The 54,641-nt window shown below is 44.0% G+C and carries 65 protein-coding genes and 2 tRNA genes (2 of these 67 cut by a window edge); 26 read left to right on the top strand and 41 right to left on the bottom strand.

Translation table 11 applies throughout. From position 1 onward, the window contains the following. From ribH to glyA, 10 genes are all read right to left on the bottom strand, one after another. Positions 1-306 carry the 5' portion of a 6,7-dimethyl-8-ribityllumazine synthase gene (gene ribH / locus ICN28_RS03665; RefSeq protein WP_216286299.1) on the bottom strand. It extends 186 nt beyond the left edge of the window, so 306 of the gene's 492 nt are visible here — the first part of the coding sequence; the start codon lies at positions 304-306; its stop codon lies off the left edge, out of view. Between the two features lie 51 nt (positions 307-357). Next, complete coding sequence (gene ribBA, locus ICN28_RS03660) at positions 358-1,491, bottom strand: bifunctional 3,4-dihydroxy-2-butanone-4-phosphate synthase/GTP cyclohydrolase II (RefSeq protein WP_216286298.1); 1,134 nt, start codon at positions 1,489-1,491, stop codon at positions 358-360. A 90-nt stretch (positions 1,492-1,581) separates the two neighbouring features. Beyond that, the gene (locus ICN28_RS03655) at positions 1,582-2,208 is read right to left on the bottom strand and encodes a riboflavin synthase (RefSeq protein WP_216286297.1); all 627 of its coding nucleotides are present in this window, start codon (positions 2,206-2,208) and stop codon (positions 1,582-1,584) included. A gap of 65 nt (positions 2,209-2,273) precedes the next feature. Next, entirely contained in the window at positions 2,274-3,422 is a 1,149-nt protein-coding gene (gene ribD, locus ICN28_RS03650; protein ID WP_216286295.1) for a bifunctional diaminohydroxyphosphoribosylaminopyrimidine deaminase/5-amino-6-(5-phosphoribosylamino)uracil reductase RibD, read from the bottom strand. A 19-nt stretch (positions 3,423-3,441) separates the two neighbouring features. Further along, a complete protein-coding gene (locus ICN28_RS03645) occupies positions 3,442-4,032 on the bottom strand; it encodes a Tfp pilus assembly protein FimT/FimU (RefSeq protein ID WP_216286293.1) in 591 nt (196 codons plus the stop codon). A gap of 1 nt (position 4,033) precedes the next feature. Beyond that, positions 4,034-4,504 carry a hypothetical protein gene (locus tag ICN28_RS03640; protein ID WP_216286291.1) on the bottom strand — a complete coding sequence of 157 codons (471 nt, stop codon included), beginning with the start codon at positions 4,502-4,504 and terminating at the stop codon, positions 4,034-4,036. After that, positions 4,491-5,069, bottom strand: a complete 579-nt coding sequence (locus ICN28_RS03635) for a hypothetical protein (protein WP_216286289.1) — start codon at positions 5,067-5,069, stop codon at positions 4,491-4,493. The genes ICN28_RS03640 and ICN28_RS03635 overlap by 14 nt, the downstream gene beginning before the upstream one ends. Before the next feature lie 53 nt (positions 5,070-5,122). Further along, a complete protein-coding gene (locus tag ICN28_RS03630) occupies positions 5,123-5,350 on the bottom strand; it encodes a prepilin-type N-terminal cleavage/methylation domain-containing protein (protein WP_216286287.1) in 228 nt (75 codons plus the stop codon). A gap of 224 nt (positions 5,351-5,574) precedes the next feature. Beyond that, complete coding sequence (gene nrdR / locus ICN28_RS03625; protein ID WP_216286285.1) at positions 5,575-6,021, bottom strand: transcriptional regulator NrdR; 447 nt, start codon at positions 6,019-6,021, stop codon at positions 5,575-5,577. Between the two features lie 28 nt (positions 6,022-6,049). Continuing rightward, positions 6,050-7,297 (bottom strand): serine hydroxymethyltransferase, encoded by a 1,248-nt coding sequence (gene glyA, locus ICN28_RS03620; RefSeq protein WP_216286282.1) that lies wholly within the window; start codon positions 7,295-7,297, stop codon positions 6,050-6,052. A 106-nt stretch (positions 7,298-7,403) separates the two neighbouring features. Here glyA and ICN28_RS03615 point away from each other — a divergent pair, with 106 nt between their 5' ends. The 8 genes from ICN28_RS03615 to queC all read left to right on the top strand — a co-directional run bounded on the left by ICN28_RS03615 (position 7,404) and on the right by queC (position 13,643). Then, positions 7,404-8,168 (top strand): SDR family oxidoreductase, encoded by a 765-nt coding sequence (locus ICN28_RS03615; protein WP_216286880.1) that lies wholly within the window; start codon positions 7,404-7,406, stop codon positions 8,166-8,168. A 132-nt stretch (positions 8,169-8,300) separates the two neighbouring features. Next, a complete protein-coding gene (gene tolQ / locus ICN28_RS03610) occupies positions 8,301-8,960 on the top strand; it encodes a protein TolQ (protein ID WP_216286280.1) in 660 nt (219 codons plus the stop codon). 13 nt (positions 8,961-8,973) lie between these two features. Next, the gene (locus tag ICN28_RS03605) at positions 8,974-9,396 is read left to right on the top strand and encodes an ExbD/TolR family protein (RefSeq protein WP_216286278.1); all 423 of its coding nucleotides are present in this window, start codon (positions 8,974-8,976) and stop codon (positions 9,394-9,396) included. Beyond that, positions 9,393-10,241: a cell envelope integrity protein TolA gene (tolA, locus tag ICN28_RS03600; RefSeq protein ID WP_216286275.1), complete on the top strand. Its 849-nt coding sequence runs from the start codon at positions 9,393-9,395 to the stop codon at positions 10,239-10,241. Before ICN28_RS03605 ends, tolA begins: the two co-directional genes overlap by 4 nt. Positions 10,242-10,243: 2 nt before the next feature. Further along, on the top strand, positions 10,244-11,524 hold the full coding sequence (gene tolB / locus ICN28_RS03595; protein WP_216286273.1) for a Tol-Pal system beta propeller repeat protein TolB: 1,281 nt from the start codon (positions 10,244-10,246) through the stop codon (positions 11,522-11,524). Between the two features lie 112 nt (positions 11,525-11,636). Next, a complete protein-coding gene (pal, locus tag ICN28_RS03590) occupies positions 11,637-12,113 on the top strand; it encodes a peptidoglycan-associated lipoprotein Pal (protein WP_216286271.1) in 477 nt (158 codons plus the stop codon). Between the two features lie 18 nt (positions 12,114-12,131). Then, on the top strand, positions 12,132-12,872 hold the full coding sequence (gene ybgF, locus ICN28_RS03585; protein WP_216286269.1) for a tol-pal system protein YbgF: 741 nt from the start codon (positions 12,132-12,134) through the stop codon (positions 12,870-12,872). 42 nt (positions 12,873-12,914) lie between these two features. Continuing rightward, positions 12,915-13,643, top strand: coding sequence for a 7-cyano-7-deazaguanine synthase QueC (gene queC / locus ICN28_RS03580; RefSeq protein ID WP_255536107.1), 729 nt, complete (start codon positions 12,915-12,917; stop codon positions 13,641-13,643). Between the two features lie 116 nt (positions 13,644-13,759). Here queC and adk read toward each other — a convergent pair whose 3' ends face one another. The 6 genes from adk to ICN28_RS03550 form a co-directional block, all read right to left on the bottom strand. Next, positions 13,760-14,425: an adenylate kinase gene (gene adk / locus ICN28_RS03575; RefSeq protein ID WP_216286267.1), complete on the bottom strand. Its 666-nt coding sequence runs from the start codon at positions 14,423-14,425 to the stop codon at positions 13,760-13,762. 223 nt (positions 14,426-14,648) lie between these two features. Next, positions 14,649-15,398, bottom strand: coding sequence for a 3-deoxy-manno-octulosonate cytidylyltransferase (gene kdsB / locus ICN28_RS03570; protein ID WP_216286265.1), 750 nt, complete (start codon positions 15,396-15,398; stop codon positions 14,649-14,651). Then, positions 15,398-15,565: a Trm112 family protein gene (locus ICN28_RS03565; protein WP_216286264.1), complete on the bottom strand. Its 168-nt coding sequence runs from the start codon at positions 15,563-15,565 to the stop codon at positions 15,398-15,400. Before ICN28_RS03565 ends, kdsB begins: the two co-directional genes overlap by 1 nt. An 11-nt stretch (positions 15,566-15,576) precedes the next feature. Further along, the gene (lpxK, locus tag ICN28_RS03560; protein ID WP_216286263.1) at positions 15,577-16,662 is read right to left on the bottom strand and encodes a tetraacyldisaccharide 4'-kinase; all 1,086 of its coding nucleotides are present in this window, start codon (positions 16,660-16,662) and stop codon (positions 15,577-15,579) included. 26 nt (positions 16,663-16,688) lie between these two features. Beyond that, on the bottom strand, positions 16,689-17,150 hold the full coding sequence (locus tag ICN28_RS03555) for a biopolymer transporter ExbD (protein ID WP_216286262.1): 462 nt from the start codon (positions 17,148-17,150) through the stop codon (positions 16,689-16,691). A gap of 41 nt (positions 17,151-17,191) precedes the next feature. Further along, positions 17,192-17,806 carry a MotA/TolQ/ExbB proton channel family protein gene (locus tag ICN28_RS03550; RefSeq protein WP_216286261.1) on the bottom strand — a complete coding sequence of 205 codons (615 nt, stop codon included), beginning with the start codon at positions 17,804-17,806 and terminating at the stop codon, positions 17,192-17,194. A 285-nt stretch (positions 17,807-18,091) separates the two neighbouring features. Between ICN28_RS03550 and xseA the strand changes: the two genes are divergently transcribed. Then, a complete protein-coding gene (xseA, locus tag ICN28_RS03545; protein WP_216286260.1) occupies positions 18,092-19,324 on the top strand; it encodes an exodeoxyribonuclease VII large subunit in 1,233 nt (410 codons plus the stop codon). A gap of 56 nt (positions 19,325-19,380) precedes the next feature. Continuing rightward, positions 19,381-19,959: a superoxide dismutase gene (sodB, locus tag ICN28_RS03540; RefSeq protein ID WP_216286259.1), complete on the top strand. Its 579-nt coding sequence runs from the start codon at positions 19,381-19,383 to the stop codon at positions 19,957-19,959. A gap of 91 nt (positions 19,960-20,050) precedes the next feature. Here sodB and ICN28_RS03535 read toward each other — a convergent pair whose 3' ends face one another. Further along, positions 20,051-20,536 carry a YajQ family cyclic di-GMP-binding protein gene (locus ICN28_RS03535; RefSeq protein ID WP_216286257.1) on the bottom strand — a complete coding sequence of 162 codons (486 nt, stop codon included), beginning with the start codon at positions 20,534-20,536 and terminating at the stop codon, positions 20,051-20,053. A gap of 49 nt (positions 20,537-20,585) precedes the next feature. Here ICN28_RS03535 and murB point away from each other — a divergent pair, with 49 nt between their 5' ends. After that, positions 20,586-21,614: a UDP-N-acetylmuramate dehydrogenase gene (murB, locus tag ICN28_RS03530; RefSeq protein ID WP_216286255.1), complete on the top strand. Its 1,029-nt coding sequence runs from the start codon at positions 20,586-20,588 to the stop codon at positions 21,612-21,614. Here murB and ICN28_RS03525 read toward each other — a convergent pair. Further along, positions 21,611-22,501 (bottom strand): AEC family transporter, encoded by an 891-nt coding sequence (locus ICN28_RS03525; RefSeq protein WP_216286253.1) that lies wholly within the window; start codon positions 22,499-22,501, stop codon positions 21,611-21,613. The two genes, murB and ICN28_RS03525, sit on opposite strands and share 4 nt — an antisense overlap. A gap of 27 nt (positions 22,502-22,528) precedes the next feature. On the opposite strand from ICN28_RS03525, the gene xerD reads away from it, so the two are divergent. Beyond that, a complete protein-coding gene (xerD, locus tag ICN28_RS03520) occupies positions 22,529-23,506 on the top strand; it encodes a site-specific tyrosine recombinase XerD (protein WP_216286252.1) in 978 nt (325 codons plus the stop codon). Positions 23,507-23,508: 2 nt separating this feature from the next. After that, positions 23,509-24,120, top strand: coding sequence for a glycerol-3-phosphate 1-O-acyltransferase PlsY (gene plsY, locus ICN28_RS03515; protein ID WP_216286250.1), 612 nt, complete (start codon positions 23,509-23,511; stop codon positions 24,118-24,120). Between the two features lie 93 nt (positions 24,121-24,213). Here plsY and ICN28_RS03510 read toward each other — a convergent pair whose 3' ends face one another. Then, positions 24,214-24,642 (bottom strand): universal stress protein, encoded by a 429-nt coding sequence (locus ICN28_RS03510; protein WP_216286248.1) that lies wholly within the window; start codon positions 24,640-24,642, stop codon positions 24,214-24,216. A 166-nt stretch (positions 24,643-24,808) separates the two neighbouring features. After that, on the bottom strand, positions 24,809-25,066 hold the full coding sequence (locus ICN28_RS03505) for a hypothetical protein (RefSeq protein ID WP_216286246.1): 258 nt from the start codon (positions 25,064-25,066) through the stop codon (positions 24,809-24,811). Positions 25,067-25,260: 194 nt separating this feature from the next. Here ICN28_RS03505 and ICN28_RS03500 point away from each other — a divergent pair, with 194 nt between their 5' ends. Continuing rightward, the gene (locus ICN28_RS03500) at positions 25,261-25,476 is read left to right on the top strand and encodes a hypothetical protein (protein ID WP_216286245.1); all 216 of its coding nucleotides are present in this window, start codon (positions 25,261-25,263) and stop codon (positions 25,474-25,476) included. 122 nt (positions 25,477-25,598) lie between these two features. On the opposite strand, the gene ICN28_RS03495 is transcribed toward ICN28_RS03500, so the two are convergent. From ICN28_RS03495 to tsaE, 3 genes are all read right to left on the bottom strand, one after another. Further along, positions 25,599-25,674 (bottom strand) — tRNA-Lys (locus ICN28_RS03495). 43 nt (positions 25,675-25,717) lie between these two features. Further along, complete coding sequence (locus tag ICN28_RS03490; protein ID WP_216286244.1) at positions 25,718-27,022, bottom strand: N-acetylmuramoyl-L-alanine amidase; 1,305 nt, start codon at positions 27,020-27,022, stop codon at positions 25,718-25,720. Then, on the bottom strand, positions 27,019-27,534 hold the full coding sequence (gene tsaE / locus ICN28_RS03485) for a tRNA (adenosine(37)-N6)-threonylcarbamoyltransferase complex ATPase subunit type 1 TsaE (RefSeq protein WP_216286243.1): 516 nt from the start codon (positions 27,532-27,534) through the stop codon (positions 27,019-27,021). The genes ICN28_RS03490 and tsaE overlap by 4 nt, the downstream gene beginning before the upstream one ends. 36 nt (positions 27,535-27,570) lie before the next feature. On the opposite strand from tsaE, the gene queG reads away from it, so the two are divergent. The 3 genes from queG to ICN28_RS03470 are packed head-to-tail and all read left to right on the top strand — an operon-like array spanning position 27,571 to position 29,830. Continuing rightward, entirely contained in the window at positions 27,571-28,701 is a 1,131-nt protein-coding gene (gene queG, locus ICN28_RS03480) for a tRNA epoxyqueuosine(34) reductase QueG (RefSeq protein WP_216286242.1), read from the top strand. A 60-nt stretch (positions 28,702-28,761) separates the two neighbouring features. Further along, the gene (locus ICN28_RS03475; protein ID WP_216286241.1) at positions 28,762-29,478 is read left to right on the top strand and encodes an AzlC family ABC transporter permease; all 717 of its coding nucleotides are present in this window, start codon (positions 28,762-28,764) and stop codon (positions 29,476-29,478) included. Beyond that, positions 29,462-29,830: an AzlD domain-containing protein gene (locus tag ICN28_RS03470; RefSeq protein WP_255536101.1), complete on the top strand. Its 369-nt coding sequence runs from the start codon at positions 29,462-29,464 to the stop codon at positions 29,828-29,830. The genes ICN28_RS03475 and ICN28_RS03470 overlap by 17 nt, the downstream gene beginning before the upstream one ends. A gap of 43 nt (positions 29,831-29,873) precedes the next feature. Here the strand turns inward: ICN28_RS03470 and ICN28_RS03465 are convergent, their stop codons facing one another. Beyond that, positions 29,874-30,062: a DUF2892 domain-containing protein gene (locus ICN28_RS03465; protein ID WP_216286239.1), complete on the bottom strand. Its 189-nt coding sequence runs from the start codon at positions 30,060-30,062 to the stop codon at positions 29,874-29,876. Positions 30,063-30,085: 23 nt separating this feature from the next. Beyond that, positions 30,086-30,424, bottom strand: coding sequence for a helix-turn-helix transcriptional regulator (locus tag ICN28_RS03460; RefSeq protein WP_216286236.1), 339 nt, complete (start codon positions 30,422-30,424; stop codon positions 30,086-30,088). A 174-nt stretch (positions 30,425-30,598) separates the two neighbouring features. On the opposite strand from ICN28_RS03460, the gene ICN28_RS03455 reads away from it, so the two are divergent. Both ICN28_RS03455 and ICN28_RS03450 read left to right on the top strand, forming a co-directional pair. Next, entirely contained in the window at positions 30,599-31,006 is a 408-nt protein-coding gene (locus ICN28_RS03455; protein WP_216286235.1) for a heme-binding protein, read from the top strand. A 56-nt stretch (positions 31,007-31,062) separates the two neighbouring features. Next, complete coding sequence (locus ICN28_RS03450) at positions 31,063-32,430, top strand: DEAD/DEAH box helicase (protein WP_370626434.1); 1,368 nt, start codon at positions 31,063-31,065, stop codon at positions 32,428-32,430. Between the two features lie 14 nt (positions 32,431-32,444). On the opposite strand, the gene gluQRS is transcribed toward ICN28_RS03450, so the two are convergent. Beyond that, positions 32,445-33,308 (bottom strand): tRNA glutamyl-Q(34) synthetase GluQRS, encoded by an 864-nt coding sequence (gene gluQRS / locus ICN28_RS03445; RefSeq protein WP_216286234.1) that lies wholly within the window; start codon positions 33,306-33,308, stop codon positions 32,445-32,447. Positions 33,309-33,323: 15 nt separating this feature from the next. Between gluQRS and dnaE the strand changes: the two genes are divergently transcribed. Beyond that, positions 33,324-36,830: a DNA polymerase III subunit alpha gene (gene dnaE, locus ICN28_RS03440; protein ID WP_216286233.1), complete on the top strand. Its 3,507-nt coding sequence runs from the start codon at positions 33,324-33,326 to the stop codon at positions 36,828-36,830. Positions 36,831-36,857: 27 nt separating this feature from the next. On the opposite strand, the gene ICN28_RS03435 is transcribed toward dnaE, so the two are convergent. Together ICN28_RS03435 and ICN28_RS03430 are read right to left on the bottom strand one after the other, a co-directional pair. Further along, positions 36,858-37,934 (bottom strand): glycosyltransferase family 4 protein, encoded by a 1,077-nt coding sequence (locus ICN28_RS03435; protein ID WP_216286231.1) that lies wholly within the window; start codon positions 37,932-37,934, stop codon positions 36,858-36,860. A gap of 12 nt (positions 37,935-37,946) precedes the next feature. Continuing rightward, on the bottom strand, positions 37,947-38,705 hold the full coding sequence (locus ICN28_RS03430) for a glycosyltransferase family 2 protein (RefSeq protein WP_216286229.1): 759 nt from the start codon (positions 38,703-38,705) through the stop codon (positions 37,947-37,949). A gap of 39 nt (positions 38,706-38,744) precedes the next feature. On the opposite strand from ICN28_RS03430, the gene msbA reads away from it, so the two are divergent. Beyond that, the gene (msbA, locus tag ICN28_RS03425; protein WP_216286227.1) at positions 38,745-40,547 is read left to right on the top strand and encodes a lipid A export permease/ATP-binding protein MsbA; all 1,803 of its coding nucleotides are present in this window, start codon (positions 38,745-38,747) and stop codon (positions 40,545-40,547) included. Between the two features lie 25 nt (positions 40,548-40,572). Here msbA and ICN28_RS03420 read toward each other — a convergent pair whose 3' ends face one another. The 10 genes from ICN28_RS03420 to ICN28_RS03375 form a co-directional block, all read right to left on the bottom strand. Next, complete coding sequence (locus tag ICN28_RS03420; protein ID WP_216286225.1) at positions 40,573-40,860, bottom strand: helix-turn-helix domain-containing protein; 288 nt, start codon at positions 40,858-40,860, stop codon at positions 40,573-40,575. Further along, positions 40,857-41,210 (bottom strand): type II toxin-antitoxin system RelE/ParE family toxin, encoded by a 354-nt coding sequence (locus ICN28_RS03415; RefSeq protein WP_216286223.1) that lies wholly within the window; start codon positions 41,208-41,210, stop codon positions 40,857-40,859. Before ICN28_RS03415 ends, ICN28_RS03420 begins: the two co-directional genes overlap by 4 nt. Positions 41,211-41,245: 35 nt before the next feature. Continuing rightward, the gene (gene rng, locus ICN28_RS03410) at positions 41,246-42,709 is read right to left on the bottom strand and encodes a ribonuclease G (protein WP_216286221.1); all 1,464 of its coding nucleotides are present in this window, start codon (positions 42,707-42,709) and stop codon (positions 41,246-41,248) included. A gap of 19 nt (positions 42,710-42,728) precedes the next feature. Then, entirely contained in the window at positions 42,729-43,376 is a 648-nt protein-coding gene (locus tag ICN28_RS03405; protein WP_216286219.1) for a nucleoside triphosphate pyrophosphatase, read from the bottom strand. Positions 43,377-43,405: 29 nt separating this feature from the next. Further along, a complete protein-coding gene (gene rlmH, locus ICN28_RS03400; protein ID WP_216286217.1) occupies positions 43,406-43,849 on the bottom strand; it encodes a 23S rRNA (pseudouridine(1915)-N(3))-methyltransferase RlmH in 444 nt (147 codons plus the stop codon). A gap of 24 nt (positions 43,850-43,873) precedes the next feature. Continuing rightward, positions 43,874-44,272 (bottom strand): ribosome silencing factor, encoded by a 399-nt coding sequence (gene rsfS / locus ICN28_RS03395; protein ID WP_216286215.1) that lies wholly within the window; start codon positions 44,270-44,272, stop codon positions 43,874-43,876. Next, positions 44,272-44,985: a nicotinate (nicotinamide) nucleotide adenylyltransferase gene (nadD, locus tag ICN28_RS03390; protein WP_216286213.1), complete on the bottom strand. Its 714-nt coding sequence runs from the start codon at positions 44,983-44,985 to the stop codon at positions 44,272-44,274. Before nadD ends, rsfS begins: the two co-directional genes overlap by 1 nt. Next, positions 44,982-45,908, bottom strand: coding sequence for an oxygen-dependent coproporphyrinogen oxidase (hemF, locus tag ICN28_RS03385; RefSeq protein WP_216286212.1), 927 nt, complete (start codon positions 45,906-45,908; stop codon positions 44,982-44,984). Before hemF ends, nadD begins: the two co-directional genes overlap by 4 nt. 1 nt (position 45,909) lies before the next feature. Continuing rightward, the gene (gene purD, locus ICN28_RS03380; RefSeq protein ID WP_216286211.1) at positions 45,910-47,184 is read right to left on the bottom strand and encodes a phosphoribosylamine--glycine ligase; all 1,275 of its coding nucleotides are present in this window, start codon (positions 47,182-47,184) and stop codon (positions 45,910-45,912) included. A 74-nt stretch (positions 47,185-47,258) separates the two neighbouring features. Continuing rightward, entirely contained in the window at positions 47,259-47,981 is a 723-nt protein-coding gene (locus ICN28_RS03375) for a YebC/PmpR family DNA-binding transcriptional regulator (protein ID WP_216286210.1), read from the bottom strand. 163 nt (positions 47,982-48,144) lie between these two features. Here ICN28_RS03375 and ICN28_RS03370 point away from each other — a divergent pair, with 163 nt between their 5' ends. The 4 genes from ICN28_RS03370 (at position 48,145) to ICN28_RS03355 (ending at position 51,046) form a co-directional block, all read left to right on the top strand. Further along, positions 48,145-49,134 (top strand): quinone oxidoreductase, encoded by a 990-nt coding sequence (locus ICN28_RS03370; RefSeq protein WP_216286209.1) that lies wholly within the window; start codon positions 48,145-48,147, stop codon positions 49,132-49,134. Between the two features lie 19 nt (positions 49,135-49,153). Beyond that, on the top strand, positions 49,154-50,032 hold the full coding sequence (locus ICN28_RS03365) for an NAD(P)-dependent oxidoreductase (protein ID WP_216286208.1): 879 nt from the start codon (positions 49,154-49,156) through the stop codon (positions 50,030-50,032). A gap of 59 nt (positions 50,033-50,091) precedes the next feature. Further along, a tRNA-Leu gene (locus tag ICN28_RS03360) sits at positions 50,092-50,177 on the top strand. A gap of 35 nt (positions 50,178-50,212) precedes the next feature. Next, the gene (locus tag ICN28_RS03355) at positions 50,213-51,046 is read left to right on the top strand and encodes a 23S rRNA (adenine(2030)-N(6))-methyltransferase RlmJ (RefSeq protein ID WP_216286207.1); all 834 of its coding nucleotides are present in this window, start codon (positions 50,213-50,215) and stop codon (positions 51,044-51,046) included. On the opposite strand, the gene ICN28_RS03350 is transcribed toward ICN28_RS03355, so the two are convergent. The 3 genes from ICN28_RS03350 to lptF form a co-directional block, all read right to left on the bottom strand. Continuing rightward, on the bottom strand, positions 51,043-51,984 hold the full coding sequence (locus ICN28_RS03350) for a CysB family HTH-type transcriptional regulator (RefSeq protein ID WP_216286206.1): 942 nt from the start codon (positions 51,982-51,984) through the stop codon (positions 51,043-51,045). The genes ICN28_RS03355 and ICN28_RS03350 overlap by 4 nt on opposite strands. 72 nt (positions 51,985-52,056) lie before the next feature. After that, complete coding sequence (gene lptG / locus ICN28_RS03345; RefSeq protein WP_216286205.1) at positions 52,057-53,217, bottom strand: LPS export ABC transporter permease LptG; 1,161 nt, start codon at positions 53,215-53,217, stop codon at positions 52,057-52,059. Further along, positions 53,207-54,334 (bottom strand): LPS export ABC transporter permease LptF, encoded by a 1,128-nt coding sequence (gene lptF / locus ICN28_RS03340; protein WP_216286203.1) that lies wholly within the window; start codon positions 54,332-54,334, stop codon positions 53,207-53,209. Before lptF ends, lptG begins: the two co-directional genes overlap by 11 nt. 63 nt (positions 54,335-54,397) lie before the next feature. Between lptF and ICN28_RS03335 the strand changes: the two genes are divergently transcribed. Then, positions 54,398-54,641 carry the 5' portion of a leucyl aminopeptidase gene (locus ICN28_RS03335; RefSeq protein WP_370626433.1) on the top strand. Its footprint extends 1,313 nt past the window's final position, so the window shows 244 of its 1,557 coding nt (coding positions 1-244); its start codon is at positions 54,398-54,400; the stop codon falls past the right edge of the window.

Raw genomic sequence — 54,641 nt, 5'->3', positions numbered from 1 at the left:
GCCAGATTCGTTAGAAACTAATTCAAAGTGATACGTTTCACCACGAATCACTGCACCTAGAGCAATTAACGCATCAAACTCACCACTCTCAGTTAGCTTTTGTAGCGCCAAAGGAACTTCAAGAGCGCCCGGCACAGTTGTAATGACGATATCTTCCTCAGCAACACCAAGGGCTATCAACTCTTTAACGCAGGCTACAGTGAGTGCCTCACAATGTTCTGGGTTAAAACGAGCTTGAACAATGCCAATGCAGAGGTCTTGACCAGTTAAGTCAGCTTCAATTCGATCAATATTGCTTAATGGCATTTGGGACCTTTTATTTAAATAATGAAACTACAAAGATAGGACGATTAATTTTTATTTGGCTTGGTACGACTGGTAGCCAGTGACTTCTAAGTTATAGCCAGACATGGTTGGCAATTTACTAGGTTTGGCTAATAACTTCATTTTTGTGATGCCCAAGTCTTTTAAAATTTGTGCGCCGATACCGTAGGTTCGGAAATCTGTTTTCCTTTGAGGGTTAACAGGTGCCAAACCATCTAACTTACCAAATTCATTGAACCATGCATCGGTATTAACAGCAGCTGAACCAGCGCAATTCAAAAGCACCATAACACCCACTTCACTTTCAGCAATTGTCTTCAGGGCTTCTGCTACTGGCCAAGAGTGCTGACCTTGAACGGTTTCAAGCACATCTAAAATGGTTGCGGGCTCATGCACGCGAACCAAGGTTTCTTTTTCAGGGCCTGGTTTTCCTTTGATTAGTGCTAAATGCGCACATCCTGTTGGACTGTCCTTGTAGGCAATGCCTTGCAGCTGTCCCCATGGGGTATTAAAAGTTCGAGTGCCTTCGCGACTGATCATGCTCTCGTGACGGCTTCGGTAATGAATTAAGTCAACAATCGTACCAATTTTTAATTGATGCTCTTTAGCAAACTCAATTAAATCCGGTAGGCGAGCCATCTCGCCGTCATCTTTCATGATTTCACAAATCACTGAAGTAGGGCTGCAGCCAGCAAGTTCAGCTAAATCACAGCCAGCTTCTGTATGACCTGAACGCACCAACACGCCACCAGGTTGAGCCATTAAAGGAAAGATATGGCCCGGCATGACGATGTCACGTGGTTTGGCATTGGAGGCAACTGCCACTTTGACGGTATGTGAACGATCAGCTGCTGAGATACCTGTTGTAACACCCTCAGCGGCTTCAATCGATACCGTGAAGTTGGTGCCTAGAGCAGCCGTGTTATCACGTACCATGAGTGGTAGGTTCAATTGTTCGCAGCGCTCACGTGTGAGCGTTAAGCAAATCAGTCCACGACCATGTTTAGCCATAAAGTTAATGGCTTCAGGTGTGACATGATCTGCGGCCAAAACAAGATCGCCTTCGTTTTCACGATCTTCTTCATCGACCAAAATAACCATGCGGCCAGCACGCATTTCTGCAATGATTTCTTCAACGCTGGCTAAGGAGTAGGCTGTGCTTGACATAGACCCGTGATTTTAAAGCTTTTTTCGAGTCTCACGGGGCTTTTTAAAAATTAAGCCTTTAAAGCTAGAAATGCAAGGTTGTTTAGATGCTTATGATTTGGGAGAGCTCAACATGCGCTCAACGTAGCGAGCAATTAAATCAACCTCTAAATTGACACTGGCTCCAGCCTTTAGATACTGTAGGGTTGTATTTTCCAGGGTATGCGGTATCAAGTTAATGTGCATCAGGCAGCCATCTTCAACATCTTCAATTTGGTTGACGGTTAACGAAGTGCCGTTAACAACAATCGAGCCTTTGTAAGCTAAATATTTGCCTAAAGATAGTGGCGCCTTGATCACTAAATGCCAAGAACCTTGATCATTTTTATTTAGAGTGGCTACCTGCTCAAATACGATCACCTCACCCATACCATCCACGTGGCCGCTAACGAGGTGCCCCCCAAGACGATCATTAAAACGAAGGGCTTTTTCTAGATTAACAAAACCTGGCTCACTCAATCCGGTTGTTTTATCGAGGGATTCTGCAGAAATATCAATCGAGAAGTGGGTGGGGCTCATTTCCACAACAGTCATACATGCTCCTTGAAGAGCGATGCTGTCCCCTAGTTGGACATCGGACATATCTAGGCCGCCCGCTTTAATTTTTAAACGGTAGCCATCACCTAATTTTTCAACAGTTTCTATTTTTCCAACAGCTTGAATGATTCCAGTAAACATAGGCTTTTTAAATTTCTTTGATAGTTAATGACAAAGTTTCGCAGCAACTCACTGCACCTTATTAATTAAATTGATTCGCGGGCTAAATTATTTTTATACAAGCGCAAGCGTAAATCATGACCAACGCTGATATGTTCTTGCAGGTTCCAATCATTGGTTTGATCCAACGATTGCAACTCGGATAGGTTTGCGATACCTAAGCCTTCCCCAATTAAACGGGGCGCCATGTAAATTAATAACTCATCGACACAAGACTCGCGAATAAGAGAGCCATTGAGCTTAAAGCCCGCTTCAACATGCACTTCATTGAAATGTAATTTTTCGGCTAAATACTTAAAAACAGCTGGTAGATCAACTTTGCCTTTGCTACCGGCCGATTGATCCGGCAGTTGAATGACTGTGACATTTTTATCAGAAAGTATCTTTTTTGTTTTTTCAAAATGGGCAGAATCAACATGGCCGCAAATCACAATCGTATGACCACCGAGTGTCTCATCAAGAATTTTGGCTTCTAGCGGCACCTCTAAAAATGAATCTATCAATACGCGTACAGGTTGACGTGATGTGGGCACATCTCTCACATTGAGTTGAGGGTTATCTTCTTTGACTGTGCCAATGCCCGTCAGAATGCAACACGCTTGTGCGCGCCAGTGATGACCATCGAGTCTTGCTTCAGGGCTTGTAATCCATTGGCTAGTGCCATTAAGGAGGGCCGTCTTACCGTCTAAGCTGGTAGCAATTTTAAGGCGTACCCAAGGTTTTCCTTCGGTCATTCGTTTGACAAAGCCAATATTGAGTTCTTGGGCTTCTTTTTCTAATAAACCGCAACGTACCTCCATACCTTCTTGGCGGAGTCGTTCAAGTCCCTTACCAGCAACGAGGGGATTAGGGTCTTGCATGGCCACAAAAATTTGTTTGATCTTCGCTTGGATAAGGCTATCTGTGCAGGGTGGTGTTCTCCCATGATGGCAGCATGGCTCTAGGGTGACATACGCGCTGGCGCCTGATACATCGAATCCTTTTTGTTGCGCATCCTTAAGGGCCACAATCTCGGCGTGATCGCCGCCCACAACTTGAGTAAAGCCACGGCCAATGATTTGTCCTTCTTTGACAATCACGCAGCCGACCCTTGGGTTGGGGTTGCTCATGAATAATGACTTCTTGGCTTCAGCCAAGGCGATATTCATATATTCAAGGTCCAGAGTACTGTACATAAGGGCTATATTTAAGCTATTAATTCGATAAACAAGCTTGATTATCCTCTTTTGGATGACAAATGCGCCAACGACCTCCTGGACCTAAGATGAGGTGCCGGATGAGGTCTGGGTATTGGGTATGTTGCCAAATAATTCGGTTAGCCACAAATCCACCGTTTCTCAGTAACGCCATCTGCCCATTTTGGAAGGTGAGATGCCGGGTTTTATGGGGTGCGCTCATGTCGGTAAATTGCTGACTAGGTTTGATAAGTTGCTCTGGAATCTTTATCAGGCCGCTTAATTGAGTGGCTTTTAAAGAATAGGTTTTTAAAAAAGTAGGTGCGATACCATGATTCTTGCCAAAATAATTTTCTTGAATGTGCCAGCCATGACCCCAATCATTCGATTGAATGGGGCTCATGGTGATTTCAACATTTTTAGCTCGTGAGTATTGGCGACTCAGTTGTGCATCTTGAATAAAGGCGTGAGTGACGCGACTTAACTGCAGTTCAGCTATCTGTCGATTTAGAAGAGTGCTCCCAAAACCTGTTGCCAACCCAATAATGACTAAGCAAACCAACACTTCCATCAAGGTGAAGCCATTACCTATTTTGATAGATGGCCTCATCTTAAGATGGCATCTCCCAACTGAGGCGTTGTAATACTCGTACTTTTTTGGCAGGTTTATTTTTAATAGATTGGGTGATTTCATCAATGCGAATCGTTGTTTGAATCTGAAATGATTTCCAGTTGCCCGCAGGACTAAACGCTTTAATTTTGTAATGCTGACTCAGAGTGCCTGATTTGGACCTGAAGTATTTTGGCTTGAATGGTTCAATCTCTATATGTGACATAGTGGTAAAGATGGATGATGGATCAACTCCAGCTTGTAATAATTTCTCAATGCTAACCAATTGAACTTCGGTTGCCTGAAAGGCTTGTAGGTATTGCTTCTCGCTACCCAATGACATTATCTGAGTGCTAGCCGTGTGGATGGCCGAAGCGCTGGCGATACTGGTTAAAAGAATCAGTGATAAAGCCAATGACAGAACGTAACCATTCTGATTTTGAAAATTAAATTGTTCTTTAACGTAAGGCATAAATTTTTTCTAGTTCAAGTTGATGCTGTTTCTTTTTAAGTTTTAAGTGAAGCTTGATTGCTTTAACTTGTTTCCAGTGCGCATGATTTTTAGATGCGCGTTCTTGAATCTCGTAGGGCTCATACCATTGCAATTGATTATGATGAGGTATGCCGACCTGTATTTGAAGTGATTGGACATGACCGATTAATGCGTCATTTTGTAGAGCTCCTTTTTTATTTTTTATTTGCCAATAAAGAACGCCGTCACGTTGCTGGTGATGGCCTTGTTGTTGCACAAAGAAGGCTTGATAGCTTTGATCTGTAGAGTTGTTCTGGGTATAAAAAGCATCTGAACCATCCATGCTTGCAGCCCCTTTACGTACTTGAAAGTTGGCCGTTTTGGTGTTGCTCATGTGGGCGCTATCTTTTGCCATCATCCTAAAACCGGAAGTACTTTTAGTAACCTGAGCTTCATGAATGGCTTTGCCCATCATTTGCAATGCTTGCAATCCTTCGGCTTGCAATAAGCTCATGCTCTGTTGTTTTTGAAAGGCTTGATAAATTTGGATGCTACTTTGGCTCATCGTTAGAACCAGGCTGCTACTAATCAGTGAGGAAACCATTAGCTCAAGCAGACTCATTCTGCCGCCTCGGCATACAAAATGGCCATTTCTAATTCATGCTGATCACTCAGCTTTAAAAGCTCTTTGAGCTCACGCTCTTGTTTGGCGGCTGTCGCCACAATCCATTGATGCCCAGAAAAAATCATGAGATAAGACCCGCTTAATAAAGCTAAGGTGACCAATATTTCAATGAAGGAGAATCCAGAAGATCGATTTGGGTGGGGGAGTTGTAGATAAGGCATCTACATATAATCGCTGTGAATTCTTTTTGGAGAAATCAGGATATTCAGATATTCGTGTGAGAAAATTCTTAGTACTGAAAAATAATCGCCATGATTAAATTAATTTAATGCGTAATTCTTATGATTTTTCCAAAGCAAGAAAGAATCCATATGTTGGTTTCTTATCGAAGGGGCGTGATGCCAATCCAAGCTCTAAATTTTGGACTCAGAAACTAAAAGTATTTTTACTTCAGCTCTTTCAACGCGCTTTCAAATGACTCAATGTCAGCAAAGCTCTTATAGACTGAGGCAAAGCGGATATAAGCAACTTTATCCAAGCGCTTGAGTTCGCGCATCACCAGTTCGCCTACGCGGTCGCTAGCAATTTCTTTTTCGCCAGTGGCTTGAAGACGTTCTTCAATGTTGCGGATACCTTCTTCAACTGCTTCAGCAGAAACAGGGCGCTTACGCAAAGCGATGCCCATTGAATCAACGATTTTGTTGCGGTTGTATTCCACGCGGCTACCATTCTTTTTAACAATGGCAGGAAGCGCTAGTTCCGGGCGCTCGTAGGTTGTGAAACGTTTGTCACATTTTTCACAGCGACGACGACGTTTGATGACGTCACCTTCCTCAGATACACGGGTATCTAAAACCTGCGTATCTGAGTGTTTGCAGAAGGGACAATGCATCTAGTTTCCGATCGAGCTTAGTAAGCTATTAGTTGCTATAAACAGGGAAGCGCTTGGTTAGAGCAGATACTTGTTCACGAACCTTGGCGATATTAGCTGCATCGTTCGGGTTGTCTAAAACATCCGCAATCCAGTTTGCGACCTGAATCGCCTCAGCTTCTTTGAAGCCGCGTGTTGTCATAGCTGGTGAGCCTAAACGGATACCGCTGGTGACAAATGGTTTTTCAGGATCGTTAGGGATCGCATTTTTGTTACATGTGATGTGTGCTTCACCTAAAACACGCTCAGCTTCTTTGCCGGTAATTTTCTTGGCGCGAAGATCGACTAGCATCACGTGAGACTGGGTACGTGAAGAAACAATGCGTAAACCGCGTTGAATCAATGTTTTGGCCATTGCATCCGCATTGATTAACACTTGCTGTTGATAAGCTTTGAAGCTTGGCTCCAGCGCTTCTTTAAAGGCAACTGCTTTAGCGGCAATCACATGCATCAAAGGACCACCTTGTAAGCCTGGGAAAATAGCTGAGTTGATGGCTTTTTCGTGTTCGGCTTTCATCAAAATGATGCCGCCACGTGGGCCACGCAAGCTCTTATGCGTTGTGGATGTCACGATATCAGCGTGCGGTACTGGGTTTGGGTAAAGACCAGCGGCAATCAAACCAGAGTAGTGAGCCATGTCCACCATAAAGATAGCGCCGACTTCTTTGGCTATTTTGGCAAAGCGCTCAAAGTCGATGTGCAGTGAGTAAGCAGAGGCACCGGCGATGATGAGTTTAGGTTTGTGCTCACGAGCTAAACGCTCCATGGCGTCGTAATCGATCTCTTCTTTTTCATTTAAGCCATAAGCAATCGCATTAAACCACTTACCGCTCATATTAAGAGCCATACCGTGGGTTAAGTGACCACCTTCAGCCAAGCTCATACCCAAAATCGTGTCACCAGGCTTTAAAAATGCCAAGAAAACAGCTTCATTTGCAGAAGCGCCACAATGGGGTTGTACGTTGGCCGCATCTGCGCCATAGATCTGTTTGAGGCGATCAATGGCTAATTGTTCAGCAACATCCACGAATTCGCAGCCACCGTAATAACGCTTACCTGGGTAGCCTTCAGCATATTTATTGGTTAATTGAGAGCCTTGAGCCTCCAAAACCGCTGGAGACGTATAGTTTTCAGAGGCGATGAGCTCAATATGGTCTTCTTGACGCTTGTTTTCTGCTTGAATGGCATCCCATAATGCGGGATCAGATAGGGCCAATGTTTGACTGCGTTTGAACATGTTTGGGGCTTTCTATGAGGATCAACTAATTCGGGGCTAGCTTACGCTAAACTCTGTAGACCTAAATGATACAAAAAAACACAGAAGGAGACCATAAATGACTCAATTGACAGTTTTAGTAACCGGAGCAACTGCTGGTTTTGGCCAGGCTATTGCCAAAAGATACTTGGCCGAAGGTCATCAAGTTGTAGCCGCTGGCCGTCGTCAAGATCGCTTAGAAGCTCTTAAAGCCTCATTACCTGCTGATCAGCAAGCCCGTTTGCACACCACCATCCTTGATGTAACTGATAAAGATGCCGTTTTTGCGCTTCCAGCCCAATTGCCTGCTGCTTTTGCTAATGTGAATGTTTTGGTAAATAACGCTGGTTTGGCGCTCGGTCTTGAGCCAGCTCACCGGGTGGCTTTGGATGATTGGGAAAGAATGGTTGATACCAATATTAAGGGTTTGATGTACATGACTCGCGCTTTCTTGCCGGGTATGGTCGAGCGTGGTCGTGGTCATGTATTTAATTTAGGCTCTATTGCTGGTCGTTACCCGTATCCAGGTGGCAACGTTTACGGTGGTACGAAGGCCTTTGTGCGCCAGTTCAGTTTGAACTTGAAGTCAGACTTGTTAGGCACGCCTGTACGCGTTACAGATATTTCTCCTGGTTTGTGCTCTGGTACGGAGTTTTCAAATGTACGCTTTAAAGGTGACGATGAAAAAGCCGCTAAGGTCTATGACGGTGTTCAGGCATTAACAGCAACCGATATTGCTGAGTCTGTTTATTGGGCCTCAACTTTGCCAGCGCATGTCAATATCAATGTGATTGAGATGATGCCGGCTTGCCAAGCAGCGGGACCTTTAGCCGTTCATCGCGAAACCAAGTAATTCTGAAAGTCATGAGCAGGTAAGTGATTTATTTAACTGCTCCATGATTGAAGAGATACCCAACGGATTTAAAACCTTTTTAAAATAGCGCTCGTCACCAACATTTAACAATTTCTACGGAAAATCATTTCTATGCATGCGACTCAAGATTTATCAATTTTGTCATTAGTGTTGAATGCCAGCATCCTGGTGCAACTAGTGATGTTGTTATTACTCAGTCTGTCAGTTGCATCATGGACGATTATTTTTAGAAAAGGCATGGCACTTAAAGCCGTGCGTCAAGATACTGAGCGCTTTGAGAGAGACTTTTGGTCCGGTGGTGATCTCAATACTTTGCTACAAGGTGCTATGCGTAACAAAGAGCAAGCAGCATGCTTAGAGCGTATTTTTGAATCAGGCATGCAAGAGTTCTTAAAAGGACGTGAAATTGATGGTGCACGTCGTGCCATGAAAGCAGCTTACCAGCGTGAGATGGATGCCCTGGAAGCTAACCTACCATTCTTGGCATCTGTGGGTTCAGTTTCTCCCTACATTGGTTTGTTTGGAACCGTTTGGGGCATTATGAATTCTTTCCGAGGTCTAGCAAACGTACAACAGGCTACTTTAGCTAGTGTGGCACCTGGTATTGCAGAAGCATTGGTTGCTACAGCGATTGGTTTATTTGCTGCGATTCCTGCGGTAGTCGCTTACAACCGTAATGCGGCTGATATTGATCGTTTATCGATTCGTTTTGAAACATTCATCGAAGAGTTCTCCAACATTCTTCAACGTCAACAGCAAGCTCGTTCATAAGGGGTCGCTGATCATGGCAAGTATCTCTAGAAAGTCCGGTCGCGGTCGCCGAGCAATGGCAGACATCAATGTGGTTCCCTACATTGATGTGATGTTGGTGTTGCTGGTAATTTTTATGGTTACAACGCCAATGGTTAACCCGGGTGTTGTGAGTTTGCCAACAGTGGGTGGTGCGCAAGTTCAACCCCTTCCACCTGTGCTGATTAATATTTCTGCAGAAGAAGTCATTCTTGTGAAAAGTGAAGGTCGAGCCGATAAGACTTTATCTCGACAAGAATTAGGTGCATTTGCACGTGAGCGTTCCGAACTAGCTCCTGATGAGCCGATGGTAATTGCTGCTGATAAATCTATCAAATATGAAGTGGTGATGGATGTGATGGCTCGCCTCAAAGAGAATGGCGTTAAACGTGTTGGTTTGGCGGTGAAAAGTAATTGAGCGCTGCGGCACTTCATCTATCTGCTCGTGATCGATTCCAGAGGGAGCCTGGAACTGGTAAAGCTTTCTTGTGGGCTTTTGGAATGCACTTATTGTTAATTGCATTTTTAACAGTTGGTTTGAATTGGAAAAGTCAAACCCCCGCAGGATTGGAAGCAGAGATTTGGGACGATGTACCGGTAGTTAAAAGTGTTTCTCAAGCCGTTGAGCAAAAAATGGATGCTGATGAAAAAGCAGACATTGCTATGAAGAAGAAAAAAGAAACAGAGAAAAAGCCAGACCCCAAAAAAGAGCTTGCTAAAGAAACTAAAAAAGTTGACCCGAAAGAGTTAAAGAAATTAAAGGCCGAAGAAGAAAAGCAGGCCAAGCTAAAAGAAGCTAAATTAAAAGAAGATAAAAAGAAAGCTCAAGATAAGGCCAAGTCTGAAGCAGAGCGAAAAGAAGCTTTAGCTCAAGATAAGGCAAGAGCCGATTCAATGGCTCGTCTTCGCTCAGCAGCAGGCAAAGAGGGTGCTGCTGGTGGTCGCGGTGGAGTTGTAGGAGACGGCGTAGGTGGCGGTGGTAATGCCAAACCTAGTTACAGAGATCGAGTTGTTAAAGTCTTAACGCCTCTTATTAACTGGTCTGGAGACCAAAGTAAAGCCATAAAAGTTTCAATAAAATTATCACTAGCCCCAGATGGAACTATCATTTCTAAAGAAATAGCTAAAAGTAGTGGTGATGTGACATGGGATAAAGCAGTAATGAGTGCGCTGGATATACTTGGCAAAATGCCAAAAGACGAATCTGGCAAGATACCAGATCGCTATATTAATTTGAATTACACCCCACAGGATTTGAAATAATTATGAAACTACGGCTTCTACTTTTAATAGCTACATTAAGTTTTGGATTATCTACTCAAGTTAAAGCTCAGTTGACGGTTGAGGGTTATGGAGTTGGTCAATCATTGTTTCCGATCGCAGTTATGCGTTTTGTCGGCGAGAACCAACTGCCATTAAAGGTGACTGATGTGGTGCGCTCCAATCTAGCTAGAAGCGGAGCAATGCGTCATGTTGAGTCTGGTTCTGCCGAGATGGGTTGGGATGCTAATCCTGATTACACGTCATGGAAAGCGCGCGGTGCAGATGCTCTAGCAACCGGAACAGTGACTCGCACACCAGATGGTCGTTTTGAGATTCGCTATCGCTTATTTGACATTAGAAAAAATGAGAGTCTAGGTGGTCTTGTGGTGACGGTGAGCGCAGATGAATTACGCTTGGCAGGTCATAAAGTTGCAGATGACATCATTCAAAAACTTTTGGGTGAGCGAGGCATCTTTTCCACGCGCTTATCTTATGTGATTCGTTCAGGTAAGAGTCATCGCTTAGTGATTTCTGACTCCGATGGTGAAAATGCTAAACCAGCATTAGCTAGTAATGAGCCAATTATTTCTCCTTCATGGTCACCGGATGGCAAAAAGGTGGCTTACGTTTCTTTTGAGTCTCGTAAGCCTGTGATTTACGTGCATGAATTAGCTACTGGCCGTCGAACAGTTTTATCCGATCAAAAAGGTAACAATAGTGCGCCATCCTGGTCTGTGGATGGTCGCTATTTGGCTTTAGCCTTGTCGAAAGATGGTAACACTCAAATTTATAAAATCAATGCTAACGGCACAGGATTAACTCGATTAACTCGTGGAAGAGCTATTGATACCGAACCACAGTGGTCACCTGATGGTAAGTTCATCTATTTCACGAGTGATCGTAGTGGTAGCCCTCAGATTTATCGGATGTCGATTAATGGTGAGACGGATGGTGGTGCCCAGCGTATGACTTTTAAACATGGTTTCGTGACCAGCCCTCGTTTATCGCCGGATGGCAAAAATATGGCCTATATTGCCCGAGTCGGGGGAGCCTATCGCCTTCATTTGCAAGATTTAACCACTGGGGATGTATTGCCTCTCAGTGACGGTAATCGTGATGAGACTCCTACCTTTGCGGCTAATGGACGATACATCCTTTTTGCAGCAAGATCTGGTGGTAAACCGGTCTTAATGGCGGTTTCCATCGATGGTAAAAATAAACAGGTTTTGAGTCTTCCTGGCTCTGATATTCGGGAGCCTGCCTGGGGCCCATTTATGGATTAATACGTTTGTAATCTGAATTTGTTACGATATGGCTTGAATTCAATAAAAGCTTAGTCTTTTGAGGCTTAGCTTTTATCTAAATATTTTTTATATTAATTAATGTGAGGTTTTTATGAATCAATTTTCTTTCGCTCGTAGAGCAACTTTGTTGTTGTCAGTAGCATTATTGACAGCGTGTGCATCTGGTGTGAAATTGGATGACGTGGGTAGTGCGGGTGGTGTTGATTACAGCGCACAACCATGGAACGATCCTAAGAGCCCATTATTCAATCGCAGCGTTTACTTTGACTTTGATAGCTATGCCGTTAAAGCTGAATATCAAGCAACTTTGCAAGCGCACGCTAATTATTTAAAAGCAAACAAAGATCGTAAGATCAAAGTTCAAGGTAATACAGATGAGCGTGGCACAACTGAATATAACTTGGCTTTGGGTCAACGTCGTTCAGAGGCTGTTCGTAAATCTTTAACTTTATTAGGTGTTTCAGATTCACAAATCGAAGCAGTGAGCTTTGGTAAAGAGAAGCCTAAAGCGCAAGGTAGCAACGAAGCTGCATGGACAGAAAACCGTCGTGCTGATATTGCTTATTAATTCTTTAACTTAGAAAATATGCAAATGAAGATCAATCATTATTTGCACAAAACAACAGCGGCCTTGGCCGCTGTTGTTTTTGTTGCGTCTGCTAGCTTGGCCACTCCAGCTTATGCTTTTCTGGAGGATGCTGAAGCTCGCCGAGCCATACTTGAGCTTCGTTCTCAGCTTGGGAATAGCCAAAAATCCCAAGTTCAAATGCAAGGTCAACTGGATGAGTTGACCGAAGATAACGCTAAGCTTAAGGGACGAGCGGATCTACTTGAGAAACAAGTGGAAGAGTTACTAGCCCAACAAAAAAGTTTTTATGGTGATCTAAATAATCGTTTAAAAAGCTTTGAGCCTCAAGTGTTGGAAATTGAGGGTGTTCAAGGCAAAGTATTACCTGGCGAAAAAGAAGCTTATGACGCTGCTTTAAAAGCTTTCCAGGATGGCAACCTTAAGAAGTCCGACGCAGGATTTAGTGCCTTTACAAAAAAATACCCATCAAGCCCTTATTGGCCCTTGGCCCAGTTTTGGTTGGGTAGTTCGGAGTATGGTCAAAAAGACTATAAGTCTGCCATTGCCACTTTGCAGTCATTGGTTAAGCGCTACCCATTGCACATCCGTACACCGGATGCCTTATTAACTTTGGCTAATAGCCAAGTGGAATCAGGTCAAAAGCCGGCGGGTAAAAAAACACTAGAGTCATTGATTGCGAAGCATCCTGAGAGTGAGGCCGCTGAATTAGCCAAGCAAGCTCTTAAGCGTTTGAAGTAATACGACCTATAAATTTCAAGAGCTCCTCAAGCAATTAATCTTATGTCCATAGATATCTCAACCATGCGAGCCAGGAGAGATCATGCCCCAGCAGTGGTTCTACTGTCTGGTGGTTTGGATTCGGCGACTGTTCTAGCTTTGGCAAAAACTTTAGGCTACGCCCCCTACGCTTTGTCGTTTCGATACGGTCAGCGGCACTCCTCCGAATTGGAAGCTGCTGTCCGTGTGGCAGATGCTTTGGGTGCGGTTCGTCATGAAATCATTGATTTGGATTTACGACGTTTTGTAGGTGGTTCTGCCTTAACGGATGATGCGTATGCTGTTCCAACATCACCTGGTTTACAAGATGAAATCCCTATTACTTATGTGCCTGCTCGCAACACCATCATGCTTTCTGTGGCTTTAGGCTGGGCTGAGGCTTTAGGTGGCCATGATATTTTCTTTGGGGCTAACGCCGTTGATTACTCAGGTTATCCTGATTGCAGACCCGAGTACGTGGAATCTTTTGAAGCAATGGCTAATTTAGCTACCAAAGTGGGGGTTGAATCTCATGAGGATGAAACACGCTTTCGGGTTCATGCGCCGATTGTGAAAATGAGTAAAGCTGAAATCATTCAATTGGGTAAAAGTTTGGGGGTAGATTTCGCTCAAACAGTTTCTTGTTACCAGGCTACTACTGAAGGCTTGGCTTGTGGTCAATGCGAGTCTTGTCGTTTACGACAGGAGGGGTTTGCTGCTGCGGGAGTTGATGATCCGACCCTCTATGTGTGATTGACTTGGAGTCTTGTTTTATTGGGACTCAATTAAAAAAGCCTTAGTTTTTTACTAAGGCTTTTTCTTTTTTGGCTGCGGATCCTTGCAGCCAAGACTCTGAGACTTTTTACAGCTTACTTTAGCGCTGCAAAAACGCTCGTTGTGATGGTATCCACTGCGCCAGTGCCCTCAACCTTACGGTAGGCTGGAGCTGGTACTTTCGCACTTGGATCGCCATTCTTTGACCATGATGAATAGTATTCCACCAATGGGCGAGTTTGAGCGTCATACACATCAAGACGTTTCTTAACCGTTTCTTCTTTGTCGTCTTCACGCTGGATTAAATCTTCACCAGTTTCATCATCTTTGCCAGCCACTTTAGGTGGGTTAAAACTAACGTGATAAGTGCGGCCCGAGGCCACGTGAACACGACGACCACTCATGCGATCAATGATCGCGCTGAACGGTACATCAATTTCTAAAACGTAATCAATGGCAACACCAGCATCTTTCATGGCTTGAGCCTGAGGAATGGTGCGTGGAAAACCATCGAATAAATAACCTTTGGCGCAATCTGGCTGAGTTAAGCGATCTTTGACAAGACCAATAATGATGTCATCGGAAACTAAGCCGCCTGAGTCCATCACTTTTTTAGCTTCAATACCCAAAGGTGTTCCTGCTTTTACAGCGGCACGAAGCATATCGCCTGTAGAGATTTGTGGAATAGCGTATTTCTCACAAATAAATTTAGCCTGCGTTCCTTTACCGGCACCTGGCGCGCCTAATAGGATCAATCGCATGGTTAACTCCCTTTAATAAAAATATCGTCCATCAACTTGCAACTCGCAAATTGTATAAAAATAACAAGCTTAGGCTGTTTGTTTGACAGCATACTGACTGTTGTCTTCGAGCTCCTGATTTTCCCATTAAATGACTCGAAAGCCAATTTTTAAAGTTCGGGATTTCCCTGAGCTTTTAATAAATAAGAGGTTACTTAGGCCTATTTACTATCAGAGGGCTGTTTTAATCATTAGCTCTGAAGATATCTCTAACTCTTTCTAGATCTTCAGCTGTATCGACTCCCGGGGGAGGCGCAGCATCGGTCACGAGAACTTGGATCGTAAAGCCATGCCACATCGCTCGTAATTGCTCTAAAGATTCAGCTTCCTCAATGGGCGCTGGAGCAAGTTTAGAAAATTCTTTTAAAAAACGAGCCTTGTAAGCATACATGCCAATATGACGGTAGTGTTGTGCTTGATACTTCTGTGGATCCCGATTAAAAGGGATTGGGGATCTCGAAAAATAAAGCGCTTGACCGCTTTGAGACATGACTACTTTCACCACATTGGGGTTTGTCACTTCAGATGCATCATGGATCGCCAAAGCAGCTGTTGCAATATCCGCTTCTGGATGATCCGCTAATGTTTGAGCCACCTGAGTAATGAGTTCTCCGGGTATCAAAGGTTCATCCCCTTGCACATTGACCACAATATCGTTGTCACTTAAATTTAAGCGAGTAGCGACTTCGCTAAGTCTATCGGTACCTGTTGGGTGTTGATTGCTGGTGAGCATCACATCTAAGCCATGGCTTTGGCAAGCATCAAAAATCTGTTGATCATCGACCGCCACGACTACTTTTGATGCACCTGACAGCAGTGCTCTCTCAGCAACACGAACCACCATGGGTTTCCCTGCAATATCGGCCAATGGCTTATTGGGGAGGCGCGTAGATGCTAGTCGCGCTGGAATAATGGCAATGAAAGAAGTGGGCATCAAGCGTTTAAATTTCTAGCTTCAACCACTAACATAACCGGAATGCCATCTTTGATTGGAAAAGCCAATTGATCCGCTTTGCAAATCAGTTCATTGGTTTCTGAATCATGTTGCAAAGGTGACTTGCAAATAGGGCAGACCAAAATATCAAGTAAGCGCTTGTCCATTTTTTATACCTTTATATCGGTTGAGGTCTTTGAATGACTTCAATAACCATATCGATTAAATCTTTTGGCAATTCAATTTCAATTGGTAATACCCAAATGCGAGCATCGTCTTTGTATTCATCTAATTGCGAGCATTTTACGGCATCCTTCTCTGTAATGAGAATCATGTCTGCTTTGGATGACTGAAAGGGGTTGCTCGAAAAATCATAGTGATCTGGCAGTGGCATTGCTTCGAATACCAACTGATGGGCGCTCAGCAAGTCAAAGAACTTTTGGGGGTTACCCAAACCAGCTGCAGCTACTATTTTTAAGTCATCAGAAGAGCTTAATTCCGTTAAGCTTTTCTGGTGTGTGGGGTGATTCAGCTGATAAGCAGCCTGAATGTCAATTGCTACACAAAAGTTGGGCGCATCAGCGATATAGGGTGCTTGTGCATCTAACTGAGCATCCATTTTTGAATGGATGGAACTCTGTGCGCCGATACTTAACGTAAAGTCACGAGGGCGATTAGTGGATTCTCTTAAAGGACCAGCTGGTAATAAATAGCCATTGCCTTCACCGCGCGCATCCCGAACAACCAACTCTATATCGCGCCCGCCTTCTCTGGCAGGCCAGCGTTTTAAAGCATAGTGTTGAAGACCATCATCGCTGATGATCACATTAACTTCTGGGTAAGCTTCTAATAAAGCTTCGGCCGTTTTTGTCCGCGAGCGATGCACAAAAACCGGAACCTTGAGATGACTTAACTGTTGCGCCATGTAACAAGGCTCATCACCCAAGTCTTTGGGTGATGATGCAGAACTTACTTCTTGTACATCCTGATGTTGCCCCTTATATCCTCTGGAAATAATGCCCGGATGAAATCCCTTGGCTTGAAGTGCTTTTGCTAAGGCTAATACAGTGGGTGTTTTACCAGTGCCGCCAACGCGTATATTGCCAACGATGATGACAGGGACATCTAAAGCTTTGCTTTTTAAAATACTTAATTCGTAAAGAGATCTTCTGATTAAACTCAAGCCTCCAAAAACGATGGAGAGAGGCCATAGCAGCTTGGCAATGACTCCACGTTTTTCCCAGAATTGAGGTGCTTGGCGCATGATGATGGATGGGCTTTATCAGTTAATTATTTGGACAATGATTGTGTAGCAAATACAACATGAGGTAAACCAGCATTTCTGGCGGCTTCCATCACGAGCATCACAGATTGGTGGCTTGCTTTGCCATCTGCTGCAATAGTAACAGCGGGTGTTTTCTCGTCGGAGCTATTTGAGTGTGGATTAAGAGCACTTAAAACTTGAGTCAGGTTTTCGTTTTTGACTCTTTTACCATTAACAGCAATTCGGCTATCAGAGGTAATGGCAACAGAGATATCTTTGGCCTGTCCTTTGGAGATCGCACCTTCTGCATTAGGCAATGTGATGGATAACTCTTGGTAGCGAGTAAAAGTGGTTGAGATCATTAGAAATATCAAGATCACTAACAGCACATCAATAAATGGGATGAGATTAATTTCTGGGGCGCTTGTTTGAGCGCCCGATACTGAAGATGCAAAAATACTTTTGTTGGAGGTGCTTTTAAATAGCATGGTGATGATGTGATCGGCTTAGTTCGTTAATAACTTTGTGATCAAGCAAGCAAATGACGCAGCAACTTTTTAGCTGCAACATCACACTCATATTGTCGTTTTTCAGCCATCGCTTTTAAAGCTCGCCATCCTGTGTAGGCTGGTATGGCAATTAGAAGACCAAAGGCTGTGTTGTACAAAGCAATTGAAATACCATGGGCTAGTTGCTGAGGATTGGTACTGCCACCTTGCTGGCTACCGAAAATCTCAATCATGCCCACGACCGTACCAAACAAACCTAATAGTGGAGCAATCGTGGCAATCGTAGCGAGAGCTCCCATGTATCGCTCTAGTAGCAAATTGACGCTGATAGCGGCTTCTTGCATGGAGGCCATGATTTTCTCTTCACCTGAACCTTGAGCTTTCTCCACGATAGCTGCTGCTAAGATTTGTCCTAAAGGTGCTGCATCAGCCAAGGCTTGGGTTGTTTCAGCAGCATTCACCGCATTGACTGCCTTGGAGTTGGCTAATTGAATGGCCCCCTCAAGAAGATGGGGTGGAGTGATACGTTTGGCTTGTAAAAACCAAGCCCGCTCTATCAGAATGGCTAAACCCGCGATAGAAGTGATTAAAAGAGGCCATACAGGCCAGCCAGCAGCAATTAATATGTCATACATATCCTATACTGTAAACGAAGCCTAACGAGGTATCTGTAAAACGCCTATCAAGCTTGTGGATAACTATGTGAAAAACTTTATTTAACATATGTTCTAAACCATTGATTCTTCGTTGGCGATAAAATAGTAACGTCACTTAATTTAAAAAATATTATTAAAATTCAAATACTTATCGATTGTTAATTGGGTTCTCGGGAAGTTAACCTGAAATTTTCTTGATCTTGATTGAGCCTGTGGATAGTTATTAACCGAAGACCCTTATAAATACAAAATAAGCCCTTAAAAATGACAGAAATAACACGAGAGATTATTGGAGTAGGCGATCTCAACCGCACCATTGCTGATGTCTTGGACAGACATATCGGTAATGTCTGGGTTCGAGGGGAGATTTCTAACTTCAAAGCCTATGACAGCGGCCATTGGTATTTCTCTTTAAAGGATGCTGAAGGGCAAATCCGTTGCGTGATGTTCCGTGGGCGCAATGCCCAGGTGGGGTTTTTGCCTAAAGAGGGCGATTTGGTGGAAGTGGCTGCTAACGTCGGGATGTATGTACCTAGAGGTGACTTACAGCTTAATGTGGGCATGTTGCGCCGTGCAGGCCAAGGTGGTTTGTATGAGGCTTTTTTAAAGCTCAAAGAAAAGCTAAGTGCTGAAGGTTTGTTTGATGAATCCAAGAAGCGCTCCTTACCCAAGCATCCCAAAGGGATCGCGGTGGTGACTTCAGCACAAGCTGCAGCGTTGAAGGATGTTCTCACAACGCTTGGTCGTAGGGCGCCTCATATACCGGTCACGATCTATCCAACCTTGGTCCAAGGGGTGGATGCACCCCCAGCGATTAAAAACGCTTTAGAGGCTGCCTATGAGGCTGCCAATCGAGGTGAGGTGGAAGTGATCCTATTGGTTAGAGGTGGTGGCAGTATTGAAGACTTATGGGCATTTAATGATGAGTCACTTGCTAGAGTGATTGCTCAAGCACCTGTTCCTCTTGTTTCAGGGGTAGGGCATGAGACGGATTTCACCATTGCAGACTTTGTAGCTGATTTAAGGGCGCCCACACCAACCGGTGCTGCGGAATTAGCGACGCCTGATCGTCAGGCACTTTTACAAGATTTAGAAGTTCTAGCGCAACGTATGACGGTTCGCGTCACACAGCGCTTGGATCGAGAAGCCCAGCGTTTAGACCAGTTGTCCTTGCGCTTATCCCATGCCTTACCCAATCCAGATCGTATGAGAGAGAAAGCCGAGCAGCTAAAGGCGCGCTTGGATCAAGCATGGCAAGTCAGAGTCAATGTCTACCAACAACAGCACCTGAGCTGGAATTCTCATTTAGAGCTATTAAATCCTCAGCGAACGCTGGATCGAGGTTATGCCGTGCTTTTGGATGCTGAGGGTCAGGCTCTGAGGGATCCAGGAGCATTGAAAGCAGGGAAATTGTTGGAGGTTCATTTGGCTCAAGGTGGTCGCCAAGTGGAATTGGCAAAAGTGGACTCTTTAGCAAAAAATGCTTCAAGCGAATAGAATGACCGATAACGTAATTTTTGTAATTAATGATTGAGATTAACTAGGAGATCTTCATGGAACACACGTTGCCACAATTGCCTTACGCCTTAGATGCGTTAGCACCTCATATTTCTAAAGAAACTTTAGAGTTTCATTACGGTAAACATCATCAAACTTATGCTACTAACTTGAATAACTTGATCAAGGGTACTGAATTTGAAAACATGAGCTTAGAAGATATTGTTAAAAAATCTTCAGCAGGTATTTTCAATAACTCAGCTCAAGTTTGGAATCACACTTTCTACTGGATGGGCTTAACACCTAACGGCGGTGGTGCTCCAACAGGCCCATTGGCTGATGCAATTAATGCTAAGTTTGGTTCATTTGATAAATTCAAAGAAGAATTTACAAAGTGTGCGGTTGGAACATTTGGTTCAGGCTGGGCATGGTTGGTTAAAAAAGCGGACGGTTCATTGGATTTGGTTTCTACAAGCAATGCAGCAACACCGTTGACAACAGATGCAAAGCCTTTATTGACTTGTGACGTGTGGGAGCATGCTTACTATGTTGACTATCGCAATGCGCGCCCTAAGTATGTTGAGGCATTCTGGAATTTGGTGAATTGGGAATTTGTTGCAAAGAACTTTGCTTAATTAGTTCTCTAGTATGCAAAAGGCCTCTCATGTTGAGAGGCCTTTTTCTTTCTTAGGGTTCACTTTTAAGACGTCTTATAACGTCGACGTATTAATCTCTAAAGTTATTAAATCCTAGTGGCGCTTCTTCAACATCTTTGCGAAGCATGGCCATTACTTCTTGAAGGTCATCGCGCTTGCCACCAGTCACACGCACAGCGTCACCTTGTATGCTAGCTTGAACTTTGATTTTGCTGTCTTTAATGATGCGCACAATCTTTTTAGCAAGTTCAGTATTGATGCCTTTTTGAACTTCGATGATTTGTTTTAACTTGTCACCGGAGATTTTTTCTAGCTTGCCATCTTTTAAGAAACGAACGTCCACGCTGCGCTTCGCAAGTTTATTGAGAAGTACATCTTTGACTTGTCTTAACTTAAAGTCGTCATCACCAAATAACATCAACTCTTCCCCTTTTTGTTCGATGCGAGCATCCGAACCTTTAAAGTCAAAACGAGTTGAAATTTCTTTATTCGATTGTTCCAGAGCATTTTTTACTTCAATCATGTCCGGTTCGCATACAACGTCAAATGAGGGCATATTTCACCTAAAAATCTAAAATCAAGTTAATCACAGTTAAGATTGTGGCATGAAGATCGATTTACGCGCTACATTGCGTGCACACAACACCTTTGGATTTGATGTTTTTGCGGATCATTTAGCCTATTTAACAGAGGTGAGTGATATTCCGTTGTTCGTTGAAAAAGCCCAGCAACAAAAGGCTCCATGGCAGGTATTGGGGGGTGGTAGCAATTTGGTCTTGGCGACTAATCTCCTTGGTTACACCGGACTCATGCAAATCAAAGGGCGCCGCTTGTTGGAGTCAACCGATACACATGTTTTGCTTGAGGCGATGGCAGGAGAGGATTGGCATGAGTTTGTTACCTGGACAGTCGACCAAGGTTACGGTGGTCTAGAGAACCTGGCTTTGATTCCTGGAACGGTTGGGGCATCCCCTATTCAAAATATTGGAGCTTATGGGTTGGAATTATCTGAGGTAATGGATAGTTTGACAGCCTTTGATGCCCAAAGAAATGAATGGGTTCAATTTAGCGCTGCTGAGTGTCAGTTTGCTTATCGTCACAGCGTTTTTAAAAATGATCCCAATCGTTATATCGTGAGTTCGGTTTGTTTTAAATTGCCAAAGCATTGGCAACCCAATTTAACCTATGCGGAATTGGCTAAAGCTTTTTCTGAACAGATTCAGAAAAAAGAAAAAATTACCCCAAAAGATATTTTTAATAAAGTTTGTGAGATACGCTCTGCTAAATTGCCGAACCCTAAAATCTTAGGGAACTCTGGAAGCTTCTTTCATAACCCGATCGTTCCATCGCAACAGTATCAATTGTTGAAAGAGCGCTTTCCTCATTTGGTCGCCTACCCCGCTAATTCTTCTAGCAGTGATTGGAAGTTAGCGGCTGGCTGGTTGATCGATCAATGCGGTTTTAAAGGCTACCGAAGCGGGCACGTTGGTGTTTATGAGAAGCAAGCTTTGGTCTTGGTTCATCACGGTGGCGGAACAGGTTCCGAGTTATTGGCTTTGGCGCAACAGATCCAAACTAAAGTTTTTGATACTTTTGGCGTGCAGCTCTCAATTGAGCCCGTCCTATTCGCTTAAATCACGTTGAGCCAAAAAGGTAGCGTCAAAGCCGCCAGTAGTGTCATCACGGAAATGCAAACAGCAACCAAAGCACCATCGCCTTTCATGCGATTGGCTAAAACATAAGCGCTAGTTGCGGTTGGAAGGGCTGCAAATAAAACAACATTGGTTAACTGCGCTGGCGGTAACTCAAAGTAGCGTCCAACGGTTAGAGCAATGGCTGGGCAAACGATTAGTTTGATAAAGGTCCAGTAAGTGATTAGAGCGCCATCTTTTTTGCTCTTAACCCACATCAGCCCTGCACCCACACTCAGTAGACCTAACGCAATGGATGCTGAACCTAAGCGCTGCAAACTCATTGCCAAGTACTCTGGCATCGTCAATCCGAGTAGATTGGTTGTTAAGCCGAGAACGGTAGCAATAATTAAAGGATTTTTAATAATTTCTTTAAAGATATGTGTTTCAGAATGTTTGGCTAGAGCCCAAACTGAGGTGGCGTTAGCAAAAGGTACGAGGCATCCACTAATGATGGCCATCAGTGCCACGCCTTCCTCTCCAGCGAGACGACCTGCTGCAGCAAAGGCAATGTAAGAGTTGAAGCGAAAGGATGTTTGGAACCCCGATGAAAAACTGAGGTCACTGGGTTTGAATAGCCATTTGGAGGCGTAGCCTAAAACCATCGCAGAGAGAAAAGCTATGACTGCAACCAAAAGCATGTCAGACGTTCCCGCCCAGTCAAAATTGGTTTTGTTAATGGAGTGAAATAACAGAGCAGGGAATAGAAGGTAATAAACTAACTTCTCAGCGGCTGTCCAAATATCTTTATGAAGGGCTGAATAACGAACTAGTAGGAATCCCAGCAAAATCAGTAGAAAATCAGGAAGTAATAAAAATGCGGGATTCACTGGGGTCTCTTTTAGAATGAAAGCTCAATGGTAGTCAAAAAAACAATTCTTGGCACAAATAATGATGATCTGACTGTTCAGTCGGTCAGTAGAACATTGATAGCTAGTCAAGAAGCCATCGATACATTTTGCGACACCTGTTGGCTAGAGGATGGGCTCTCTAAAAACAGCCTTTCGGCGTATCGGCGTGATCTGCTTTTGTTCGCACGCTGGTTGGATCTTGAATCTCAAAAAGGTATTTACGATGTGGATGCTGCTGATGTCATGGCGTATATGGCTTATCGAAGAGCTGATAAAGCCACAACGGCTAATCGTCGTTTAACGGTATTGAAACGGTTTTATCGATTAGGTATCCGAAAACATTTCATTAAAAATGACCCTTGCTTAAATTTAAGAGCTGCCAAGCAGGCACCAAGGTTTCCCAAGACTTTGAGTGAGTCTCAGGTAGAGGATTTATTGGCTGCACCCGATATTGAGACACCCTTGGGTTTGAGAGATCGCACGATGCTCGAGTTGATGTATGCCAGTGGTTTGCGTGTTTCAGAAATCGTCAACCTCAAAACCATTGAAGTGGGCTTGAATGAGGGCGTTGTTCGCATTGTGAGTGGCAAGGGCGGCAAAGAACGTTTGGTGCCTTTTGGTGGTGAGGCGGCCGATTGGATCCAAAAGTACCTTGATGAAGCGCGCCCTCGGTTACTGGATATCAAAGGTAAGCCCAAAAGCAGTCAGGCTTTATTTTTAGCGAGACATACTGGAGAAGGTATGACGCGCCAAGCTTTTTGGCACATCATTAAACGATATGCCACTTTGGCCAATATTCTGGTGCCCTTATCTCCCCATACTTTGCGACATGCATTTGCAACACACCTCTTAAATCATGGTGCGGATTTAAGAGTGGTTCAATTATTATTAGGACATGCAGACATATCCACCACTCAAATTTATACCCATGTGGCACGCGAGCGTTTAAAAAATATTCATCAACAACATCACCCTAGAGCTTAACTATGACTCAGTCAGTTTTTTACTTTTTATTAATTTTGGCTTCTTACTTCATTGGATCGATTTCCTTTGCGGTGGTGGTGAGTAAGGCGATGCGCTTGCCGGATCCCCATTCCTATGGATCGGGTAATCCTGGTGCTACCAATGTGTTGCGAACAGGTAATAAGTTGGCCGCCGTTCTAACCCTAGTTGGCGATGCTTTAAAAGGTTATCTGGCGATATTTCTAGCTAGGGCGCTGATTGGTGTGGATGTGGATTCTTGGGTCTTACCGACTGTTGCTGTAGCAGCATTTTTAGGTCATTTATTTCCAGTATTCCATAGATTTAAAGGTGGTAAAGGCGTGGCAACTGCATTGGGTATCTTATTGGGTATCAGTGCTTGGTTGGGCTTAGCCGCTTTATCTACGTGGCTCATTGTGGCTTTCTTTATGCGCTATTCATCATTGGCAGCTTTGATTACTGCTCTATTTGCCCCGGTTTATTTTGTGTTTTTATTTGGTTTTCAGCCGATGGCTTTGGCCATTGCGGCGATGAGTGCTCTTTTGATTTGGCGTCATCAAGGCAATATTCAGAAATTACTGAATGGCACTGAGGGGCGGTTAGGCGCTAAGAAGTAAGCGAGGTAACACTGTTTTCTAAGCGAAGTTCTAAAACTAAAAAGCCGCTAACTGAATTGCTCAGCTAGCGGCTTTTGAATAACTAAAAAAACCTTATTTGATAATCAATACAGGTTGCTTCGCTTGAGATAGAACCTGGGTTGTAATGGAGCCCATTACCAAGCTCATTAATGAGCCATGACCATGAGATCCCATCACGATCATGTCAGATTTAGAAGTCTTAGCTTCTTCAAGAATCGTATCCGCAACAGGACCTATTTTTTGAATCAGTTTGTATGGAATCTTCGCTTTGTCTAATTTTGCAATCGCTGCTTTGACAGCTTTTTTGCCTTGATCTGCGTACCATTCATTGATCGTTTTTTTAGGGATATATTGAGTAACTTCTGGTGGAATGACATCAGCTTCTACGTGAAGTAGAACTAAGCCAGAACCCTTGGCTGAAAACATATCAGCATTTTTAATAAGGTAGTCAACCGCTTTTACGCTGTGCTTTGAACCATCAATTGATGCTAAAACCTTCATGTTATCTCCCTAATTTTTTAATCTTACTTTTATATATTAAGCCATATTTAATACTGACTTAGATTTTTGGCTTATTTGTTGCTGAGCTTGGCATGAGTTAATGGCTTTCAAGCTAATTGGCATTTGCTTGTTTTTACAACTAAAGTTATTGAACTACTTTAGTTATTTAAATTTTTTTGAGTGAGTTGCTAAGCGTTGTAAAGCGCTCTTGCCCCTCTTGGGTGAGTTTGATAAATTTTGATCGATTGTCTGGGATCGTCTCAAACATTAGCAAGTTTTTAGAAGTTAACTTTTTGAGTGCGGCATGCACGGTTGCTGGTGATGCAATATCTGACATGGCAAGGAGATCAGATACGCAAATTTGTTGTTTTTTTTCTTCCGCAAAAAGGATCGCGTTGAGGATTTTTATTTGAAATAAGTCCAAACCGTAACTTTCGTTAACAGCAGTTTCATGTTTAAGATAAGAGATATAAGCATGAAGCTTTTGATTAATCTCGATAATATTTGCCTATCTCGTTAATTTATGTAAATTAAATATTACAGACTTTATTTGATCCTATTTTATAAATGTTATAAATTAGTTTTAAATACTGTTGAAAACGAAGAAATCAAGGGTTTATGGAAGAAGAATATTACGATAAAGCAACCCGATTACTCGATATTATTTATGATTTGGTGGAGTCTGGCCAAATTGACGGGCCAGAAGCGTTGCCATTCAGTATCGACACCTCAGGAGAGATTTCCTTGCACCATGTCTTGGATGAGGAGTTATCGAAAGACTCTAACCGCGATCTTAAAGGTTGGGTCGAAGTTAATATCAAAGATCTATTCTGATCACCTCCAACAAAATAACTAGATAGTTACCTAGTGACTCAATCATTTAATTTTTGGCAATAAAAAACCACCGAAGCTTACGCTGAGGTGGTCTTGAATTTGCATCTATTGATGCTAGCAGATGGTGGGTCGGGCGAGATTCGAACTCGCGACCAACGGATTAAAAGTCCGCTGCTCTACCGGCTGAGCTACCGACCCATCTTGCGAAAAAAAAGATTATAGCGGACTTTTGGAATAAGAGCTAGATTTGTCGAGATTTGGCTACAGGAGGGTTCTTGGCGAAATAGTTTTTAATGCCTTTTAAGATGCTTGAGGCAATCTGCTCTTGATACTCTTGGTCGTTCAGCCTCGCCTCTTCCTCGGGGTTGCTAATGAACGCGGTCTCTATCAGGATGGATGGAACATCGGGGGCTTTTAGTACTGCGAAGCTCGCTTGTTCAACGTGAGGTTTATGAAGTTTTGCAAAACTTCCGATTTGTTTAAGAACGGCATCACCCAATTTCAGGCTGTCTTTGATTTGAGCTGTGGTCGACATATCAAGCAGTAGTTGAGCAACTTGCCGATCTTGTGACTTGATATTGAGGCCGCCAATCATGTCCGCGCTATTTTCTTTGTTGGCTAACCAGCGTGCTGCGGTACTGGATGCTCCTTGCTGCGATAACGCAAATACGGAGGCACCTCTTGCATTAGGTCTTACAAAGGCATCGGCATGAACAGATACGAATAGGTCAGCTTTGACGCGCCGAGCTTTATTAACCCGCGTATGAAGCGGTACAAAGTAATCGCCATCCCTAGTGAGATAAGAGCGCATATCGGGTTCTTGTTCAATTTGCGCTTTGAGCTTTCTGGAGATCGATAAAACAATATCTTTTTCTCTGGAACCTCTTTTGCCAATGGCACCTGGATCCTCCCCGCCGTGACCCGGATCAATGGCAATCGTTAGGAGCCGACGATGCTGAGACTTATCAGTCGCAGCAGGTGCTTTTGGATGAGGTGTTTGTTTTTCGATTTCTTTATTGGCAAAAGCGGCAATAGGATCTTCCGCGTCAAGCGCAGCAGATTTTTTAGAGCTATTTTTAACGAGCGCCATCAAAGGGTCATTGGCTACTGTTGGATACAAATCAAATACCAAGCGATTTTGATAGTTGCCAACTGGATCAAGGGTAAACAATTGAGGCTGAACACTTTCTTTGAGGTCAAAGACGAGGCGCACAACTTTAGGTTGAAATTGACCAACGCGAACTTGAGCCACATAGGGGTCGTTATTTTTAACTTTAGCAACCAGTTCCCTGAGTGTGTTGGTCAGCTCAATACCCTCTACATCGACAACCAAGCGATTGGGGTTGGTGAGTAACTGATGGCTGACATTAAGGCGTTCATCCGACTCTAAAGTCACGCGCGTGTAGTCTTCAGCGGGCCACATCCGAACGGCTAATAGCTTGGCTCCCCAAGCTAGTTGTGCGGGTCCTAAAAAAACAAGTGCGCTGGTTTGTGCAATTTGCTTGAGTAAGTCTCGACGCTTATGGTTTCTGGGAAGCAACTTCATGAGACTAAATAGTGCCCGACGGGTGTATGCGCGGTTAATTTCAGCGAGCGGTTGTCATCATGATCAGTTTCTAAATGAATCGTGAGATCAAATGGAGGGAGTGTGCCTTCCGCCTTCTCGGGCCATTCGACTAAACAAATTCCGGGATTCGATAAGGTTTCTTTAAATCCAGCGTCAATCCATTCCTCAGGATAGTTCATGCGATACAAGTCGAAGTGATGTATCTGTAAATTTTTACCAGTTGTTTTCAGGATTGTATTTTGTGGAGTGATTACAACCTCGTACGGTTCACACAAAGCATAAGTCGGGCTTTTAACTTTCCCCATATGACCCAAAGACTTTAGCAAGTACCTTGTAAAGGTTGTTTTACCAGCACCTAGATCACCGATAAGTGCAATTCTCAGAGAGTATTCAGATTGTTCGGTCAATAGCTCTTGAATTTTCACGCTTAAATCCGACGCAAATTGTTCTGTATCTGCTTCAGAGTGAAGTACTTGTGATTTTTCTGTCATGGCAACCTACAATCTCATCATGGAAGTAAAAACATCATGAATTCTCGTTCTCAATCTGAATTGGATTGGATCAATCAAATTGATTGGTTGAGAGAAGAAGCTCGTGCGCTTGATTTTGGCGATATTAAAGTTTCTGACACGGATTTGAGTCAGGCTGGGCCAAAATTGCGAGAGTGGTTGGATGCAGGTTGTCACGGTGATATGAATTATATGAGCGAGCACGCTCATTTGCGAGCGGATCCTTCAAAACTTCATCCCGGAACTATTCGAGTATTAACGGTGCGAATGGATTACTTGCCGGATAACGCCCCCATGCGAACGGCTTTAGATTGGCGCCAAAAGGAAATGCAAAAGCTAGAGCAGGGTGAGCAAGCTGTTGTGGCCATGTATGCAAGAGGACGTGATTACCATAAGGTACTTCGCAACCGTCTGCAGACCTTGGCTGATCGTATTGCGTCAAAAATTGGACCTTTTGGCTATCGTGTTTTTGTCGATTCTGGTCCTGTCATGGAAGTGGAACTAGCTCAGAAATCCGGCTTGGGTTGGCGTGGCAAGCACACGCTACTATTAAACCGTGAAGCGGGCTCCATGTTTTTCTTAGGTGAAATTCTTGTTGATGTTCCTTTCCCAGTCGATGCACCTGTCACTAGTCATTGTGGTGAATGCTCCGCTTGTATTGATATCTGTCCCACTCAAGCGATTACAGGACCGTATCAGCTGGATGCAAGACGTTGTATTTCTTATTTAACGATTGAGAGTAAAGGGCCTATTCCTCTTGAGTTGCGCCCTTTGATGGGCAATCGAGTTTATGGCTGCGATGATTGTCAGTTGGCTTGCCCATGGAATAAGTTTGCCCAGTTGAGCCAAGTGCCTGACTTTTTGCCTCGCCATCACTTGGATCATGTTTCTTTATTAGATTTGTGGTCTTGGTCTGAAGAGGACTTTCTAAGTCGACATGAAGGTAGCCCTATCCGACGAATTGGCTATGAAGCCTGGCAAAGGAATCTAGCAGTAGGTATGGGTAATGCTTTGAGATCCGATGCTGTGAGTGAGCAAGACAAACAATTGATTGGTAACGCTTTGCAGAAGCGACGTCAATCATCTACGCCTTTAGTCTTGGAGCATCTTGAGTGGGCGCTGAAGCAAATAAGCAATCAAGTTAATTAAATAATCATGCTGCCAAATGCAATGAGAGCATTTTTCCTAATAAAGCAATAAACTCCGCACATGCATTTGGATAAACAAGTTCTCCTTAAAGGCGCTAAAGATGCTTTTGGCGCACCTGCCGCCGTGTTGTTTGCCGGTATGGTGGGTTTTGGCGCGATGGGGCAAGCCAATAACTTGGATATCTGGTTAACCAGTGCCACCAGTTTTTTTATGTTTGCGCTGCCAGGGCAAGTGGTGTTAATTGAGATGATCGTGCTGGGCTCTTCTGGCGTTGCGATTGCTTTTGCGGTGACCTTAACCGCCACGCGTTTTTTCACTATGTGTTTGACGTTGTTTCCTCAGTTCCCAGAAAAACAACGCAGTTCTTTTTATTACGTATTGGTGCATTTCATGGCGATGACTTCATGGGCCGTTGCTATGAGGGACTTTCCTAAAATTGATCCCGAAAAGAGATTGGCGTATTTCACAGGATTTGCTTTAGTTTGTTGGGGTGTATCGACTCCTGCTACAGCCTTGGGTTATTTAATTGCAGGGCAGGTACCTACTTATTTAAGTTTAGGAATGGTTTTTATCAATCCGCTATTTTTTCTTTTAACTTTTACTGAGGTTAGGCCTAGAGCCAATCGCATCGCAATTCTGTTGGGCGCCGTGATTGGTCCGGTTTCTTATCTTTGGTATCCCGACTACTCTTTGTTAATTGCAGGTTTGGTTGGGGGCACGATTGCTTATAGTTTTGATCGCTACTTGAGAGGAAAGAAACTTGCCAGAAACATCTGATCTCTCAACTATGTTTAACGATGCGGGTATGTGGGCGGCGCTTATTGCTGCTTGCATTGGAACTTACTTATGGCGTGGGTTAGGCGTTTTCTTATCTGGCAAGATTAGCCAAGATAGTGAATTATTTAATTGGCTATCCGCTGTTACATACGCCATGGTGGCTGCACTGACCTTAAGGATTATTCTTTTGCCAGTCGGCCTCTTAGCCACAGTGCCGATGCCTATTCGGATTGGTGTGACTGTTTTGGCTGTTTTGGTGATGATTTCGAAAAAGGAAAAAAGAATGGTGCCTGCTTTACTGACAGGCACCATTGGTTTGGTACTTTATGGTTTATGGATTAACTACATTTAGATTGCTCATTCGAGTAAATCAATCCACTCGCCATGAAAAAGAATTAATCTTTTTTACAGGTTTTAATGCCTAGTAATGGGTAAGCTGGGCAGAAGCGGAAAACGCCTGTTGCCAAAGGGATTAAACCCAACCAACCCCACATGCCAATCACATTTGTAATCGCCAAAATAACTAATAGTGCGCCAACAGCGATTCTTAGGGTGCGGTCAATACCGCCAACATTTGCTTGCATAATGATTCCTTTAAAAAATGAACTTATTTGCCACAGTAGGTGGCGTACAACAATGCCATTACCGAAATGGCAATGGGGCTTGAAAGCTTGTAATAAATTTGTTTACCACTGCGTCTTGTTGAAACAACTTCTTCTTTGCGCAAGATCGCTAACTGTTGCGACAATGTGGGCTGTTGAATTTTCGTCAACTCCTCTAACTCGCCAACGCATTTTTCGCCTTGACTGAGTTGGCACAAAAGCATCAAACGATCTCTATTCGCTAATGTTTTCATCATGCGACATGCGTTGTCTGCATTCTGTCTCATGAGAGACAAATCAATTGCACTGAATTCCAGGTTGCTAGGGATTGCTTGCTCGTCCATCAATAAATGCCTTTAATTAACACATAAATAATATTATATATTTAATTTAAATATATTGTTTTTAATTAGCTTAAAAGCTAACTGTGGCAAAGAATCCATCTAAAACCCTGTTTCTGTAGAATGACGGTATCGAAAGATGTCCAAAAAAACTTATAAATCATTGAGGAGCAGAACATGCCAGGTCAAAAACCTTATTTAAATCAAGCAGACGCGCAAAAAATATTAGCCGCAGCCAATGCTCATGCCGATAAAAATAACTGGGCAGTCAGTATTGCAGTTGTTGATGATGGTGGTCATCTGCTTGGATTTACGCGCCGTGATGGTTGCCCAACTATTTCGACTTATATCGCTCAAGAGAAAGCTAAAGCTTCAGCATTGGGTCGTCGTGAGAGCAAGATTTATGAAGATATCATCAACGGCGGGCGTCAATCTTTCATGAACGCAACACCTGTTCTCAGTGGCACTCTTGAGGGTGGCGTCAATATTGTTGTGGATGGGCACACGATCGGTGCTGTAGGTGTTTCAGGTGTTAAATCAACTGAAGATGCTGAAATTGCTAAAGCAGGTATTGCAGCTCTCTAATGAGCTATTGAAGAAAAGCATGCATCTGTACTCATAGAGAGTCATAATAGAGCCCTGTGAGTACAGAACAAAACATTCCCCCTGTAGAAGAAGATCTAACGTTTGCCAATTTTGGCTTTGCAGAACCTATTCTGCGTGCCATTCTTGAGCAGGGCTATACCAAGCCTACGCCGATTCAAGCGCAAGCTATGCCGCATGTCATGCAAGGTCGTGACGTGATGGGAGCAGCACAAACTGGAACAGGTAAAACCGCTGCATTTGTTTTACCAATTCTCCAGAACATTTTGCCTTTGGCTAGTAGTAGTGCGTCTCCTGCGCGCCATCCGATTCGTGCTTTAGTTTTAACGCCAACTCGTGAGTTAGCTGATCAAGTCGCTGACAACGCCTTCAAATATGCCAAGTACACCGATATCAGAACCGCTGTTGTTTTTGGTGGTGTTGATATGTCAGCGCAAACGGCCTTATTGAGATCGGGTGTGGAATTATTAATAGCTACACCGGGACGCTTGTTAGATCACATCACACAAAAAACAGCTAATTTGTCGCAAGTGCAGTTTTTAATTTTGGATGAAGCCGACCGCATGTTGGATATGGGCTTCTTGCCTGACTTGCAACGCATCATCAGCTTGATTCCTGCGCAAAGACAAACATTGTTATTCTCTGCAACGTTCTCACCAGAGATTAAAAAATTAGCGCAAAGTTATTTGCGTGATCCTGTCACGATTGAAGTGGCACGCCAAAATGCAGCTGCAGACACTGTTCAGCAAATCATTCACATGGTGCCTTCCGAACAAAAGAAGGATGCCGTAATCAAAGTTTTAAACGCGCGTATTCAAAAAGGGTTGTCGCGTCAGGCCATTGTCTTTACGAACAGCCGTATCGGTTGCAGCAAATTAGCCAGCGCATTAGAGCGCGGTGGCATCAAAGCTGGTGCAATCCATGGTGATAAGAGCCAGATCGAGCGGATGCAAATTTTAGAGTCATTCAAGAGTGGCAAGATGGATGTGCTCGTTGCAACGGATGTTGCAGCTAGGGGACTTGATATTGCCGATATGCCTTGTGTGATCAATCACGAGTTGCCATTTAATGCAGAAGATTATGTCCATCGCATTGGTCGTACTGGTCGTGCAGGTGCTCAAGGTGATGCCATTGCCTTGGTAGATCCATCAGAAGAGCGTTTGCTTGCGGATATTGAAAAGCTCATGAATCGCAAGTTGGTTCGTATGCCTGTTCCTGATCCGGCAGGCGGTGCTGGGGCTGACCCTTTCTTTTACATGCCGTACCGTGCTAAAGATCCTCAAGAGGCTTCCAAGGATGTCTCTACTTCAAGCGCCGCTGTTGCAGCCAAGCCTGGTAACCCGTCAATCAAGCCAGCGACCAAGTCTGTTGGTGCTCTTTTGGGCGCCTTCGCTAAGAAGCCTTGATGGCTTATCGCCACTCAGAGCTCTAAGATAGTCTTGTAGTTCGTTACAGCTCTTTCTAGCCATTCAGAGACGCCGTAAGCACCTCCCTCTAAAAGCTCTGGTTCAGTTAAGCCTAAATGCCTCCCGGCGCTTCTGAGGGCTTTTAAAACGTTTTCTGTGCTGTCTGTGTGGATGGCTTGTGCCATCGTTTGTTTACTGAGCTTTTCTTGGTTGTGATCAAGCACCAAGGGTAGATGTAAATACAGCGGAGTTAGATACCCTAACTGTTGCTGCAAATAAATTTGTCGGGGTGTGTTATCTAATAAGTCGGCACCTCTGACAATGTGGGTGATGCCTTGAAGAGCATCATCAACCACCACTGCCAATTGGTAGGTAAAAATACCATCAGCACGTTTTAAAACAAAATCACCCACCGCCTGTCGAAGCGACTCATCTTCAACCAGCAATCGCCAAGCACAGGGCGGTACTATGTCTTTTCGATCGCGACAGGTCCCTGGATAAATTAATTCTTGATGCCGTTGTTTTTTGATGCCTTGAGTATGCCAAGCATCTTCAATTTGTTTCCGAGTGCAGCGGCAAGCAAAAGCCTGATGGGCTTCTATGAGTTGATCAAGCGCAGCTTGATAGTAGGCTGTTCTTTTGGATTGATAGACCACGTCACCATCCCAATGTAAGCCACAGGCTAAAAGCTGTTGTTGGATGATTTGATCCGAACCAGGGATGCACCTTGGTAAATCTAGGTCTTCTATCCGTAAAAGCCACTTTCCACCATGTGCCCTGGCGTGGAGCCAGCTACCTAGGGCGGTCGCGAGCGACCCTGCGTGCAGAGCGCCTGTGGGTGAAGGTGCGAAGCGACCAAGGTAATTGCAAGTCAACATAGCTAAAATGATCTCATGTCTTTAAATACTAACTTTGTCCATCTGCGTCTCCATTCGGAATATTCCATTGTGGATGGGGCTGTACGGATAGATGATGCCATTTCTGCCGCCGTTAAGGATGGAATGGGTGCTTTGGCGCTCACAGATTTGGGTAATGTTTTTGGTTTAGTGAAGTTTTATCAGGCTGCGCGTAAAGAAGGTATTAAGCCTATTGTAGGCAGTGATGTTTGGATTACCAATCCGGATGATCGGGATAAACCTTTTCGTTTGCAATTACTAGTCAAAAATCATCAAGGTTATTTGAACTTGTGTGAATTGCTGACCAAGGCCTCATTAACGAATCAATACAAGGGTCGCGCTGAAGTCGATCCGATTTGGTTCAAAGAGCATGCCAATGGTTTGATAGCTCTATCTGGGGCGCGCTTTGGTGATGTAGGTGTTGCTCTTTTAGCGGATCAGTTATCGGAAGCCGAGGATCGTGCCAAAGTTTGGGCGGCTTATTTCCCTGAATCGTTCTATATTGAAATTCAAAGGGCAGGGCATCCACAAGATGAAACTCATCTCCATGCTGCGGTTCATCTAGCTCATCAATTGAAGTTGCCAGTGGTTGCTACTCACTCGATTCAGTTTATGAAAGCAAGTGACTACAACGCGCACGAAGCCCGAGTTTGTATTGCTGAAGGTGAGATTTTAGCGAACCCTAAGCGGGTGCGTAAATTTACAGCAGAGCAATATTTCAAGACGCAAGCAGAAATGCAGGCTCTTTTTTCAGATATACCTGTAGCGATCACTCATAGTGTTGAAATTGCTAAGCGTTGCAATCTAAGTCTGACACTTGGCAAGCCGCGATTGCCTGATTTCCCAGTGCCCCAGGGCATGACCTTGGATGAATTTTTGTTAGATAAAGCGATGGATGGTTTATCAAAGCATTTATTGCATCTCTATCCTGATGAAGTTGTTCGTGAGGAGCAGCGACCAACCTACGAAGCTCGCTTAAAGTTTGAAGTCAATACGATTGCTCAAATGGGATTCCCGGGTTACTTCTTGATTGTTGCTGACTTTATCAATTGGGCCAAGAACAATGGCGTTCCTGTGGGTCCTGGTCGTGGATCGGGTGCAGGTTCTTTGGTGGCTTATTCGTTAGGCATTACGGATCTTGATCCACTTCGTTACAACTTACTATTTGAGCGCTTCTTAAATCCAGAACGTGTTTCCATGCCCGACTTTGATATCGACTTTTGTCAGCATGGGCGCGACCGAGTGATTGCCTATGTAAAAGATAAGTATGGCAAAGATGCTGTTAGCCAAATTGCCACCTTCGGTACGATGGCAGCTCGTGCTGCGATTCGAGATGTAGGTCGTGTCCTGGAGCAGCCTTATGGATTCGTGGATGGTATCTCCAAACTTATCCCCAATAAACCGGGTCAGCAAGTCACGATTGAGCAGGCGAAGAAAGATGAAAAATTATTGGCTGAGCGCGAATCGCGAGAAGAAGAGGTTAAGCAACTTCTCGGGCTCGCTCAGCAGTTAGAAGGCATGACCCGTAACGTCGGTATGCATGCGGGTGGTGTCTTAATTGCGCCAGGTAAGTTAACTGATTTTTGTCCGCTGTACACCCAAGGTAGTAAAGATGGGAAAGAGGGTAGTGACGCGGGTGTTGTGAGTCAATTTGATAAAGATGACGTGGAAGCAGTTGGTCTCGTTAAGTTCGACTTTTTGGGATTAACCACGCTCACTATTTTGGATTGGGCGGAGCGCTATATTCATCAACTGTACCCAGAGAAGAAGGATTGGCGAGTAGGCCAAGCCCCATTAGATGATCCAATTGCCTTTGATATTTTAAAAACAGCTAATACAGTAGCGGTCTTCCAGTTAGAAAGCCGCGGCATGCAAGGCATGTTGCGTGAAGCTAAACCAGATAGATTTGAGGACATCATTGCCTTGGTGGCTTTGTATCGTCCAGGTCCAATGGATTTGATCCCTTCATTTATTGCTCGTAAGCACGGCAAAGAACAAGTGCATTACCCAGATCCTCGCGTGGAGCCAGTTCTTCAAGAAACCTACGGCATCATGGTGTATCAGGAGCAGGTGATGCAGATGGCGCAGATCATCGGCGGCTACTCTTTAGGTGGCGCAGACTTATTGCGCCGTGCCATGGGTAAGAAAAAGCCAGAAGAAATGGCAGAGCACCGCCAGTTATTTAGAGATGGTTCGGCTAAGAGCGGTATGAAAACCGATAAGGCTGACGAAATCTTTGACTTGATGGAAAAGTTTGCAGGCTACGGTTTTAATAAATCGCACGCGGCTGCTTATGCTTTATTGGCATATCACACTGCTTGGTTAAAGGCACATTATCCTGCTGAATTTATGGCCGCCAACATGTCCTTGGCGATGGATGACACCGACAAGATCAAGATTCTTTATGAAGATGCTATCAACAATAAGATCAAGATCTTGCCACCGGATGTGAACGCCAGTGTCTATCGCTTCATGCCTTTGCGTGAGAACCCACAAGATCAGACTCAGGCTGCCACGATGATTCGTTATGGTTTGGGTGCTATTCGTGGAACGGGTGAGGCGGCGATTGAGCAAATTATTCAAGCCCGCGCAAATGGACCTTTTAAAGACCTATTTGATTTCTGTTTAAGATTGGATCGTCGAGTTGTTAACCGTCGCACGATGGAAGCGTTAATTCGTTCAGGTGCTTTTGATTCACTTTACGATGGCTATGACTCTCGTTCAACACTTCTGGCATCTTTACCTATTGCTATGGAAGCTGCTGATCAAGCTGAAGCTTCGGCTCAGCAGGTGAGCTTATTTGATATGGCAGGTTCTGGTGATGAACACCAACCTGAATTGGTTAAAGAGGCAGTTTGGTTTGAGAAGCGCCGTTTGCAAGAAGAAAAAACAGCTTTAGGTCTCTATTTAACAGGCCACTTGTTCGATGCTTATAAAGATGAAGTCAGTCATTTTGTGAGAACTAGCTTGAATCAGTTGACCGAAGGTAAGGATCGAATGATTTCAGGGATCATGACTTCCACAAGAAGCATGATGGGTCCTCGTGGCAAATTGATGATTGCCACGATTGATGATGGCACATCTCAAATTGAAATGACGATCTATAGTGAAATCTTTGAGCCTAATCGTCATTGGTTAAAAGAAGATGAGCTCATCATTGCTAAAGTTGCTGTGACGCCTGATAAGTTCTCTGGTGGTATGCGTGTGGTTGCTGAATCCATAATGGATGTCACTAGTGCCCGGTTAAAGTTTGCCAGAAGCCTTCATGTGCAATTGCAGCCTGGCATGGATATCCAAGGCTTTAAAGAAAAACTGAGTTCCTACATTGGCAAGCAAAACCAAGGTCTTTTGATGACAGCTGATGTCATTTCAAACGGTTCTGTTTGTTTGGTGCAATTCCCCGACTCTTGGAAGATTTATCCGGATGATGACAGCATCAGAGGCCTTAGTCAGGCTTTAAGCGGTTCAGGTGTGCAAGGTGCGGTTGAAGTGAAATATGCTTGATAGCCATTTCAAATAACATCAAGTTAGTTAAGATTGATTAATTTGATGATATTGCTCTAGATAGTCTTCTGCAACTTGCCCCCAAGTTCTTTGATACGCACGAGCTGCTTTGGTGTGGCTTAGCCAACGATCACTTTCATTAACCCATGTCTCCAGGGAATCATTTAAGGATAAAACACTGCCGTGATCGGTTGATACGTCTGCAGCAGCACCGCAAGCATCTGATACGACTACGGGAACTTTGCAAGACATCGCTTCAGCGATAATCATGCCGTAGGCCTCACTTGATGCTGGGTGAATGAGTAAATCGAATTCTTGATAAAAGCGATCGCTGGGTTGCCATCCTTTAAAAGAGATGTCTCCATCAAAGTTTTTGCAAAGATCTGCCACTTCAGATTTCTCTGGACCTAACACCACTACTTTTAAATTCGGGCGCTGTTGTTTTAGTTGTTCAGCAATTTTCATGAATAGCTGAAAGCCCTTGCGGCGCCATTCTTTTCCAATAAAACCAATCGTTCCACCATCTGATGGCGTTAATCGATCGGGTCGGGTTGGCATCGATACAACGCCAGGTGTGATAGGAGATTGAATGCCTCCTGCCACTTCAGGGTAGTATGTTTGAATGGCTTTTGCGATCACTTTAGAAACTGGAATAATCCTAACGGCTTGATGGTTAAAACCACCTAACTCTTGTTTTTCTAGTTTGAGGTAAGTCCATGCTCTGATCGAAATTAACTTCCACCAGCCCTTATCTTTAATCGTTGCAAAAGGCATCGAGTGAAATGTGGTGATGTCATGTGAAATACTTCTTTCGTGACTGTGGACCACCAAGTGCTCTTTGGATTTTAAAGATTGGACGACTTGATCAACCTGTTTGGCAAAGCGCAAGTAGAGTAGCCACCTTGGCTTTTGTTTTAACTGACCTATTTCGATTACTCGAATATCGGTGTTTGAAGTTATTTGATGTGCTTTTTCGCAGACGATAGTGACCTTACAATTTCTTTTGGATAGTTCCTGGCTGAGATGCCAAACATAGGCTTCCATACCACCTACTGGTCCCCAATTTCTAACGATCTGAATAACTTCTAATGGATTCTGAGTCACAGTTTTATTTTTTTAGTTTTTGCGTTTTGGATTGCCAAGTTGCCAAAGCTTGATGTACTTGTAATAAGACGTTGCGCCATTGGATATGGCTAGAGCAAGACCGTACTGCCCATCTAGAAAACCTTTTCTGACAATATAAGTTCTAAAAAAGGCCCAAAATCCATGCAAGAGGGCTTGGGTAAGAGATCCAGTTTGCCCTTTTTTAAATGCTTGCAGGGCGGCGGCAGTAGAGTAGGTATCCACTTTCTTTAATACCTGCTCAAAGTTTCTGTAGCTGTAATGCAAAAAATGATTTTTTAAATGACCTACTGCACCATTGGGCAATAGTCGTTCATGAACCAAATGATCCGAAAATTTTGCCGTGCCTCTTTTAAAGAGACGATCCACATAGTCTGGGTACCAGCCAGAATATTTCATGAAGCGACCACAATACCAAGAGGATCTAGGGATGGCATAACAGTCTTGGCTAGAGGTGGCCGTGAGGATCTCCAAAATCTCTTTTTTGAGTTCGGGGGTCACTCGTTCATCGGCATCGATCGATAAGACCCAATCTTGGGTGGCTAGATCAAGTGCTCGGTTCTTTTGCGGGCCAAAACCAGGCCAATCAGGCGTTATTTCGACTTTGGCGCCAAAAGATTGTGCGATCGAAATCGTTTGATCAGTACTCTGACTATCAACGATAATGATCTCGTTAGCAAAAGAAACGCTCTCAAGACAGTCCTTGAGATTAGCTTCTTCGTTTTTAGTAATTAAGATAACAGATAAGCCCATGATGGGATGTTAGCACCGGTGTAGGTTACGATTCAGGTTATGGACTCAAATAGTATCAATATTAGTACTCAAACAGCGCTCAAACGCATCCTTAGATATGCCATCCCTCATAAGGTGGCTGTGGTGCTGGCGCTGGTGGGTTTGGCCATTGTGGCAGCCTCTGAGACCGCCATTCCAGCCCTCCTAAAGCCTTTATTGGATCGTGGCTTCACGGGGCAGCTTGATAACAAGTTATGGCATGTTCCTGCTTTTTTGGTGGGTTTGGCATTTATTCGTGGTTTTGCTCAATTTGGCTCTAATTACGCACTTAGCCATATCACCAACTCGGTCTTATTTAAATTACGCGAGCAAATGTTCAATCGTTTGCTTCAGGCGCCTGCTGATTTATTCCAAAATCGTTCGGCAGCGTCTTTAATTAATGCAGTTGTATTTGAGGTCAATGCTGTTTTGCAGGTCATTACAAGCATTGCCATGAACTTGGTCAGAGATAGTCTGACCGTCATTGGTTTGATGGCTTATCTTTTTTATCTTAATTGGCGTTTAACTTTATTGATTTTGATTATTTTCCCAATCATTGGTTTTATGGTGAAGTTGATTAATACACGTTTACGCAAGTTGCATAAAGTCAGTCAAGACATGACCAATGAACTTTCTTATGTCGTTGAAGAGAGCGTGGGAGGATACAAAGTTGTCAAGTTGCATGGAGGAGAAGTTTATGAGAAGCAACGCTTTGCTTTGATTGCTGATAAGTTACGTCGCTACTCGATGAAGATTGCAGTGGCAGGGGGACTTAACCAACCTCTGACCCAGTTTGTTGCTTCGATTGCTTTATCGGGCGTTCTCTTGGTGGCTTTATTCCAATCTTCTATGGCTGAAACAACTGTTGGTGGTTTTGTGGCTTTTGTGACAGCACTCATTTTGATCATTTCACCACTTAAGCATTTGGCCGATCTAAACCAACCGCTGCAACGAGGTATTGCAGCAGCAGATATGATTTTTAAGCTCATGGATCAGCCCATTGAGGAAGATCAGACTCGCCAATCTGCAGCTACTAGAATGACTAAGGTAAAAGGTGATCTGGAGTTCAAGCAAGTGCAATTTGCTTACCAGGGCATGGCAAGCTTAAATCCAGCTGATGGTTTGGTAACAAAAGAAGTTTTAAAGAATATTGATTTAAAAATACCAGCAGGTGAAGTAGTGGCGTTTGTTGGCCCTTCAGGCAGCGGTAAATCAACCTTGGTTAACTTATTACCTCGCTTCTTTAACCCAACGTCGGGATCCATTTGTTTAGATGGTGTGGATATACAAGATATTGATCTGAGGGATCTTCGTCAGCAAATGGCATTTGTGAGTCAGGATGTTGTTTTGTTCAATGACACGATTGCTGCTAACGTCGCTTATGGCGTAAAAACTCCTGAAGAGATTGACCGTGGCTTGGTTCATGAAGCATTGCAAGCAGCTAACTTGTCTGAGTTAATTAAAGAGTTGCCAGAGGGTATTGACGCCCAGGTGGGGGATAACGGCAATCGCTTGTCCGGTGGTCAGCGTCAGCGTTTGGCGATTGCGAGAGCGATTTATAAAAATGCACCGATCTTAATCTTAGATGAAGCCACCTCGGCTTTGGATTCGGAATCAGAACGTCAAGTCCAAGAAGCTCTGGAGACCTTGATGCAAGGTCGTACGACGTTGATGATTGCTCATCGTTTATCCACGATTGAGAACGCTAATCGAATTGTGGTGTTAGACCATGGCAAGATTGTTGAGAATGGCTCACACGCCGAGTTGATGGCTCAAAACGGCCTTTACGCGAGTTTGCATCGATTGCAGTTCTCGCATGCTTAATGAGTAAAATTCTTGGCAAGCATAGCTAAGTAGGCTTCAAATCAAACTGAATTTTTTTACCAAGAGCAACAGCAGCGCTTGCTAGTGTTGCTAGAGTTAAACTGGTATCAGTTTGATCCAAGAGTCTGTTTAAGGCAGCTCTACTGGTTTTCATTTTTTTCGCCAAGGAGCTTTTTGTTAGATTTTGAGCAATCATGGCTTGTTCGATTTGCCAGGCGATCACTCTTTTAACAGCAATTGCTGTTGCCTCATGAAGCATATCTTCCTCAATAAGCAAATCATCTAGACGACTACCGATATTTTTTTTATTCATTTTCGACCTCTCAATACTTTTAATCTATCCATTGCAATCTTGATATCTTGCTTAGGAGTTTTTTGTTGTTTCTTAATAAAACCATGAACCAAGATAATTAACTTAGGCTGAGTTACAAACAAAACACGCGCAATTCTTGATTCAAGATTAGATCTAATCTCCCAAATATCTTTTTCTAAGTGACGAACTAATGGCATTCCAATTGGCCAACCATACTGAACAGTTTTAATATCTGTTCCGATAGTTCTTCTCTCATTCACATCAAGAGACTTTAGCCAATCACGTACAGGCTCAGCTCCATTATTGGATCTGAAAAAAATACATCTAAAAGTGGGGTAATAGGCATGCATTAGTGTACCATTTTTGATACACAAAGATAAAACTTTTAACTCAAAACAATATCGTATTGCTCTTGGTTAAAGCTTGACTCCGCTTGTAGTCGAATTGGTTTTTCAATGAAATCAATCAACTGTGCAATATGACCGCTTTCTTCTTCTAAGAAGCGGTCAATGACGTCAGCGCTTGCAATGATTCTAAATTCTTTCGGGTTGAACTGACGGTGCTCTCTCAGCACCTCTCTTAAGATTTCATAACAAATACTTTGAGCCGTTTTAACTTGACCCTTGCCTTGGCAAACTTCACAAGGTTCACAGAGTAAGTGAGCCAAGGACTCTCGGGTCCTTTTGCGGGTCATTTCAACCAAGCCTAAAGAGGAAAAAGGATTGATAGAAGTTTTAGTTCGGTCGCGACTTAAGTTTTTGCCAAGCTCTTCTAACACCGCTTGTTGGTGTTCGGAGCTGTGCATATCAATAAAGTCAATGATGATGATGCCGCCTAGATTTCGTAAGCGCAGTTGGCGAGCAATCGTTTGAGCAGCCTCTAAATTGGTTTTATAGATCGTGTCATCAAATTTTTTAGCGCCTACATAGCTGCCGGTGTTCACATCAATGGTTGTCATCGATTCTGTTTGATCAATCATCAAATATCCACCGGACTTGAGATCAACTCGACGACCTAAGGCGCGATTGATTTCTGACTCGGTGTCATACAAGTCAAACAAAGGTCTTTCGCCACGATATAAAGTGAGCTTCTCTAGCTGGTTGGGCATGAAGTATTTAGCAAACTCTTTTAATTTTTCAAGGTTCTCTAAAGAGTCAATTCTGATTTGGCCCGTGGCATCAGTGGCGAGATCTCGTAAGACGCGCTCGGATAAGCTGAGGTCTTGATGAAGCAGGCTGGGTGCTGGCAAACGAAGACTATGGTCTTTGATCTTTTTCCAAGTGGCACCAAGATAAGTAAGGTCATTTAAGAGTTCTTGATTATCAGCATCTTCAGCACTAGTTCTTAAGATATAGCTGCCTTGTTCGCCATCAGGCAGCATGGCTTGAAAGCGTTGCTTGAGAGCGTCACGATCTTCTTGATTTTCAATCTTCTGAGAGATGCCGATTTGATTGCCATTGTCTTCTTGTGGCAGATAAACCAAATTACGACCAGCAATACTGATGTGAGTGCTTAAGCGTGCACCTTTGGTACCCAATGGATCTTTTAAAACTTGAACCAAAATGGTTTGCCCATCAAATACCAGTTTTTCAATCGGGGTATTGTCAGATTTGGAGTTTTTAGGCATCCAAAGATCTGCTACATGTAAAAAAGCAGCTTTATCGAGGCCAATGTCTATAAACGCTGATTGCATGCCAGGAAGAACACGAGTGACTTTGCCTAAGTAGACATTACCAACAATGCCTCGGCTTTGACTGCGCTCAATATGAAGCTCTTGCACCATCCCTTGCTGAATGAGTGCAACCCTGGTTTCTTGAGGGGTGATGTTAACGAGTATTTCTTCAGTCATGGCGCAATAAATTAGGTGATCAACGAGAGGTATGCAGTGCAAACTGCACATCCGCTTTTTGCAGCAATTGGGCTGTTTCAAAAACCGGTAGCCCCATAATACCGCTGAAGCTGCCTTGGATGTTTTCAATGAAACAAGCGGCCACCCCTTGGATGCCGTAAGCGCCTGCTTTACCCATTGGTTCACCGCTTGCAATATAGGTGGCTATGAGATCTTCATCCAGCGTTTTAAACCTGACCTCTGAGCTAGAAACTGCTAATAAAGGCATCGGATGGCTAAGGCTATCGTTTATTTGCATAGCAATAGCTGTATGAACCTGATGTGTTTGACCGCTCAACAGGCGAAGGATGCGTTGGGCATCTTCCGGGCCTTCCGGTTTACCCAAGATACTTTCTTGTCCATTGAGGCTAATAGCTACAGTTGTGTCCGCGCACAAGATTGGAGCCCATGGGAGTTGGCGTTGATTTAATCGTTGGTGTGCGGCTTCTAGTTTGGCTAAGGTGACCCTCTTGACATAATCTAGAGCGGGTTCATTTGACATGGTTGATTCAAGTGCCTCTGCATCTTCATCAGCTCCAGGAAGTAATAGCTCAAAATGAACGCCGATTTGTTGGAGCAGTTCCTGACGTCTTGGACTTTGTGAGGCAAGGTAAATAAAGGGCTGCATGCTGGCTTAACTAGTTAGTGAGTCGCTCATTAAACGCGATGATAGGGGTGACCTTGTATGACCGTCCAGGCTCGGTAGAGTTGCTCTACTAAGATCACTCTGGCCATGGCGTGAGGCAATGTCATGCTAGAAAGACGTAGCATGGATTGAGCTTCTTTTTTCAGCTCTGGATCAAGGCCATCAGCTCCGCCAATCAGCAAAACAATATCTTTACCATTTTGGCGCCAATCACTCATTTGATTAGCTAGATCTTGTGTTGAGACATCCTTGCCGCGTTCATCCAGCGCAATGATGTGGCAACCCTTTGGGATCGCCTCGCGTATCTTGACCGCTTCTTTAGCGGGATTGAGATCCGGTTTCAGTTCTTTGATATGGATAGCGCAGTCGGCTGGCATGCGCTTGACGTAATCTTGGGTCGCTGTTTCAGCCCAGGCAGGCATTTTGTGACCTACAGCGATGACCCAAAGTTTCATAAATTCAAAAAATAATTAAAGCAATTACTCTTCGTCGTCTTCAGGTTCGCTTGCAAAGCGCTTGGATGTCTTGGCGCCACCATTAAGGGTCACGCGAACAGGCTTGCTACCCCAAATACCCTCTAATTGATAATAAGAGCGCAGCATTGGTTGAAGAATGTGAACCACGATATCACCGCAATCCACTAAAACCCATTCGCCTGTTTCTAAACCTTCAACAGAAATAACATCGCCACCTTTTTCTTTAACGGATTCTTTAACCGACATCGCTAAAGATTTAGTTTGGCGGTTACTGCTACCGGTTGCGATGATCACGCGATCAAATAACTCGCTGAGTTTGGTCGTGTCATAGACGCGGATATCTTGAGCTTTAACATCCTCAAGGGCATCAACTATCGTGCGTTGTAATTTGCGAAGATCCATTATGTATTTCTATAAAGACCTTTAGCTTCGATGTACTCGAGTACTAAAGGGGGTATTGCATCTGCCAGTTCATCCCACGAGGTTTGGTTGTAAAAACCATCACGTAGGTTGCTAGACGCAAGATTAATCTGCAAGTTTTGATCAAACAAAACATGTCCGTATGGGTTCAATTGTAACAATTGAGGATTTTCTGTCCTTTTATCTGCAAAAAGACCTTCTTTAACACCCTCAGCATTGACTGCAAAAGAGCTTGGATCCTCAGTTGGGCGGCTCGCAACAGCCAAATGAACGTATTTAGGTAACTCTGGCCATTGGTGCCATGTTTTCAGATTGAACCAACTATCTTGACCCATTAACCAGGTGATCGAGGCATCAGGGCCATAAAGAGCTCTGATTTCTTTAGCCGTATCAATCGAATAACTTGGACCTTCTCTGGCCATTTCTAGGGTACTGATTTCAATTTTTGTATAAATGTGATGATCGACAAATAAATCATGCAGAGTTTCAATGGCATATTCACTCATGGCTAAACGGTCTTTAGCTGGTGTGATGTCAGAGCCTTTTTGCCAAGGTTGCCCCGCAGGCATCCAAATAATATGGTCGAGTTGCAAAATACGAGAGAAGTGTTCCGCTAAGCGAAGATGTCCCCAATGCGGCGGATCAAATGTACCACCCAAAATACCAATCGATTTCCGTTTTTTAATATCGCTCACGGATGGATCCAATCTTTTGGTTTCAAGAAGTCGCTATAAAGACGTGCTTCAGGACTATTAGCTTCTGGCTTCCAGTCATAACCCCAACGAACAATAGGGGGCATCGACATTAAGATGGACTCCGTTCGACCGCCTGATTGCAAGCCGAATAACGTACCTCGATCAAATACCAAATTAAATTCAACATAACGACCACGACGGTAAGCTTGGAACTCTCTTTGAGATTCTGTGTAGGGATCGTTTTGGTGTTTTTTGACAATTGGCAAATAGGCATCTAAAAAAGCATCGCCGACAGAGCGAGTCATTTCGAAACTCTTATCAAAGCCTAAATCACTAAAGTCATCATAGAAAATGCCACCAATGCCACGCGGTTCATCACGATGTTTTAAATAGAAGTACTCGTCACACCATTTTTTAAAACGTGGGTGCAACGTAGGATCAAATCGATCCAGTGAATCTTTGCAGGTTTGATGAAAGTGTTGGCAATCGGTCGCGTCGCCATAGTAAGGTGTTAAGTCCATGCCGCCACCAAACCACCAAACAGGATCCTTGCCTTCTGATTGAGCAATGAAGCAACGCACATTCATGTGCACTGTGGGGATGTGTGGGTTGCGTGGATGAAATACTAGCGATACGCCCATAGCTTCAAATGAGCGACCCGCTAATTCTGGGCGGTGAGCCGTCGCTGAAGGTGGCATGGAGTTACCCAAGACGTGAGAAAAACCAACTCCACCACGCTCCAAGATATTGCCGTTCTCTAGGATGCGTGAACGACCATTGCCCTGGAGTTTGGCATCCGATGGTTTTGTCCAAGAATCTTCGACAAAGCTTTGTCCATCCAGTTCGCCCATAGCCAAAGTGATGCGATCTTGTAGTCCTAGAAAGTAATCACGCAAAATTTTCGTATCAATAGTTTTTGACATATTAAAGTGCTCTGTATCCAATATCACGTCGGAATTGCGCGCCATCAAATTTAATTTGATCGACAATGGCATACGCTTTTTGTTGTGCACCGCGAGTAGTGTGATCTAAACCAACCACGCAAAGAACTCGTCCACCAGACGTCTTTAATTGATCGCGATCCATCGTGGTGCCAGCATGGAATGTCACATGATCAGGACCGTCTGCAGGGATCCCAGAAATAACATCCCCTTTGCGAGGTGTTTCAGGGTAGTTATGAGCAGCCATAACTACGCCAAGAGCAATCCTTGGGTCCCAGTCTAGTTCCACCTCATTCAACTTGCCATCTACAGCGGCATCCAGGGCGACTAAAAAATCGCTGCGTAAGCGCGACATGATCGGTTGTGTTTCTGGGTCACCCATGCGGCAATTAAATTCTAAAGTTTTGGCTTTGCCAGATTCATCAATCATTAAGCCTGCGTATAAGAAGCCCGTAAATGGAATGCCATCTGCAGCCATTCCTTTAACGGTTGGCATGATGATTTCTCGCAAAGCGCGAGCATGAATTTCTGGAGTGACAACGGGTGCAGGGGAGTAGGCACCCATGCCACCCGTGTTAGGACCAAGATCTGCATCGAGTAAACGCTTGTGATCTTGACTGGTCGCGAGTGCTAAAACGTTATGACCATCTACCATCACAATGAAGCTCGCTTCTTCACCACGCAAAAATTCTTCAATCACCACGCGTGCGCCAGCATCGCCCAACTTGTTGTCAGATAGCATCATGTCAATGGCGCCGTGAGCTTCTTGTAGAGTCATTGCCACCACCACGCCTTTGCCAGCAGCCAAGCCATCCGCTTTAATGACAATCGGTGCGCCCTTGGCATCAATATAAGCATGAGCTTCTTTGATGTCAGAGAAAGTTTGATATTCCGCAGTTGGAATGTTGTGACGTTTCATGAATGCTTTAGCAAAGTCTTTAGAAGACTCGAGCTGAGCAGCTTTTTGTGTTGGACCAAACACACGTAAATTTTTAGCTCTAAAAATATCAACGATACCGCCAGCTAAAGGAGCCTCGGGACCTACCACCGTCATGTAGATTTTTTGTTCTTCAGCGAACTTGGCTAGCTCGTGTAAATCAGTCATGGGAAGATTTTCAATGCCCATGTTCTTTGCAGCTGCTGTTGCCGTGCCGCCATTACCAGGAGCAACAAATACTTTTTGCACTTTAGGTGATTGAGATAGTTTCCATGCTAGTGCATGTTCACGACCGCCTGAGCCAATAACTAGGATATTCATATTTTTTCGCTTATTTGAATTTGAACTTGAATCTGTTTTTAATTTTTTAAAAAGATAAGGGCAATATCTTTTAACTATTCCATCGATGCATTGGTAAAAACTTCTTGCACATCATCGAGAGACTCGAGGGCATCCAAAAGTTTTTGCATTTTTTCAGCATCGTCACCCGTTAACTCTGACTCGGCATCAGGACGCATGGTAACTTCGCCTAACTCTGGTGTAAAACCTTTGGCGATCAAGATATCTTTGATAGCAGCAAACTCGTAAGCAGGTGTGATCACTTCAATCGAGCCATCTTCCTGAGGAACCACGTCATCAGCGCCGGCTTCCAACGCTGCTTCCATGAGAGCATCTTCTGAGGTGCCCGGTGCAAAAAACATGCGACCACAGTGTTTGAATAAAAAAGCAACCGAACCATCTGTGCCTAGATTGCCGCCGTGTTTGGTGAAGGCATGACGAACTTCTGCAACCGTGCGGGTCCGGTTATCGGTTAATGCATCCACAATGACTGCTGCACCATTTAAACCATAACCTTCGTAACGTATTTCTTCGTAGTTCACACCTTCTAAAGAGCCGGTGCCTCGTTGGATGGCGCGCTGCACGTTGTCATTGGGCATGTTGGAATCTTTGGCTTTATCAATGGCCAAACGCAAGCGTGGGTTGGTTGCGATATCTCCGCCACCCATTTTGGCGGCTACCGTAATTTCTCTGATCAACTTGGTCCAGATTTTTCCTCGCTTTTCGTCTTGTCGACCTTTGCGATGTTGAATATTGGCCCATTTGGAATGACCAGCCATACGTACTCCCGTGGATAACTTTTTTGAAAGAATTGCTATATATTTAGCTAAGACCGTAATTTTAGGCAAAATGAAGCTGAAATACCTAAAAACACAAAAAAATTGAATAAAAACTGGGGTATTAAGCCCAAATTAACAAAAATCAAAAGGTACAGGAGACAAAATGAGCACGATTAAAGCCAAAGCTATCAAAATGGTTGAAGTGGGCGGCCCAGAGGTCATGCATTGGGTGGATGTCGAGGTGGGTGAGCCAGGGCCTCAAGAGGTTCGTATCAAGCATCACGCTGTTGGATTGAACTACATCGATGTTTACTTCCGTAAAGGTGTTTATCCGCAACCCTTACCTGGTGCTTTGGGTATGGAAGCTGCTGGTGTGATTGAGGCAGTGGGTTCTGAAGTGAAGCATCTTCAAGTGGGTGACCGTGTTGCCTACGCTGGCAAGCCAGCAGGTGCTTATAGTCAAATTCGTGTGATGCCTGCTGAAACGGTTGTGAAGTTACCAGACGGTATTTCTTTTGAACAAGCCGCTGCCATGATGTTGCAGGGCTTAACTGTTCAGTACTTGGTGACAGACAGTTACCCAGTGAAAGCCGGAGATACAGTTTTGTTTCATGCGGCAGCCGGTGGTGTTGGCTTAATTGCCTGTCAATGGTTGAAATTATTGGGTGCCACTGTGATTGGTACAGTGGGCTCTGAAGAAAAAGCAGCTTTAGCTAAAGCGCATGGTTGCGATCACACCATTCTTTATAAATCCGAAGACTTTGTGAAACGTACTCGTGAGTTAACAGGTGGTAAGGGAGTTCATGTGGTTTATGACTCGATTGGTCAAGACACATTCATGCAATCATTGGATTGTTTGCGTCCTCGTGGCACGATGGTGACTTACGGCAATGCTTCTGGTCCGGTTGCACCTGTGGATGTCAGCATCTTAGGTGGCAAAGGTTCATTGAAGTTAACACGACCAACGGTGATGACTTATGTTCATGATAGAAGCTTATTGGAGCCGATGGCAGCCGATCTATTTGAAAAAGTTCTCAGTGGAAAAATCAAGATTGAAGTCAATCAAACTTACCAATTAGAAAACGTAGCGCAAGCTCATCGCGATCTAGAGGCACGTAAGACGACTGGTTCAACAATCTTGTTGCCTTGGTAATTCAATTCGGAGTAAACAAATGAGCACCATTGCATTTATTGGCTTGGGTAATATGGGTCGACCGATGGTTGGCTATTTGTTAAAGGCTGGGCATCAATTGCGCATCTACGCGCGACGCCCAGAAGTTTTTCAAGGAGAGGCGAAACATTTGATTGACGCAGGTGCTATCGCTTGTGCCTCACCTGCAGAGGCGGCGCAGGGTGCCGATTACATCATCACCAATGTGATGGGGCCGCAGGATGTGGCGCAAGTGTTGCACCTGACCCCTGATTCAGTCATTCAGTCCGCTAAACCAGGAGCCATTTGTATTGACCACAGTACGATTGATCCACAAAGTACCAAAGACATTGCTGCAGTGATGGCGACCAAAGGTATCGGTTACGTGGATGCTCCAGTTAGTGGTGGCGTTAAAGCAGCAACCGAAGGTAGCTTAGTCATGATGTTGGGTGGTACTGATACCGATGTGGCAAAAGTAAAAGAAATTGTTAAAAACTACACGAAGACCATGACACACATTGGTGGCGTTGGTCATGGCCAGGTAGCTAAATTATGTAATCAAATTGCTCAGGTCATCAATATCCAAGGTGTGGCCGAGTCATTGAGGTTTGCTGCGGTGAATGGCGCTGACTTACAAAAAGTATTTGAAGCCATTTCTGGCGGTATGGCAGGTAGCCGTATGTTGGATTTAATGGGTCCGAAGATGGTTGCCAGAGATTTCAAAGCAGGTATTGAAGCCCGTTTGCATGCCAAGGATTTTTTCTTGGTCAAAGATGTTGCCAAGGACGCTGGTATTGACATGCCAGCCTTGCAGACGGTGGCTTCTCAGTTAGGGAAGTTGATGGATGCCGGTTGGGGTCACGACGACACTTCTTCACTTCTTAGAGTACTTGAGGCATAATAGAAGACTTGCAAGATTTTGAAGGGCTGAAAAGTCTTTTAAAACAGGATGCAAGGTGCGCCGTGGTGGTGAAATTGGTAGACACAGGAGACTCAAAATCTCCCGCCCAAAAGGTGTGACGGTTCGAGTCCGTCCCGCGGCACCAAACAACTCTTAAAGACTAAAAGTCCACAACTTCCCATGCTTGCATACCGCCATGCTTTCCATGCTGGCAATCACGCCGATGTTTTAAAGCATTGCGTTCTTCAGCAAGTATTAGCTTATATGAATCAAAAAGACAAGCCGTATTGGGTTATCGATACCCATGCTGGTGCGGGCATGTATTCATTAGCATCCGATTACGCCAATAAAAAATCAGAATATCTCGAAGGTATTGCGCGCTTATGGGACTGTCAGGATTTGCCAAACGTATTGCAAGAGTATGTGGATTTAATTCAGCGCTGCAACGCCAAAGGTGATTGGAGTTTGTACCCTGGCTCCCCTGAGGTGATTCGTCGCTCGATTCGTGCTGATGATCGCATGCGTTTATACGAATTACATCCAACTGATTTTGATATCTTAGAAGAGCACTTTGATCGTGATCGCCAAGCTAAAGTTTTTAAAGGCGATGGCTTTGCTTCTCTGAAAGCTTTATTGCCGCCCCCTACAAGAAGGGCAGTGGTCTTTATGGATCCACCTTACGAGATCAAGTCGGATTACCCCAAGGTGATTGAGGCTCTCTCAGAGGGTCTTAAGAAATTTGCTGAAGGTGTTTATATCGTGTGGTATCCAATACTCACTCGGGGTGATCATGTGTATTTAATTGATCAAATGCGGGAACTTTCAGATAAGACGCTCAATATTTCAATGCTTGTCCAAGAGCCTGATGCACAAGGCTTTGGCATGTTGGGTAGTGGCTTATTTATCATCAATCCACCTTGGATACTTGCGGAAAAAATGCAAGAAGTGATGCCCTACCTCACTGAAAAACTAGCCCAATTTGATGGGGCTAGTTTTGAGATCAGCGCCAATTAAATTTGGTAATCGACGTTTTCACCCGACATCGCTTGGTCGACTAATTTGCGAGTTAATGTGGGAGAGAACAATTCAATAAAGGTATAAACAAAAGAGCGCAAATACGCATTTTGTTTCACCGCAATCTTAGTGACATTGTTACCAAATAAATGCCCCGCTGGAATGACCCGTAGATTGCGATCCCGATCGGCATCATAGGCAACTCCCGCGACAATGCCGATACCCATGCCGGTTTCAACATACGTCTTGATCACGTCAGCATCAATCGCTTCTAAAACAACGTCAGGCTGAAGGTTCTTACTGCTAAATGCTTTATCAATTTTGCTGCGTCCCGCGAAAGCTGGGTCGTACGTGATGATGGGGTATTCAGCCAAGTCCTCTAATGCAATATTCTTTTTGCTAAGCAGGGGGTGATCGGGTTGAACAGCAATCACGTGTTGCCATTGATACCCTGGTAAAGCCAGGAGGCCATCAACGCCAGCGATACCCTCTGTTGCAATTGCGATATCAGCTCGATCGTGGATGAGCATATCGGCTATTTGTTGGGGGCTACCCTGTTGGATGCTAACCCGGACCTTGGGGAAAAGTTTGGTGAATTCCGTTAAAACTTTTGGTAGCGCATAGCGCGCCTGTGTATGAGTTGTGGCAATGACGAAGCTACCTTGATCTTGTGCTGCAAAATCTTTACCAACACGCTTTAAAGTCTCAACTTCCATCAAAATTCTTTCAATAGAAGTTAGTATTCGCTTACCCGGTTCGGTAAGATTTCTAATTCTTTTGCCATGCCGACGAAAAATATCAACACCTAATTCATCCTCTAATTCCAAAATGGCTTTTGAAACGCCAGGCTGTGATGTGAAGAGTGTTTTGGCGGCTTCCGTCAAATTAAAGTTCTGACGCACGGCTTCTCTAACAAATCTAAATTGGTGTAAGTTCATTGTGAATAGCTTCTATATATCTTTATTAATATAAAGAAACCATTCTATATGAAGAAAAATGCAGTTGGGGATTTAAACTTTGGATACCCAGCGAATGCCAAATATGGCCAAAATAAAATATAGCAGTGCAGGTATAGATGCACTTAGGAGGGCGGGCCATTCGCCTAAGAGACCCGCATGAGAAAACAAACTATTAAATAACTGGAAGCTAATGCCCAGCATGATCCCACCAAACACCTTGTATCCAATGCCGCCCGATCTTGTTTGGAGGTAAGCAAATGGTAAGGCCAAAGCTAACATCACCAAAATAGTGAACGGGTAGATCACTTTTTTCCAGAAAGAAATGGCATAGCGCTGATAGTCTTGTTTGTTCTCTTTTAGATGATTGATGTAACTGAATAAATCAATAATGGAGAGGCGGTCAGGTTTAATTAGGAGCGCTCCCAAAAGCTGAGGGCTAACCTCTGTTTCAATCTCTAACTGATCTGATTTTTTGATTTGAGTACTAAAGCTAGGTTCTAGACGATCCGAATTGGTTAACTCTGAAAATCTTGTTTCAGTCACTTTATTTAATTGCCATTGACCATTACCAATGAATTGAACTGTTTCAGCTGTCCTAGTAATTAATAAACGATGATTAGCATCGAACTCATACATTCTGAAGCCTTTGATCGTTTCATTTTTTTCAAGTGAGCCCACGTTGATATAGCGAATACCATCTTGAATAGCCCCCTTGCCATCATTGCCACGCAATTTATCTTTGATCCAGGCGCCCGAGCGGAACTCTAAAACTTCTTTTCCTTGATTGATTGCAGCAAGGCGAACATTTTTTGAGAGGCCTTCCGTAAAGGGACCAACAACTTCGCTCATTAATAAAATTAATAAAGCAATTGGAAATGCGATTTTCATCAAGGTGGCAAGGGCTTTGCCGGTGTCCAATCCGGCAACTCTCAAAATCGTATATTCCGATTGAGCAGCCATGCTGGCCATCACGTAGATACCACCGATTAAACCCGCAATCGGTATGATTTCAACTAATCGGCTGGGCACTCTTAATAGGACTGTTAGAAAGGCCCACAATACTGTGTAGCTGCCGCCCAAGTCACCCATCTCTGCAATGAAGTCAAAGAAAATAAACAAAGACATCAAAGCAAACAAAATAAAAATAAATGCCAGGTAAATTTGTTTGGCTAGATAACGCTCGTATACCAGAGGAAATAACTTATGCCACATTGGAAGCGCCTCCAGGTGTTTTTCGCCCAATCAAACGCTTGAGTCGACCATAGAGAGTAATGGATCTATTTTGTCGATAAAAGATGAACCCTAAACCAATCAATGCACCAATGACATGCAATAGCCAGGAGCCGATCATGAAATCAATTTTTCCAGAGCCTACCCAAGCTTGCATCAGTTTGAGTAAATTGGAGTACGTGAAGTAAATCAGTACCGCCATGATCAGGGCGGTGTAACGACCTCTGCGAGGGTCAATATAGGAAAGCGGGATTGCTATGATGACAAATACCAGCGCCATCAAAGGTAAGCCAAAACGCCAAAGTAACTCACCCAAATGAATGCGATTGGGATCTTTTAGTAATTCCCAAACTGGCAAGAGTTTAGGGCTGTTAATGATCGGGTCAACTACTTTACTATCAAGTTTGACGGTGTAACGATTGAACTCTGTAATGCGGAAATCCGTATTACCAGGGGTGCCCTCATAGCGCCTGCCTGCCTCAAGAATCAAATGCTTTTCACCAGAAGGTTTATTTTCAATGTAGCCTTGTTTGGATACGGCAACGAGCTGACGGTCTTTGCCGAAATCTGTAACAAAAATATTCTTAAACGTATCATCCTGTGGATTCATGCTTTCAATGAAAAACACTCGATTGTTGCCAGAGGATTCTCTAAATTGACCTGGAGCTAACATCGAAATATCGTCACGTTGCTGGAAGCGTTGTTTGATAGTGGCTGATTGCTCGTTGGCCCAGGGTGATAGGAAGATTGAGAGGGCGCCGATGACGATACTTAATGGAATGGTGTAAGAAATGAGCGGCTTAAGAATTGTAAATAAGCTCAAGCCGGCTGTTTGCCAAATCACCATTTCAGAATCTTTGTACCAGCGGGTTAAAACCATTAAAACCGCCACAAAAATAGAAGCAGTCAGCAAAATAGGTAAATAATTGATCATCCCAAGACCAATTAAAACGATGGCATCCTTTGGGTTGGCAGTGCCACTGGCAGCGTTACCGAGCACCCGGATCATGAGGTTGGTCAAAACGAGGGTGACCAAAACCATGAACACCACGCCGATGGTGAAATTCAGTTCTTGTCGAAGGGCTCTTTTAAAGATCATAAAAAGCTAAGCTGGGCGATAATCAAGGGTATTAGTAACTTCCCTTGTGTAAAGGATAAGCATATGGAATGTAGCACGAAAGTATTTGTTGAGGGCGCTTTAGGAATTAAAGCACAGATGAATCAGGCTGTTGGCTGCTTGGTCATTGCTTTTCAGGCAGAAGATATCAAAAATGCCAAAAAGCTATCGGGTCATCTTGGCGCCTTGAATACAGCGACTCACGGCGCTATTGCAAAGGCTATTGATCAAGGTGATTTGGATACCCAGGCTGGCAGTACATTGATGCTCACCTCCACAGATGCTTGGG

It is taken from the genome of Polynucleobacter sp. 30F-ANTBAC (assembly GCF_018882385.1).
Taxonomy (GTDB): domain Bacteria; phylum Pseudomonadota; class Gammaproteobacteria; order Burkholderiales; family Burkholderiaceae; genus Polynucleobacter.
This window is presented reverse-complemented; position numbering and strand designations above follow the sequence as displayed.

What these genes read in the sequence shown, in the direction of transcription:
- ribBA (WP_216286298.1), bottom strand. Translation starts at nt 1,491, where the DNA reads ATGTCAAGCACAGCCTACTCCTTAGCCAGCGTTGAAGAAATCATTGCA.
- ICN28_RS03655 (WP_216286297.1), bottom strand. Translation starts at nt 2,208, where the DNA reads ATGTTTACTGGAATCATTCAAGCTGTTGGAAAAATAGAAACTGTTGAA.
- ribD (WP_216286295.1), bottom strand. Translation starts at nt 3,422, where the DNA reads ATGTACAGTACTCTGGACCTTGAATATATGAATATCGCCTTGGCTGAA.
- ICN28_RS03645 (WP_216286293.1), bottom strand. Translation starts at nt 4,032, where the DNA reads ATGAGGCCATCTATCAAAATAGGTAATGGCTTCACCTTGATGGAAGTG.
- ICN28_RS03640 (WP_216286291.1), bottom strand. Translation starts at nt 4,504, where the DNA reads ATGCCTTACGTTAAAGAACAATTTAATTTTCAAAATCAGAATGGTTAC.
- ICN28_RS03635 (WP_216286289.1), bottom strand. Translation starts at nt 5,069, where the DNA reads ATGAGCCAAAGTAGCATCCAAATTTATCAAGCCTTTCAAAAACAACAG.
- ICN28_RS03630 (WP_216286287.1), bottom strand. Translation starts at nt 5,350, where the DNA reads ATGCCTTATCTACAACTCCCCCACCCAAATCGATCTTCTGGATTCTCC.
- nrdR (WP_216286285.1), bottom strand. Translation starts at nt 6,021, where the DNA reads ATGCATTGTCCCTTCTGCAAACACTCAGATACGCAGGTTTTAGATACC.
- glyA (WP_216286282.1), bottom strand. Translation starts at nt 7,297, where the DNA reads ATGTTCAAACGCAGTCAAACATTGGCCCTATCTGATCCCGCATTATGG.
- tolQ (WP_216286280.1), top strand. Translation starts at nt 8,301, where the DNA reads ATGCATGCGACTCAAGATTTATCAATTTTGTCATTAGTGTTGAATGCC.
- ICN28_RS03605 (WP_216286278.1), top strand. Translation starts at nt 8,974, where the DNA reads ATGGCAAGTATCTCTAGAAAGTCCGGTCGCGGTCGCCGAGCAATGGCA.
- tolB (WP_216286273.1), top strand. Translation starts at nt 10,244, where the DNA reads ATGAAACTACGGCTTCTACTTTTAATAGCTACATTAAGTTTTGGATTA.
- pal (WP_216286271.1), top strand. Translation starts at nt 11,637, where the DNA reads ATGAATCAATTTTCTTTCGCTCGTAGAGCAACTTTGTTGTTGTCAGTA.
- ybgF (WP_216286269.1), top strand. Translation starts at nt 12,132, where the DNA reads ATGCAAATGAAGATCAATCATTATTTGCACAAAACAACAGCGGCCTTG.
- queC (WP_255536107.1), top strand. Translation starts at nt 12,915, where the DNA reads ATGTCCATAGATATCTCAACCATGCGAGCCAGGAGAGATCATGCCCCA.
- adk (WP_216286267.1), bottom strand. Translation starts at nt 14,425, where the DNA reads ATGCGATTGATCCTATTAGGCGCGCCAGGTGCCGGTAAAGGAACGCAG.
- kdsB (WP_216286265.1), bottom strand. Translation starts at nt 15,398, where the DNA reads ATGCCCACTTCTTTCATTGCCATTATTCCAGCGCGACTAGCATCTACG.
- ICN28_RS03565 (WP_216286264.1), bottom strand. Translation starts at nt 15,565, where the DNA reads ATGGACAAGCGCTTACTTGATATTTTGGTCTGCCCTATTTGCAAGTCA.
- lpxK (WP_216286263.1), bottom strand. Translation starts at nt 16,662, where the DNA reads ATGCGCCAAGCACCTCAATTCTGGGAAAAACGTGGAGTCATTGCCAAG.
- ICN28_RS03555 (WP_216286262.1), bottom strand. Translation starts at nt 17,150, where the DNA reads ATGCTATTTAAAAGCACCTCCAACAAAAGTATTTTTGCATCTTCAGTA.
- ICN28_RS03550 (WP_216286261.1), bottom strand. Translation starts at nt 17,806, where the DNA reads ATGTATGACATATTAATTGCTGCTGGCTGGCCTGTATGGCCTCTTTTA.
- xseA (WP_216286260.1), top strand. Translation starts at nt 18,092, where the DNA reads ATGACAGAAATAACACGAGAGATTATTGGAGTAGGCGATCTCAACCGC.
- sodB (WP_216286259.1), top strand. Translation starts at nt 19,381, where the DNA reads ATGGAACACACGTTGCCACAATTGCCTTACGCCTTAGATGCGTTAGCA.
- ICN28_RS03535 (WP_216286257.1), bottom strand. Translation starts at nt 20,536, where the DNA reads ATGCCCTCATTTGACGTTGTATGCGAACCGGACATGATTGAAGTAAAA.
- murB (WP_216286255.1), top strand. Translation starts at nt 20,586, where the DNA reads ATGAAGATCGATTTACGCGCTACATTGCGTGCACACAACACCTTTGGA.
- xerD (WP_216286252.1), top strand. Translation starts at nt 22,529, where the DNA reads ATGGTAGTCAAAAAAACAATTCTTGGCACAAATAATGATGATCTGACT.
- plsY (WP_216286250.1), top strand. Translation starts at nt 23,509, where the DNA reads ATGACTCAGTCAGTTTTTTACTTTTTATTAATTTTGGCTTCTTACTTC.
- ICN28_RS03510 (WP_216286248.1), bottom strand. Translation starts at nt 24,642, where the DNA reads ATGAAGGTTTTAGCATCAATTGATGGTTCAAAGCACAGCGTAAAAGCG.
- ICN28_RS03500 (WP_216286245.1), top strand. Translation starts at nt 25,261, where the DNA reads ATGGAAGAAGAATATTACGATAAAGCAACCCGATTACTCGATATTATT.
- ICN28_RS03490 (WP_216286244.1), bottom strand. Translation starts at nt 27,022, where the DNA reads ATGAAGTTGCTTCCCAGAAACCATAAGCGTCGAGACTTACTCAAGCAA.
- tsaE (WP_216286243.1), bottom strand. Translation starts at nt 27,534, where the DNA reads ATGACAGAAAAATCACAAGTACTTCACTCTGAAGCAGATACAGAACAA.
- queG (WP_216286242.1), top strand. Translation starts at nt 27,571, where the DNA reads ATGAATTCTCGTTCTCAATCTGAATTGGATTGGATCAATCAAATTGAT.
- ICN28_RS03475 (WP_216286241.1), top strand. Translation starts at nt 28,762, where the DNA reads ATGCATTTGGATAAACAAGTTCTCCTTAAAGGCGCTAAAGATGCTTTT.
- ICN28_RS03465 (WP_216286239.1), bottom strand. Translation starts at nt 30,062, where the DNA reads ATGCAAGCAAATGTTGGCGGTATTGACCGCACCCTAAGAATCGCTGTT.
- ICN28_RS03460 (WP_216286236.1), bottom strand. Translation starts at nt 30,424, where the DNA reads ATGGACGAGCAAGCAATCCCTAGCAACCTGGAATTCAGTGCAATTGAT.
- ICN28_RS03455 (WP_216286235.1), top strand. Translation starts at nt 30,599, where the DNA reads ATGCCAGGTCAAAAACCTTATTTAAATCAAGCAGACGCGCAAAAAATA.
- gluQRS (WP_216286234.1), bottom strand. Translation starts at nt 33,308, where the DNA reads ATGTTGACTTGCAATTACCTTGGTCGCTTCGCACCTTCACCCACAGGC.
- dnaE (WP_216286233.1), top strand. Translation starts at nt 33,324, where the DNA reads ATGTCTTTAAATACTAACTTTGTCCATCTGCGTCTCCATTCGGAATAT.
- ICN28_RS03430 (WP_216286229.1), bottom strand. Translation starts at nt 38,705, where the DNA reads ATGGGCTTATCTGTTATCTTAATTACTAAAAACGAAGAAGCTAATCTC.
- msbA (WP_216286227.1), top strand. Translation starts at nt 38,745, where the DNA reads ATGGACTCAAATAGTATCAATATTAGTACTCAAACAGCGCTCAAACGC.
- ICN28_RS03420 (WP_216286225.1), bottom strand. Translation starts at nt 40,860, where the DNA reads ATGAATAAAAAAAATATCGGTAGTCGTCTAGATGATTTGCTTATTGAG.
- ICN28_RS03415 (WP_216286223.1), bottom strand. Translation starts at nt 41,210, where the DNA reads ATGCATGCCTATTACCCCACTTTTAGATGTATTTTTTTCAGATCCAAT.
- rng (WP_216286221.1), bottom strand. Translation starts at nt 42,709, where the DNA reads ATGACTGAAGAAATACTCGTTAACATCACCCCTCAAGAAACCAGGGTT.
- ICN28_RS03405 (WP_216286219.1), bottom strand. Translation starts at nt 43,376, where the DNA reads ATGCAGCCCTTTATTTACCTTGCCTCACAAAGTCCAAGACGTCAGGAA.
- rlmH (WP_216286217.1), bottom strand. Translation starts at nt 43,849, where the DNA reads ATGAAACTTTGGGTCATCGCTGTAGGTCACAAAATGCCTGCCTGGGCT.
- rsfS (WP_216286215.1), bottom strand. Translation starts at nt 44,272, where the DNA reads ATGGATCTTCGCAAATTACAACGCACGATAGTTGATGCCCTTGAGGAT.
- hemF (WP_216286212.1), bottom strand. Translation starts at nt 45,908, where the DNA reads ATGTCAAAAACTATTGATACGAAAATTTTGCGTGATTACTTTCTAGGA.
- purD (WP_216286211.1), bottom strand. Translation starts at nt 47,184, where the DNA reads ATGAATATCCTAGTTATTGGCTCAGGCGGTCGTGAACATGCACTAGCA.
- ICN28_RS03375 (WP_216286210.1), bottom strand. Translation starts at nt 47,981, where the DNA reads ATGGCTGGTCATTCCAAATGGGCCAATATTCAACATCGCAAAGGTCGA.
- ICN28_RS03370 (WP_216286209.1), top strand. Translation starts at nt 48,145, where the DNA reads ATGAGCACGATTAAAGCCAAAGCTATCAAAATGGTTGAAGTGGGCGGC.
- ICN28_RS03365 (WP_216286208.1), top strand. Translation starts at nt 49,154, where the DNA reads ATGAGCACCATTGCATTTATTGGCTTGGGTAATATGGGTCGACCGATG.
- ICN28_RS03355 (WP_216286207.1), top strand. Translation starts at nt 50,213, where the DNA reads ATGCTTGCATACCGCCATGCTTTCCATGCTGGCAATCACGCCGATGTT.
- ICN28_RS03350 (WP_216286206.1), bottom strand. Translation starts at nt 51,984, where the DNA reads ATGAACTTACACCAATTTAGATTTGTTAGAGAAGCCGTGCGTCAGAAC.
- lptG (WP_216286205.1), bottom strand. Translation starts at nt 53,217, where the DNA reads ATGTGGCATAAGTTATTTCCTCTGGTATACGAGCGTTATCTAGCCAAA.
- lptF (WP_216286203.1), bottom strand. Translation starts at nt 54,334, where the DNA reads ATGATCTTTAAAAGAGCCCTTCGACAAGAACTGAATTTCACCATCGGC.